The 57,671-nt window shown below is 71.2% G+C and carries 51 protein-coding genes (2 of these 51 running past the window's edge); 19 read left to right on the forward strand and 32 right to left on the reverse strand.

Features of this window, described 5'->3' with window-relative positions:
• On the forward strand, positions 1–139 hold the end of the coding sequence (locus ACYVLT_RS07555) for a S1 family peptidase (protein ID WP_461119395.1). It extends 995 nt beyond the left edge of the window; the window shows 139 of its 1,134 coding nt (coding positions 996–1,134); its start codon lies beyond the left edge, outside the window; the stop codon is at positions 137–139.
• Positions 140–189: 50 nt separating this feature from the next.
• Here ACYVLT_RS07555 and ACYVLT_RS07560 read toward each other — a convergent pair whose 3' ends face one another.
• Positions 190–1,521 carry a glycoside hydrolase family 43 protein gene (locus tag ACYVLT_RS07560; RefSeq protein ID WP_461119396.1) on the reverse strand — a complete coding sequence of 444 codons (1,332 nt, stop codon included), beginning with the start codon at positions 1,519–1,521 and terminating at the stop codon, positions 190–192.
• 283 nt (positions 1,522–1,804) lie between these two features.
• Here ACYVLT_RS07560 and ACYVLT_RS07565 point away from each other — a divergent pair, with 283 nt between their 5' ends.
• The 5 genes from ACYVLT_RS07565 to yicI are packed head-to-tail and all read left to right on the forward strand — an operon-like array spanning position 1,805 to position 10,036.
• Positions 1,805–4,684: a glycoside hydrolase family 3 protein gene (locus ACYVLT_RS07565; protein WP_461119397.1), complete on the forward strand. Its 2,880-nt coding sequence runs from the start codon at positions 1,805–1,807 to the stop codon at positions 4,682–4,684.
• Entirely contained in the window at positions 4,684–5,961 is a 1,278-nt protein-coding gene (locus tag ACYVLT_RS07570) for an ABC transporter substrate-binding protein (RefSeq protein ID WP_461119398.1), read from the forward strand. Before ACYVLT_RS07565 ends, ACYVLT_RS07570 begins: the two co-directional genes overlap by 1 nt.
• Entirely contained in the window at positions 5,958–6,860 is a 903-nt protein-coding gene (locus tag ACYVLT_RS07575; protein WP_461119399.1) for a carbohydrate ABC transporter permease, read from the forward strand. Before ACYVLT_RS07570 ends, ACYVLT_RS07575 begins: the two co-directional genes overlap by 4 nt.
• Positions 6,860–7,672 carry a carbohydrate ABC transporter permease gene (locus ACYVLT_RS07580; protein ID WP_461119400.1) on the forward strand — a complete coding sequence of 271 codons (813 nt, stop codon included), beginning with the start codon at positions 6,860–6,862 and terminating at the stop codon, positions 7,670–7,672. The genes ACYVLT_RS07575 and ACYVLT_RS07580 overlap by 1 nt, the downstream gene beginning before the upstream one ends.
• A 57-nt stretch (positions 7,673–7,729) precedes the next feature.
• Positions 7,730–10,036, forward strand: a complete 2,307-nt coding sequence (gene yicI, locus ACYVLT_RS07585; protein WP_461119401.1) for an alpha-xylosidase — start codon at positions 7,730–7,732, stop codon at positions 10,034–10,036.
• Between the two features lie 92 nt (positions 10,037–10,128).
• Here yicI and ACYVLT_RS07590 read toward each other — a convergent pair whose 3' ends face one another.
• The 3 genes from ACYVLT_RS07590 to ACYVLT_RS07600 form a co-directional block, all read right to left on the reverse strand.
• Positions 10,129–11,136 carry a LacI family DNA-binding transcriptional regulator gene (locus tag ACYVLT_RS07590; protein ID WP_461119402.1) on the reverse strand — a complete coding sequence of 336 codons (1,008 nt, stop codon included), beginning with the start codon at positions 11,134–11,136 and terminating at the stop codon, positions 10,129–10,131.
• A gap of 143 nt (positions 11,137–11,279) precedes the next feature.
• Positions 11,280–12,206, reverse strand: coding sequence for an aldo/keto reductase (locus ACYVLT_RS07595; RefSeq protein ID WP_461119403.1), 927 nt, complete (start codon positions 12,204–12,206; stop codon positions 11,280–11,282).
• Between the two features lie 19 nt (positions 12,207–12,225).
• Positions 12,226–13,167 (reverse strand): aldo/keto reductase, encoded by a 942-nt coding sequence (locus tag ACYVLT_RS07600; protein ID WP_461119404.1) that lies wholly within the window; start codon positions 13,165–13,167, stop codon positions 12,226–12,228.
• Positions 13,168–13,213: 46 nt separating this feature from the next.
• Here ACYVLT_RS07600 and pdxR point away from each other — a divergent pair, with 46 nt between their 5' ends.
• The 5 genes from pdxR (at position 13,214) to ACYVLT_RS07625 (ending at position 18,042) form a co-directional block, all read left to right on the forward strand.
• Positions 13,214–14,629 (forward strand): MocR-like pyridoxine biosynthesis transcription factor PdxR, encoded by a 1,416-nt coding sequence (pdxR, locus tag ACYVLT_RS07605; protein WP_461119405.1) that lies wholly within the window; start codon positions 13,214–13,216, stop codon positions 14,627–14,629.
• Between the two features lie 143 nt (positions 14,630–14,772).
• Positions 14,773–15,228 (forward strand): hypothetical protein, encoded by a 456-nt coding sequence (locus ACYVLT_RS07610; RefSeq protein WP_461119406.1) that lies wholly within the window; start codon positions 14,773–14,775, stop codon positions 15,226–15,228.
• Positions 15,229–15,341: 113 nt separating this feature from the next.
• Positions 15,342–16,076: a hypothetical protein gene (locus ACYVLT_RS07615; protein WP_461119407.1), complete on the forward strand. Its 735-nt coding sequence runs from the start codon at positions 15,342–15,344 to the stop codon at positions 16,074–16,076.
• A gap of 75 nt (positions 16,077–16,151) precedes the next feature.
• Positions 16,152–17,000: an alpha/beta fold hydrolase gene (locus ACYVLT_RS07620; protein WP_461119408.1), complete on the forward strand. Its 849-nt coding sequence runs from the start codon at positions 16,152–16,154 to the stop codon at positions 16,998–17,000.
• A 55-nt stretch (positions 17,001–17,055) separates the two neighbouring features.
• Complete coding sequence (locus tag ACYVLT_RS07625; RefSeq protein ID WP_461119409.1) at positions 17,056–18,042, forward strand: ATP-binding cassette domain-containing protein; 987 nt, start codon at positions 17,056–17,058, stop codon at positions 18,040–18,042.
• On the opposite strand, the gene ACYVLT_RS07630 is transcribed toward ACYVLT_RS07625, so the two are convergent.
• From ACYVLT_RS07630 to ACYVLT_RS07645, 4 genes are all read right to left on the reverse strand, one after another.
• Positions 18,016–19,284: an ABC1 kinase family protein gene (locus tag ACYVLT_RS07630; protein ID WP_461119410.1), complete on the reverse strand. Its 1,269-nt coding sequence runs from the start codon at positions 19,282–19,284 to the stop codon at positions 18,016–18,018. The genes ACYVLT_RS07625 and ACYVLT_RS07630 overlap by 27 nt on opposite strands.
• Positions 19,285–19,305: 21 nt before the next feature.
• Positions 19,306–20,613, reverse strand: a complete 1,308-nt coding sequence (locus ACYVLT_RS07635) for a cytochrome P450 (RefSeq protein ID WP_461119411.1) — start codon at positions 20,611–20,613, stop codon at positions 19,306–19,308.
• 93 nt (positions 20,614–20,706) lie between these two features.
• The gene (locus tag ACYVLT_RS07640) at positions 20,707–21,288 is read right to left on the reverse strand and encodes a DUF5655 domain-containing protein (protein WP_461119412.1); all 582 of its coding nucleotides are present in this window, start codon (positions 21,286–21,288) and stop codon (positions 20,707–20,709) included.
• Positions 21,289–21,375: 87 nt separating this feature from the next.
• Positions 21,376–22,167 carry a helix-turn-helix transcriptional regulator gene (locus tag ACYVLT_RS07645; RefSeq protein ID WP_461119413.1) on the reverse strand — a complete coding sequence of 264 codons (792 nt, stop codon included), beginning with the start codon at positions 22,165–22,167 and terminating at the stop codon, positions 21,376–21,378.
• A gap of 106 nt (positions 22,168–22,273) precedes the next feature.
• Here ACYVLT_RS07645 and ACYVLT_RS07650 point away from each other — a divergent pair, with 106 nt between their 5' ends.
• The gene (locus ACYVLT_RS07650; protein WP_461119414.1) at positions 22,274–22,798 is read left to right on the forward strand and encodes a VOC family protein; all 525 of its coding nucleotides are present in this window, start codon (positions 22,274–22,276) and stop codon (positions 22,796–22,798) included.
• A gap of 99 nt (positions 22,799–22,897) precedes the next feature.
• Here the strand turns inward: ACYVLT_RS07650 and ACYVLT_RS07655 are convergent, their stop codons facing one another.
• The 6 genes from ACYVLT_RS07655 to ACYVLT_RS07680 form a co-directional block, all read right to left on the reverse strand.
• A complete protein-coding gene (locus ACYVLT_RS07655) occupies positions 22,898–24,163 on the reverse strand; it encodes a cytochrome P450 (protein WP_461119415.1) in 1,266 nt (421 codons plus the stop codon).
• Between the two features lie 8 nt (positions 24,164–24,171).
• Complete coding sequence (locus tag ACYVLT_RS07660) at positions 24,172–24,852, reverse strand: flavoprotein (protein WP_461119416.1); 681 nt, start codon at positions 24,850–24,852, stop codon at positions 24,172–24,174.
• An 80-nt stretch (positions 24,853–24,932) separates the two neighbouring features.
• The gene (locus tag ACYVLT_RS07665) at positions 24,933–25,403 is read right to left on the reverse strand and encodes an ester cyclase (RefSeq protein ID WP_360455940.1); all 471 of its coding nucleotides are present in this window, start codon (positions 25,401–25,403) and stop codon (positions 24,933–24,935) included.
• A gap of 46 nt (positions 25,404–25,449) precedes the next feature.
• The gene (locus tag ACYVLT_RS07670; protein WP_461119417.1) at positions 25,450–25,887 is read right to left on the reverse strand and encodes an ester cyclase; all 438 of its coding nucleotides are present in this window, start codon (positions 25,885–25,887) and stop codon (positions 25,450–25,452) included.
• Between the two features lie 102 nt (positions 25,888–25,989).
• Positions 25,990–27,327: a methyltransferase domain-containing protein gene (locus ACYVLT_RS07675; protein WP_461119418.1), complete on the reverse strand. Its 1,338-nt coding sequence runs from the start codon at positions 27,325–27,327 to the stop codon at positions 25,990–25,992.
• A gap of 91 nt (positions 27,328–27,418) precedes the next feature.
• Entirely contained in the window at positions 27,419–27,796 is a 378-nt protein-coding gene (locus tag ACYVLT_RS07680; protein ID WP_461119419.1) for a VOC family protein, read from the reverse strand.
• Positions 27,797–28,044: 248 nt separating this feature from the next.
• Between ACYVLT_RS07680 and ACYVLT_RS07685 the strand changes: the two genes are divergently transcribed.
• Positions 28,045–28,899, forward strand: coding sequence for an NAD(P)H-binding protein (locus ACYVLT_RS07685; RefSeq protein WP_461119420.1), 855 nt, complete (start codon positions 28,045–28,047; stop codon positions 28,897–28,899).
• 28 nt (positions 28,900–28,927) lie between these two features.
• On the opposite strand, the gene ACYVLT_RS07690 is transcribed toward ACYVLT_RS07685, so the two are convergent.
• From ACYVLT_RS07690 to ACYVLT_RS07710, 5 genes are all read right to left on the reverse strand, one after another.
• Positions 28,928–29,962, reverse strand: coding sequence for a helix-turn-helix transcriptional regulator (locus ACYVLT_RS07690; RefSeq protein WP_461119421.1), 1,035 nt, complete (start codon positions 29,960–29,962; stop codon positions 28,928–28,930).
• Positions 29,955–30,776, reverse strand: a complete 822-nt coding sequence (locus ACYVLT_RS07695; protein ID WP_461119422.1) for an SRPBCC family protein — start codon at positions 30,774–30,776, stop codon at positions 29,955–29,957. The genes ACYVLT_RS07690 and ACYVLT_RS07695 overlap by 8 nt, the downstream gene beginning before the upstream one ends.
• A 216-nt stretch (positions 30,777–30,992) precedes the next feature.
• Positions 30,993–33,119 (reverse strand): methyltransferase, encoded by a 2,127-nt coding sequence (locus ACYVLT_RS07700; protein ID WP_461119423.1) that lies wholly within the window; start codon positions 33,117–33,119, stop codon positions 30,993–30,995.
• Positions 33,120–33,184: 65 nt separating this feature from the next.
• Positions 33,185–34,282, reverse strand: coding sequence for an FAD-dependent monooxygenase (locus ACYVLT_RS07705; protein ID WP_461119424.1), 1,098 nt, complete (start codon positions 34,280–34,282; stop codon positions 33,185–33,187).
• 1 nt (position 34,283) lies between these two features.
• Positions 34,284–34,730 (reverse strand): ester cyclase, encoded by a 447-nt coding sequence (locus tag ACYVLT_RS07710; RefSeq protein WP_461119425.1) that lies wholly within the window; start codon positions 34,728–34,730, stop codon positions 34,284–34,286.
• A 137-nt stretch (positions 34,731–34,867) separates the two neighbouring features.
• Between ACYVLT_RS07710 and ACYVLT_RS07715 the strand changes: the two genes are divergently transcribed.
• Positions 34,868–35,662 (forward strand): helix-turn-helix domain-containing protein, encoded by a 795-nt coding sequence (locus tag ACYVLT_RS07715; RefSeq protein WP_461119426.1) that lies wholly within the window; start codon positions 34,868–34,870, stop codon positions 35,660–35,662.
• 156 nt (positions 35,663–35,818) lie between these two features.
• On the opposite strand, the gene ACYVLT_RS07720 is transcribed toward ACYVLT_RS07715, so the two are convergent.
• Both ACYVLT_RS07720 and ACYVLT_RS07725 read right to left on the reverse strand, forming a co-directional pair.
• Positions 35,819–36,466, reverse strand: a complete 648-nt coding sequence (locus ACYVLT_RS07720; RefSeq protein WP_461119427.1) for a DUF6073 family protein — start codon at positions 36,464–36,466, stop codon at positions 35,819–35,821.
• 26 nt (positions 36,467–36,492) lie between these two features.
• Positions 36,493–37,812, reverse strand: a complete 1,320-nt coding sequence (locus ACYVLT_RS07725) for a HEAT repeat domain-containing protein (protein WP_461119428.1) — start codon at positions 37,810–37,812, stop codon at positions 36,493–36,495.
• A 191-nt stretch (positions 37,813–38,003) separates the two neighbouring features.
• On the opposite strand from ACYVLT_RS07725, the gene ACYVLT_RS07730 reads away from it, so the two are divergent.
• Complete coding sequence (locus ACYVLT_RS07730) at positions 38,004–39,302, forward strand: ABC1 kinase family protein (protein WP_461119429.1); 1,299 nt, start codon at positions 38,004–38,006, stop codon at positions 39,300–39,302.
• Positions 39,303–39,308: 6 nt separating this feature from the next.
• On the forward strand, positions 39,309–40,439 hold the full coding sequence (locus ACYVLT_RS07735; RefSeq protein ID WP_461119430.1) for a KR domain-containing protein: 1,131 nt from the start codon (positions 39,309–39,311) through the stop codon (positions 40,437–40,439).
• Positions 40,440–40,484: 45 nt separating this feature from the next.
• Here the strand turns inward: ACYVLT_RS07735 and ACYVLT_RS07740 are convergent, their stop codons facing one another.
• Entirely contained in the window at positions 40,485–41,306 is an 822-nt protein-coding gene (locus ACYVLT_RS07740; RefSeq protein WP_461119431.1) for a lysostaphin resistance A-like protein, read from the reverse strand.
• Between the two features lie 99 nt (positions 41,307–41,405).
• Between ACYVLT_RS07740 and ACYVLT_RS07745 the strand changes: the two genes are divergently transcribed.
• Positions 41,406–42,038: a TetR/AcrR family transcriptional regulator gene (locus tag ACYVLT_RS07745; protein ID WP_461119432.1), complete on the forward strand. Its 633-nt coding sequence runs from the start codon at positions 41,406–41,408 to the stop codon at positions 42,036–42,038.
• Here the strand turns inward: ACYVLT_RS07745 and ACYVLT_RS07750 are convergent.
• The 7 genes from ACYVLT_RS07750 to ACYVLT_RS07780 form a co-directional block, all read right to left on the reverse strand.
• The gene (locus ACYVLT_RS07750; protein WP_461119433.1) at positions 42,035–42,730 is read right to left on the reverse strand and encodes a winged helix-turn-helix transcriptional regulator; all 696 of its coding nucleotides are present in this window, start codon (positions 42,728–42,730) and stop codon (positions 42,035–42,037) included. The two genes, ACYVLT_RS07745 and ACYVLT_RS07750, sit on opposite strands and share 4 nt — an antisense overlap.
• A 179-nt stretch (positions 42,731–42,909) precedes the next feature.
• On the reverse strand, positions 42,910–43,353 hold the full coding sequence (locus ACYVLT_RS07755) for a PRC-barrel domain containing protein (protein WP_461119434.1): 444 nt from the start codon (positions 43,351–43,353) through the stop codon (positions 42,910–42,912).
• Between the two features lie 132 nt (positions 43,354–43,485).
• Positions 43,486–44,121: an NUDIX hydrolase gene (locus ACYVLT_RS07760; RefSeq protein ID WP_461119435.1), complete on the reverse strand. Its 636-nt coding sequence runs from the start codon at positions 44,119–44,121 to the stop codon at positions 43,486–43,488.
• Positions 44,122–44,139: 18 nt separating this feature from the next.
• Positions 44,140–45,375 carry an adenylosuccinate synthetase gene (locus ACYVLT_RS07765; protein ID WP_461119436.1) on the reverse strand — a complete coding sequence of 412 codons (1,236 nt, stop codon included), beginning with the start codon at positions 45,373–45,375 and terminating at the stop codon, positions 44,140–44,142.
• Positions 45,375–46,355 carry a hypothetical protein gene (locus ACYVLT_RS07770; protein ID WP_461119437.1) on the reverse strand — a complete coding sequence of 327 codons (981 nt, stop codon included), beginning with the start codon at positions 46,353–46,355 and terminating at the stop codon, positions 45,375–45,377. Before ACYVLT_RS07770 ends, ACYVLT_RS07765 begins: the two co-directional genes overlap by 1 nt.
• Before the next feature lies 1 nt (position 46,356).
• Complete coding sequence (locus ACYVLT_RS07775; protein WP_461119438.1) at positions 46,357–47,358, reverse strand: protein kinase family protein; 1,002 nt, start codon at positions 47,356–47,358, stop codon at positions 46,357–46,359.
• Between the two features lie 117 nt (positions 47,359–47,475).
• Positions 47,476–48,690 carry an MFS transporter gene (locus tag ACYVLT_RS07780; protein ID WP_461119439.1) on the reverse strand — a complete coding sequence of 405 codons (1,215 nt, stop codon included), beginning with the start codon at positions 48,688–48,690 and terminating at the stop codon, positions 47,476–47,478.
• Positions 48,691–48,871: 181 nt separating this feature from the next.
• On the opposite strand from ACYVLT_RS07780, the gene ACYVLT_RS07785 reads away from it, so the two are divergent.
• A complete protein-coding gene (locus tag ACYVLT_RS07785; RefSeq protein ID WP_461119440.1) occupies positions 48,872–49,564 on the forward strand; it encodes a GNAT family N-acetyltransferase in 693 nt (230 codons plus the stop codon).
• Between the two features lie 9 nt (positions 49,565–49,573).
• On the opposite strand, the gene ACYVLT_RS07790 is transcribed toward ACYVLT_RS07785, so the two are convergent.
• Positions 49,574–51,892 (reverse strand): ATP-binding protein, encoded by a 2,319-nt coding sequence (locus tag ACYVLT_RS07790; RefSeq protein ID WP_461119441.1) that lies wholly within the window; start codon positions 51,890–51,892, stop codon positions 49,574–49,576.
• Positions 51,893–52,473: 581 nt separating this feature from the next.
• Between ACYVLT_RS07790 and ACYVLT_RS07795 the strand changes: the two genes are divergently transcribed.
• Positions 52,474–54,213, forward strand: a complete 1,740-nt coding sequence (locus ACYVLT_RS07795; RefSeq protein WP_461119442.1) for a glycoside hydrolase family 13 protein — start codon at positions 52,474–52,476, stop codon at positions 54,211–54,213.
• A 277-nt stretch (positions 54,214–54,490) separates the two neighbouring features.
• Here the strand turns inward: ACYVLT_RS07795 and ACYVLT_RS07800 are convergent, their stop codons facing one another.
• Together ACYVLT_RS07800 and argS are read right to left on the reverse strand one after the other, a co-directional pair.
• Positions 54,491–55,708: a PP2C family protein-serine/threonine phosphatase gene (locus tag ACYVLT_RS07800; RefSeq protein ID WP_461119443.1), complete on the reverse strand. Its 1,218-nt coding sequence runs from the start codon at positions 55,706–55,708 to the stop codon at positions 54,491–54,493.
• 206 nt (positions 55,709–55,914) lie between these two features.
• Positions 55,915–57,671 carry the 3' portion of an arginine--tRNA ligase gene (argS, locus tag ACYVLT_RS07805; protein WP_461119444.1) on the reverse strand. The gene runs 16 nt beyond the window's last position, so 1,757 of the gene's 1,773 nt are visible here — the last part of the coding sequence; its start codon lies beyond the right edge, outside the window; its stop codon occupies positions 55,915–55,917.

The raw sequence follows: 57,671 nt of genomic DNA on the forward strand, positions 1-57,671 counted from the left end.
CGGCTCGTTCATCACCGGCGACCAGGCCCAGGGCGTCACCTCCGGCGGCTACGGCAACTGCTCGTCCGGCGGCCGGACCTGGTTCCAGCCGGTCAACGAGATCCTGTCCACCTACGGCCTGGCCCTGCTCACCGCCTGATCGCGACCGCGGACCCACCCGTCGTGTGCCACGGGTGGGTCCGCGGGCCGTCAGCCCAGGGGAGAAGAGACGGTGAAGGAGGCGTCGCCGACGAACGCGGCGTCGGACGTGCGCGGGTCCAGCCGCATCTCGTAGTTGTAGTGGCGCAGGTAGCGGCCGGGGAAGTTGAACGACTCGAACGACGTGGTGCCTGCGCCCGCGAGCCCGGCCCGTCCGCAGAACGTCGCGTCCGCGCGGAACACCGCCGAGCCGTCGTTGGTGTTCAGCGCCAGGCGCATGTTGTTGTGCCGCAGGTAGTAGCTCGGGAAGTTGACCGACTGGAACGAGTAGCAGTTCGCGTTGGCCAGCCCGGCGACCACGGTGAACGTGGCGTCGGCGCGGTCGGTCGCGGTGCTGATCGGGTCGATGCGGGCGAGGTTGTCGCGGTGCCGCACGTACCGGTCGGTGAAGTTCGCCGAACGCAGGGAGCGCCTGCCGGTGGGCACGGCGGTGCTGTCGCCGACGTTCTCCCGCAGGACGGTGAAGTGCCGGGCGGTGCCGGACAGGCCCGCCAGTTCCACCTTCGCGCCGAACGTGCTCAGGTCGGAGCTGTCGGCGTAGTAGTAGCGCCGGTTGCCGTACTGGTCGAAGTAGATGCGCCACCGGCCGTCCGGCAGCTGCACGAGCGCCGGCCCTTCGAGGCCCGAGCCCCAGCCGGCCCAGTTGCCGGTGCCGACGAACTGCCACGGTCCGTTCAGGGACGTCGCGGTGGCGTGCTCGATGTACTTGGTGGTCTCGTTCTTGAGGAAGTTGTGGTAGGTGCCGCCGACCTTGATGATGAAGCTGTCGATGTAGTTGGCCGGGATGCCCAGCGGCGTCGGCGAGGTCCACGCGGACAGGGAGCCGTTGGTCGCGGTGATCCGGTAGGGCCTGAACTGGCCCGCCGTGCCGGTGGTGGAGGCGGAGAAGACGACGTGCACGCTGCCGTCGGTGTCCTTGAACCACTCCGGTGCCCAGGTGCTGCCAGTCGCGCCGTTCAGCCCCACGGTCACGTTCCGCAGGAACGTCCAGTTCGTGTAGTCGGCACTGCGGGCGAAGCCGATGGTGTCGCCGGTCCAGTTGGTGGTGTAGACGATGTAGTAGTAGCCGTCGGTGTGCCGGATGACGCTGGGGTCGCGGATCAGACCGGACGGCGGTGTGTAGGCGTTGGACCGGACCAGGTCGAAGTTCGTGGCGTTGGCGGAGTCGTAGACGTACATGTTCGACTCGCTGCTGTTGGTGAACGCCGTCATCAGGTAGTGCGGCACGGGACCGGCGGCGAGGGCGGCCGGTGCGGGCCCGGCCAGGCCGAACGCGACGACGACCGCGCCGGTCATGACGGCGAGCAGGGAACGGATGCGCATGGGCCGTCCTCGGGTCGGTGGAGATCGGACTGTTAGCGTTAACATTCGGTGTTCGGCGAAACAAGGAGTTCACGTGCGGGTGGGGGGCACAGTGGTATCCCGCGTGACATCGGTGTGTCAAGACATGCCCGCCAAGTGAATCGGGCGTAGCCGAACTCCTGGGAACAGCCTGTTGCGCCGGTCGCGGTCGGCCCTCTACGGTGCCAATCGAAGCGCTTCGATTGCTCTGCGCCGAAGGGGACCGTTCGTGTTGAGATCTCGTCGCTCACTCCTGGGATCGCTGGTGGTGTTGCTGCTCTCGGCGCCGCTGCCGGCGCATGCCCAGGAGTTGCCGTTCCGCGACCCCGACCTGCCGCGCGCCGCGCGGATCGACGACCTGATGGGCAGGTTGACGGCGGACGAGAAGGTGTCGCTGCTGCACCAGTACCAACCGCCGATCCCGAGGCTCGGGATCGGCGCGTTCAAGACCGGCACGGAGGCCTTGCACGGCGTCGCCTGGCTCGGCGAGTCGACGATCTTCCCACAGGCGCTCGGCCTGGCGAACACCTGGAACCCCGACCTGGTCGAGCGGATCGGTGCGGTGACCGGCCGGGAGGCCCGCGGCTTCCACGCGCGCAACCCCGCGCGCAACGGCCTCAACCTGTGGGCGCCGGTGGTGAACCTGTTGCGCGACCCGAGGTGGGGGCGCAACGAGGAGGGCTACTCCGAGGACCCCTACCTGACCGGCGCGATCTCGACCGCGTTCGGCCAGGGCATCCAGGGCGATCACCCGGACTACCTCCAGGCCGCGCCGACGCTGAAGCACTACCTGGCGTACAACGTCGAGGACAACCGCGTCACGGTCGACTCGATCGTCCCGCCGCGGATCATGAAGGACTACGACGAGGCCGCGTTCAAGCCGGCCATCACGGCGAACGCCGCGACCGGTGTGATGGCCTCCTACAACCTGGTCAACGGCCGTCCGACGCACGTCATGCGCGACCTGGACGAGGTGGTGCGGTCGTGGACCGACGAGGACCTGATGATCGTGGGTGACGCGGCGGGCGCGTCGAACGTCAGCGGCGCGCAGCGGTACTACGCCACCAAGGCGGAGGGCAACGCGGCGGCGGTCCGGGCGGGATTGGACAACTTCACCGAGGACAACGAGAACTCGCAGCCCACCACGACGGCGATCAAGACCGCGCTGAGCCAGGGCCTGCTGACCATGGCGGAGGTTGAGGACGCGGCGCGGCACGTGCTGTCGATCCGCTTCCGGCTGGGCGAGTTCGACCCGGCGGGCCGCAACCCGTACGCGAGCATCACCCCGGACGTCATCGACGCGCCGGAGCACCGCGAACTGGCGCGCAGAGCCGCTGCGGAGCAGATGGTGCTGCTGCGCAACGACGACAAGACCCTGCCGCTGTCCACGAAGGACACCAAGAAGGTCGCGGTCGTCGGCCAGCTCGCCGACACGCTGTACGAGGACTGGTACTCCGGCACCATGCCCTACCGGATGACGCCGGTGCAGGGCCTGGCGGAACGCGCGGCGGTCACGGGCAGCGAAGGCGTCGACCGGATCAGGTTGCGCAACCTGGCCACCGGGAAGTACGTGACCGCGTCCGCCGAGCAGGCCGGTGCGGCGCTGACCGCCACCGAGGCGACGCCGACCGACGCGAGCGGGCTCGACGTGTTCGACTGGGGCGAGGGCACGGTGACGCTGCGGGCCGCCGCGAACGGCCGGACGGTGTCGCTGGGCGACGGGCGCAGCCTGGTCAACAACGCGGTGCAGCCCAACGGCTGGTTCGTCCAGCAGCAGTTCAAGCTCGTGGCGCAGGCCGACGGCTCGTTCGTGCTGGAGTACGCGGGCAACGACGTCACCCAGTCGTGGTTCGGCCCGAACAGGTACGTGGTCGTCGGCGCGGACGGCAGGCTCACCCTGGGCGCCGCCGCGGTCGACAACGCCACGAAGTTCGGGCGCGAGGTCGTGCGCAGCGGTGTGGAGAGCGCCGTGGCGGCGGCCAAGGACGCCGATGCCGCCGTCGTCGTGGTAGGCAGCATGCCGTTCATCAACGGCCGTGAGGACGACGACCGCAAGACCACCGTGCTGCCCGCCGGTCAGCGTGCGGTGATCGACGCGGTGCGCAAGGCGAACCCGCGCACGATCGTGGTGCTGGAGAGCAGCTACCCGTACTCGGGCGACTGGGACACCGCGGACCTGCCCGCGATCCTCTGGACCACGCACGCGGGCCAGGAGACCGGTCGTGCGCTGGCCGACGTGCTGTTCGGCGACACCAACCCGAGCGGCAGGCTGACCCAGACGTGGTACCGGTCCGACGCGGACCTGCCGGACATCCTCCAGTACGACATCTCCAAGTCCGGCCACACCTACCAGTACTTCCAGGGCAAGCCGCTCTACCCGTTCGGGTACGGGCTGAGCTACACGTCGTTCAAGTACTCCAAGCTGAAGGTGGACCGGTCCGTGGTCCACGCCTCCGGCGAGGTGAAGGTCCGGGTGGACGTGACGAACACGGGTGACCGGGTGGGCGCCGAGGTGGTCCAGTTGTACTCGCACCAGAAGAAGTCGCGGGTCCAGCAGCCGGTCAAGCAGTTGCGCGCGTTCGACCGGGTGGAGCTGCGGCCGGGTGAGACGAAGGCGGTCGAGCTCAAGGTGCCCGTGTCCGACCTGTCCTTCTGGGACGTCACCCGGGACAAGAGGGTCGTCGAGACCGCGCAGCACGAGTTCACGGTCGGCTCGTCGAGCCGCACGGTCAGCGTGTTCGGCGAGCCGATCCCGCCGCGCGACCTGCGCCGGCCCACCCCGGCGCAGAACTTCGACGACTACTCCGGCGTGACCCTGGTGGACACCACCAAGGAACGCGGCACCGCCGTCGCGTCGACCGCACCCGGGCAGTGGATCTCGTTCGACGACGTGGACCTCGGCCGGCGCTCCCGGTCGTTGACGGCCCGGGTGGCGAACCCGGACGCGCCGACCACCGCCGAGGTGCGCCTGGGTGGTCCCACCGGCAGGCTGGTGGGCACCCTCGCCGTGCCGACCACGGCCGACAAGTACTCCTGGACCGAGGTCTCGACGCCCTTGCGCGACGCGACCGGTCGACAGGACGTGTACCTGGTCTTCACGGGGAAGGCCCGGATCGACAACCTCACCGTGAAGGGATCATCCTGATGGCCAAGCGATTCCTGGTGGCCGCGTTCGCGGCCCTGATGGCCGTGGCGGGCTGCGGTGGCTCGGACGAGGCTTCCGACCCCAACACCCTCAAGCTGTGGCACTTCGAAGGGCCGGACAGCGCGATGGGGGTGGCGTGGGCCGAGGCGATCAAGCAGTTCGAGGCCTCCCACCCCGGTGTCAAGGTCGAGTTCGAGGAGAAGGGCTTCGAGCAGATCCAGAAGACCGCGCCGATGGTGCTCAACTCCAAGGACGCGCCGGACATCCTGCTGTACAACAAGGGCAACGCGACCACCGGCCTGCTGTCCAAGCAGGGTCTGCTGACCGACATCAGCGACGAGGTGACCAAGCGCGGCTGGGACAAGAAGCTCGGCCCCGGCATCGACACCACGGCCAAGTACGACGACCGCGGCGTGATGGGTTCCGGCAAGTGGTACGGCATCCCCAACTACGCCGAGTACGTGATGGTCTACTACAACAAGACCATGTTCGACCAGCAGGGCCTGGCCGCGCCGAAGACGCTGGACGAGCTGACCGCCGCGATGGCGAAGTTCGCCGCCGCCGGCACCACGCCGCTCGCGGTCGGCGGCGCGGAGTACCCGGCCCACCAGATCTGGTACCAGTTGGCGCTGACCAAGGCCGACCGCGACTGGGTGGACCGGTTCCAGCGCTACACCGGTGACGTGGACTTCCACGACAACACGTGGGTCTTCGGCGCGGAGACCTTCGCCAAGTGGCTGCGCGAGGGCTACATCTCCAAGGACTCCGCCGGCGTGAAGGCCGAGGACATGGGGCTGGCCTTCATGCAGGGCAAGAACCCGATCATGATCAGCGGTAGCTGGTGGTTCGGCCGGGTGCAGGCCCAGGTCAAGGACTTCGAGTGGGCGACGGTGCCGTGGCCCGGCATGACCTCCGGGTCGAGCGGCAACCTGTGGGTGGTGCCGAAGGGGTCGAAGAACAAGCAGCACGCCTACGACTTCATCGAGATCACCATGTCGCCGGAGATCCAGGACAAGCTGCGCGACGCCGGTGGCATCCCGGTCGCGCCGAGCGCCACGCCGCCGACCGACCCGAAGGTCAAGCAGCTCAACGACGACTTCAAGGCGCTCGTCGACGCCGACCGGTTGGCGTTCTACCCCGACTGGCCCGCGCCCGGCTTCTACGACGCGCAGGTGTCGTCGGTGCAGAAGGTGATCACCGGGCAGATCGGCGCGCACGAGGCGCTCACCGAGATGGCGGACTACTACAAGGAGAACACGGCGAGCGTCGGCAAATGAGCCTGGTTCCCGCCTCGATCCGCGACCGCGGTTCGTACCTGCTCTTCCTCATCCCCGGCGGCCTGCTGCTGCTCGCGGTGATCCTGGTGCCGTTCGGGATGAACATCGGCATCAGCTTCACGGAGTGGTCCGGCGCGGGCGAGCCGGAGTGGATCGGCCTGGACAACTACACCCGGCTGATGTCCGACGGGACGTTCTGGGCGTCGTTCCGGCACAACGTCGGCCTGGTGGTGGCGATGGCGATCCTGCCGACCCTGGCGGGGCTCGTCATCGCCGCGTCCCTGTTCGACTTCATCGGCAAGCACTTCGGCTCGCGCCACGCCGCCGTGCTGCGGGCGTGCGTCTACCTGCCGCAGGTGCTGCCCATCGCGGTGGCCGGGATCGTGTGGAGCTGGATCCTGGCCCCGCAGGACGGCGCGCTGAACGAGGTGCTGCGCGCCGTCGGGCTGGACTCGGTCGCGCAGAACTGGCTCGGCGACCCGGACCTGGCGCTGTGGACCGTGATGGGCGTGATGCTGTGGATCCAGGTCGGCTACCCGGTGGTGATCTTCATGGCCGGGATGCAGCGGGTCGACCCGTCGTTGCACGAGGCCGCGGAGCTCGACGGCGCGTCGTGGTGGGGTCGGTTCTTCCACGTCACCGTGCCGCAGATCCGGCCGGAGATCTTCGTGGTGCTGCTGACCTGCACGATCGCCGCGTTGAAGGTGTTCGCGCCGATCTACGTGCTGACCAGGGGCGGACCGGGCGGCTCGACCAACGTGCCGTCGTACTACTCGTTCCAGAACTTCTTCGAGAAGACCCAGGTCGGCTACGGCGCGGCGATCGCGACCGTGCTCACGGTGCTGATCCTGGTCCTCACGACGGTGTTCCTGCGCGTGCAGAACCGGGGTGAGCGCTGATGCGGCGGCACGCGGTGCTGTGGTCGATGATCGTGCTGGCGCTGGTGATGCTGGCGCCGTTCCTCATCGTGGCGCTCAACGCGGTGAAGACCCCGGAGGAGTACTCGACCGGCGGGCCACTCACCCTGCCGAGCGGGGTGTCGCTGGAGGGCATCATCGCCTTCTGGGAACGCGTCGACTTCGGCGAGAAGCTCCTCAACAGCGTGGTGATCAGCGGATCGGTGGCCGTGCTCGCGGTCGTGGTGTCGGTGTTCAACGCCTACGCGCTGGGCATCGGCCGGGTCCGCGGCAGGCTGTGGATCCTGGTGGTGTTCCTCATCGCGAACACCCTGCCGCAGGAGGCGCTGGTCTACCCGCTGTACTTCCTGGCCAACGAGGTCGGGCTGTACGACACCAAGCTCGCGGTGATCATCATCTTCACGGTGGTCCAGGCCGCGTTCGGCACCTACCTGCTCACCTCGACGTTGGGCGGCTTCCCGCGTGAACTGCTGGAGGCCGCCCGCATCGACGGCGCGAACAAGTGGCAGACGTTGGTGCGGATCGTGGTGCCGATCAGCAGGCCCACCCTGGGCGTGCTGTTCGTCTTCTTCTTCATCTGGACCTGGAACGAGTTCTTCCTCCCGCTGGTGCTGCTGATCTCGAACGAGAACCAGACGGTGCCGGTGGCGCTCGGGGTGCTCCAGGGTCAACGGATGATGGACGCCACGATGACCAGCGCCTCGGCGCTGCTGGGTGTCATCCCGGCCATCGTCTTCTTCCTCATCTTCCAGCGCGCGTTGACCCGCGGCATCACGGCAGGGGCAGTCAAGTGACGTACCCGGGCTCGGAGGATCCCCCGCAGGCACCAGCCGCTACCGATTGGAGTTCGGGTGAAGTTCAGCAACGGGTACTGGCTGCTGCGTCCTGGGGTCGAGGCCGCCTATCCGGTCGAGGTGCACGACGTGACCGCGGGGACCGGGGAGGTGGTCGTGCACGCGTCGACCCGTCCGATCCGGCGCCGCGGCGACATGCTCAAGGGGCCGGTGGTCACCCTGGGCCTCACCTCGCCGATGGCGGACGTGATCGGCGTGCGGATCACCCACTTCTCCGGGGAGGTCGCGAAGGAGCCCGCGTTCGAGCTCGCCACCGACAGCGCGCACGAGGCGAAGGTGGTCGAGGACGACGCCGGGGTGGTGATGACCTCGGGCGCGTTGTCGGTCCGGGTGCACCGGGGTGAGCAGTGGCAGGTGGACTTCACCGCCGACGGCCGTGCGTTGACCGGCAGCGGGGTCAAGGGCATGGGCCTCATGACGGTGGACGGCACGCACCACGTCCGCGAGCAGTTGACGCTGGGCGTCGGCGACACCGTCTACGGGCTGGGCGAGCGGTTCGGGCCGCTGGTCAAGAACGGCCAGACCGTGGACATCTGGAACGCCGACGGCGGCACGAGCAGCGAGCAGGCGTACAAGAACGTCCCGTTCTACCTGACCAACGCCGGGTACGGGATCTTCGTCGACCACCCGGGGCACGTGTCGTTCGAGGTCGGCTCCGAGGCGGTGTCGAAGGTCCAGTTCAGCGTCGAGGGCGAGTCACTGGAGTACTTCCTGATCTACGGGCCCACGCCTCGGGAGATCCTGCGCAAGTACACCGCGCTCACGGGTCGACCCGCGTTGCCGCCCGCGTGGTCGTTCGGCCTGTGGCTGTCCACGTCGTTCACCACGGCCTACGACGAGCAGACCGTGTCCGGGTTCATCGACGGGATGCTGGAGCGCGACCTGCCGTTGAGCGTGTTCCACTTCGACTGCTTCTGGATGCGCGAGTTCCACTGGTGCGACTTCGAGTGGGACCCGCGCACGTTCCCGGACCCGGTCGGGATGCTGGAGCGGCTGCGCGCCCGAGGGCTGCGCATCTCGGTGTGGATCAACCCGTACATCGCGCAGCGGTCGCCGCTGTTCGCCGAGGGCAAGGCGAACGGCTACCTGCTGCGCAGGCCCAACGGCGACGTGTGGCAGTGGGACCTGTGGCAGCCGGGCATGGCGCTGGTGGACTTCACCAACCCGGCCGCCCGCGCCTGGTACGCGGCCAAGCTGGACGCGCTGCTGGCCCAGGGCGTGGACTGCTTCAAGACCGACTTCGGCGAGCGCGTCCCGACCGACGTGGTCTACCACGACGGCTCGGACCCGGAGCGGATGCACAACTACTACACCCACCTGTACAACAAGACGGTGTTCGACGTGCTGCGCAAGCGGCGCGGCGACCGCGAGGCGGTGGTGTTCGCCCGGTCCGCCACGGCCGGCTCCCAGCAGTACCCGGTGCACTGGGGCGGCGACTGCGAGGCCACCTACGAGTCGATGGCGGAGAGCCTGCGCGGCGGGCTGTCGCTCGGCCTGTCGGGCTTCGGCTACTGGAGCCACGACATCGGCGGCTTCGAGGGCACGCCGTCGGCGGCGTTGTTCAAGCGGTGGATCGCGTTCGGCCTGCTGTCCTCGCACAGCAGGTTGCACGGCAGCTCGTCCTACCGCGTGCCGTGGCTGTTCGACGAGGAGTCCGTCGACGTGCTGCGGCACTTCACGAAGCTGAAGCTGCGGCTGATGCCGTACCTGGACCGCGCGGCGCGGCAGGCCGCCGCCGAGGGCGTGCCGATGATGCGGGCGATGGTGGTGGAGTTCCCGGACGACCCCGGCTGCGCCCACCTCGAACGCCAGTACATGCTCGGTGACGACCTGCTGGTGGCGCCGGTGTTCTCCGACGAGGGCGACGTGTCGTACTACGTCCCCGAGGGTTCCTGGACCCACCTGCTGACCGGTGAGACCGTGCAGGGCCCTCGGTGGGTCCGCGACCGCTGCGACTTCCTCACCGCGCCGGTGCTCGTGCGCCCGGACACCGTCCTGCCGGTCGGCGCGGTGGACGACCGTCCCGACTACGACTACGCCGAGGGCGTCACGCTCCAGGCGTACCAGTTGTCCGACGGCGACCACGTGACGGTGGTGGGCGACACGACCTTCCGCACGCGTCGCCAGGGCGACGAGATCCGGGTCGAGGCCGAGGGCGCGCCGTCGCGGTGGCGGCTGCTGCTCGTCGGCGCGGGTGCGGTCGACGCCGTGGACGGCGGCTCGGTCGGCTCGCACCCCGACGGGGTGCTCGTCAGCGCCGAGAGCGGCGCCCTGACCCTGCGCGGGATCCGGTGGGGCCGTTAGCGGTCGCGTTGGGCACGCTCGCCGCGACCACCCCGGTGGTCGCGGCTACCGCGTGCTGATCCTCGTCAAGGGCTGGAACACGGGCCGGCACCTCAACGGCGTCGGCCCGCCACCACCGGACCGGTGCTGTCGCGGGCGGTCAGCCGGGGCGCCAGCAGCCGGACCTCGGGCTCGGCCTGGCCGTCGAGCTGACCCATCGCCAGTTCGACGGCCAGCCGCCCGAGCTCGACCGCGGGGATGTCGACCGAGGACAGCGACACGGCCTGCGCCTGCGCCACGTCGGGCGGGCAGACCGCCAGCACGGAGACGTCCTGCGGCACCCGCTTGCGCCGTCGGGCCAGTTCGGACAGCAGCGGGCCGAGGATGGCCTCGTTGTGCACCACCAGGCCGGTGACCGGGGGCAGTCCGTCCAGGCACTCGCGCAGGCCGTCGTAGGTGGGCACGCAGGCCAGCGCGGCCGCCTCGACACCGCGCCGCGCGGCGGTCTCCCGGAACCCGTCCAGGAAGCGGCCCGCGTAGCTGGTGCCGCGGTCGTAGACGGCGGGGGAGGGGCCGATGAGCGCGATGTCGCGGTGGCCCAGGTCGGCCAGGTGCGTGACGCACGCCGACCCGGCGGCGGCGAAGTCGAGGTCGACGCAGGTCAACTCCCGCGCGTCGGCGGGCACCCCGATCAGCACCGCGGGCGTGGCCAACTCGCGCAGCACGGGCACCCTCGGCTCGGCCGCTTCGACGTCCATCACGATGATCGCGTCCGCGAGCGAGGACGCCACGACCCGGTGCAGGCCTTCCGCGCCTTCGTCCGCGGTCAGCAGCAGCACGTCGTGGTCGTGGGCGCGGGCCTCGGTGACCGTGGCCGCGACGAACTGCATGACCACCGGAACGTTCAAGTCCGTGCGCAGGGGCACGACGAGGGCCAGCACGTTGGTGCGGTTGCTCGCCAGCGCCCGCGCGCCCGCGTTGGGGCGGTAGCCGAGCGCCCGGATGCTGTGGTTCACCCGACGCCGGGTCGTCTCCGAGATCGAGCGCTTGCCCGACAGCACGTACGAGACCGTGCTGGGCGAGACTCCCGCTGCCCGGGCGACGTCGGCGATGGTGACCATCGGACGATCATAATACGCCCGGTCCGGCGGCCCGGCCCGGCAAGTCCACAGTGGACCTCGGACGTCACGGCCAGGTGACCGCCGGGTGAACGACGCCTCTGCTCAGCACGTTCCGGTGATCCCGGGCCGCCGAGGACCAGGGGTCACACGGCGGCGTCGAGGCGTTCCCGTTGATCGCTGGTCAGCGCGAGCGACACCCCGGCGATCGCGTCGTCCAGCTGCTCGACGGTGCTGACGCCGACGATCGGGGTGGCGGCCGGGTTGCCGCCGGTCAGCCAGGCCAGCACCACCTGGTTGCGGTTCGTGCCGGTCTCGGCGGCGACCTCGTCCAGCACGGCCAGGCGTCGCGCGGTCCCGGCGTGGTCGTACGCCTCGGGCAGCGGCTTGTCGGCGCGGGTGTAGCGGCCGCTCAACAGCGGTGTGTACGTCCACAGCGCCATGTCCGGGTGGTGCTCCAGGTAGTGGATCACCTCGTCGGTGACCGCGCCGAACCTCACCACGGTGGGCAGGACTCCTGGCCGGGGCCGCAGGTACGTGTGGTGCTGCTGCACGGCGGTGAAGCCGGCACCGCCGTTCGCCCGTGCGATCCACCGGGCCCGTTCCACCTGCCAGACCGGGAAGTTGGAACACCCGAGCCGGCCGGCCAGGCCCGCGGACACCAGCCGGTCCAGGGCGGTGACCGTCTCCTCCAACGGCGTGTCCTGGTCGGGGACGTGCGCCCAGTACAGCTCGACGTGGTCGGTGCCCAGCCGCCGGAGGCTGCCCTCGATCGCACTCCCGACCACCCCGGCGGACAGACCTTCGGACCGTCCGCCCTCGCCCGGCGCGGCGCCGACCTTGGTGCTGATCCGGACGCGGTCGCGGACCCCGGGTCGGGCGGCGAGCCAGCGCCCGATCACCGTCTCGCTCTGCCCGCCGACACCGGAGGGGTCGACCCAGAACGCGTAGGAGTCGGCGGTGTCGATCCACCCGCCCCCGGCGTCCACGAAGCGGTCCAGCAGCTCGAACGACCGGCGCTCGTCGGTGGTCGTGCCGAACCACATCGCGCCCAGGGCCAGGTTGTCGATCACGCGTTCGTCTCCTGCTCCGTCACGCCGCGCCGTCGAGGCGTCGGCGCTGCTCGTCGGTCAGCGCGAGCGACACCCCGGCGATCGCGTCGTCCAGCTGCTCGACCGTGCTGACGCCGACGATCGGCGTGGCGGCCGGGTTGCCGCCGGTCAGCCAGGCCAGCACCACCTGGTTGCGGTTCGTGCCGGTCTCGGCGGCGACCTCGTCCAGCACGGCCAGGCGTCGCGCGGTCCCAGCGTGGTCGTACGCCTCGGGCAGCGGCTTGTCGGCACGGGTGTACCGGCCGCTCAACAGCGGTGTGTACGCCCACAGCGCCATGTCCGGGTGGTGCTCCAGGTAGTGGATCACCTCGTCACCGACCGCGCCGAACCGGTGCACCACGGTGGGCTGCGTGCCGGGCAACGGGCGCAGGTACGTGTGGTGCTGCTGCACGGCGGTGAAGCCGACGCCGCCGCTGTCCCGGGCGATCCGCCGGGCCCGTTCGACCTGCCAGACGGGGTAGTTGGAGCAGCCCAGCCGACCGACCACGCCCGCGGCCACCAGCTCGTCGAACGCGCCGACCGTCTCCTCCAGCGGCGTCACCGGGTCCGGCTTGTGCGCCCAGTACAGCTCGACGTGGTCGGTGCCCAACCGCCGGAGGCTGCCCTCGATCCCGTTCTTCACCACCCCGGCGGACAGGCCCTCGGCGGTCTCCGGGAACCGGCCCGCCTCGGTCGGCTCGCAGCCCACCTTGGTGCTGATCCGCACCCGGTCGCGGACCCCCGGCCGGGCGGCCAGCCAGCGGCCGAGCAACGCCTCGCTCTGCCCGCCGAAACCGGACGGGTCCTCCCAGAACGAGTAGCAGTTCGCGGTGTCGATCCATTCGCCACCCGCGTCCACGAAGCGGTCCAGCAGCTCGAACGACCGGCGCTCGTCGGTGACCGTGCCGAACAGCATCGCGCCCAGGGCCAGGTTGTCAATCATGGCGTTCACGCTAGGCGGAGGCGGATCGGCATTACGCTCCAATCCCGTGGCGGTTTCCCGGACCAATTTCGCGTGGGCGACGTTGTTGGACCTCGGCGCGCCGGAGCGCGGCCGCCGGCACGACCGCGTGGCGCACGCGCTGCGCACCGCGATCCGGGACGGTCGCCTCGCGGAGGGCGCCGCCGTGCCGCCGAGCCGGGCGTTGGCCGAGGACCTCGGCTGCTCGCGCTGGGTCGTGACGGAGGCGTACGGGCAGCTCATCGCCGAGGGCTACCTCTCCGCCCGGGTGGGTTCGGCGACGCGGGTCTCCTGGTCGCCGGAGCCCACGCCGACGAGACCGCGCGAGCGCCGCGCACCGGCACGGCCGCCGATCCGGTACGACCTCGCGCCCGGCCTGCCCGACCTGCGGGCGTTCCCGCGCCGCCGGTGGGCCGACGCGGTGCGCGCGGTCATCGGCTCGGCGGTGCACTACGACCTCGACATCCCCGACCCCGCCGGGCACGCGGTGCTGCGCACGACCATCGCGCAGTACCTGCGGCGCTCACGCGGCGCGGACGTGCAAGCGGCGTCCGTGTCCGTGTGCGCCGGTGTCACCGACGGCCTGGTGCGCACGTGCCGCGCACTGCCGGTGGAAGGGATCACCGACGTGGCCGTGGAGCACCCGGGGTGGGGGCGGCTGCGGGACGCGGTGACGAGCGCCGGCCTGCGCGTGCACCCGATCCCGGTGGACCAGGACGGCCTGCGCGTGGACGAGCTGGCGCGCACGCCCGCACGGGCCGTCGTGGTGGGCGCGGCACACCAGTTCCCCACCGGCGCGGTGCTCTCGCCGGAGCGCCGGGCCGGGCTGCTGCGCTGGGCCCGCGAGGTGGACGGCTTCGTGATCGAGGACGACTACGACGCCGAGTTCCGCTACGACCACCACCCGGTGGCCGTGATGCAGGGGCTCGACCCGGGCCGCGTCTTCCTCCTCGGCTCGGTCAGCAAGACGCTGTCGCCCGCCCTGGGGCTGGGCTGGCTGGTCGCGCCCGCCGCGATCACCCCGGCACTGCGCGCGGCGAACCTCGTCGCCGCCGCGCCGCCGGTGCTCGACCAGCTCGCCCTGGCCACGTTCATCGACCGCGGCTGGTACGACGCCCACCTGCGCGCGTCCCGCCGCCGCTTCCGCACCCGCCGCGACCTGCTGGTCCGCACGCTGGCCGAGCTCGTGCCGGAGGGCCGGGTCGCCGGCACCGCCGCCGGCCTGCACGTCCTGCTGCACCTGCCCGACGGCACCGACACCCGCCACGCGGTCCGCGCCGCGGCCGCCGCCGGCCTGCGCCTGGTGGACCTCGACGACTACCGCACGAGGCGGTCGCCGGGACGTGCGCTCGTCCTCGGTTACGGCAACATCGGCGACACCGAGATCCTGCCGGCCGTCGCGTTGCTGCGCGACGCACTGGCCGCGCCGCACCGGCGAAAGTGAGCGTTGGATCCCGATGCCCCTTGACCCGGGCAAGATCACCCGTTCGGTCGTGCCTCCCTCGGTAACGGAACGATAACATCCGTCCGTTGGTCTGATTCGGGGGACCACTCCAAGGGGGAAATGTGAGATCACAATCGCGCACCGTGGTGGTGCTGCTAATGGCGCTTGTCAGCACTCTGCTGGGGAGCCTGCTCAGCGCCGGGCAGGCGTCGGCGCAGACCCGGGCGGCGGCGGTCGGGCCTGCGGACATCGATCGCGTGACCGCGGTGCCCGCCAATGGCAGGGTCACCTGTTACGGCTACACCGGTACGTTCAAGGTCGGCACCAATGTCATCGTCGTGAACTGGGCGAGCACCAGTGACGAGTGCTTCGGCATCGCCACCGACCGCACGATCTGGCACGCCTGGCCCAACTCGGACGGTTGGCATCGGATGCCCGGCGGCGGTTATGCCGACTCCATCGCCTACCTCCGGTTCCTGGAGAACCCGGACCCGGACATCAAGTTCCGGAGAGTCGTGGTCTACACGGTATCCAGCGACAAGTTCTGGTGTCAGGAATACGTCATTCCGCGTTGGGACGGCTACTGGTTCGAGTGCTGACGATCGAACAACACCCTGGGACCGCGTGGGCTGGAGGTGAGGGCTGGGCGGCGGATCGTCACCGGGTGTGGTGGGAATGGTGACGTTACGCTGATCTCCGGAGGTGGTGCGGGGTGCGGCTGCCGTTCGGCGTGCACAGTTCGGTGCGCGCCGAGTTCGAGCGACGCTGGTCGAGGGTGCGGCCGTCGGTGTGGCTCGGGTTCCTCGGGCCACCGCTCGTCAGCCTGGCGGTCGCACTCCTCGCCCCGTGGTCCGGCACCGTCCTGCCGGGGTGGTTCCTGCTGCTGGTCGGTACGGCTGCACCGATGTCGTTCCTGGTCCGGCGGGTCTACCTGCACCGGCCCGGTTGGTGGGCAGGGCTCGTCGCGTACGCCGGCGTGGCGCAGGCGCTCGGCGTCGGCCTGCTCACCTGGAACCTGGTGCTCGCCCTGCCGACCGTGATCGCCACCGCGGTCGCGGCCGTGCTGGTGACCAAGGCCAAGGGCGTGCTGCTGGACGTGGCCGGCGGCGCGATCGCCGGGACGACGCTCGGCGTGCGCAGCGAGTCGCGCCAGGTGCGCAACGCCACCGGCCACCCCGTGCCCGCCCACGCCACCCTCGACGGCGAGCTGGTGCGCTGGCACGTGGCCACCGGACCGTCCACCCCGGACCTCTCCGGCGGCGAGCTGCCGCTGCGCCGGGTCACCGACGTGTGGGTGGCCGAGACGCGCGCCGTGCCGGGAGGCGAGGTGGTCGTGGTGCGCGCCGACGGCCGGGACGTCGAACTGGTCGTCGGCCACCCGCACGACTTCGCCGCGCTCCTCGACCGGCGGCTGCGGCTGCTCCGCCTGCCCGACTGGTCGCGGTGATCGGCGCGGCGCGTGACGTCCGCCCTTGTTACTCGTTGGTCAAGTAGACGTCCGACGACGGAAGGGGCAGCGGCCATGGCGACCGAACGGTTGCGGCTGGAGGACGGCACGGAGCTGAACGTGGCACGCAGCGGCCCGCCCGACGCCGAGGTGACCGTGGTGCTCGCCCACGGCTACGCGCTGGACCAACGCAGCTGGCACCGGGTGGTGGCGGTGCTGCCCGCGACCGTGCAGGTGATCGCCTATGACCACCGCGGTCACGGCGCGTCGTCGCCCGCCGACAAGGAGACCGCGTCGATCGAGCAGTTGGGCGACGACCTCGGCGAGCTGGTCGAACGGCTGGTGCCCGCCGGGCGGGTGGTGATCGCGGGTCACTCGATGGGCGGCATGGCCGCGATGGCGATGGCCGAACGCCGTCCCCGCCTGTACCGGCAGCGGGTGGCGGGCGTGGTGTTCGTCTCGACCGCCGCCACCGGGCTGGCGGAGACGTCGTTGGCCTGGCCCAAGGCGTTGGGCAAGCTGGTCCGCGAGCTGGAACGCGCGTTCGGGCCGATCGTGCGCGCGGTGCGGGAGAAGATCGAACCCGCCAAGACGGCCGGGTTGCGCTGGTGGCTGTTCGGCGACGAGCCGCGCAAGGAGGACGTGGACCTCACCGCCGACATGGTGTGGTCGCACTGGCCGGAGACCATCGCGTTGTTCCGGCCGGCGGTCGACCGGTACGACCGCGAGGCCGCGCTCACCGTCGCGGGCGAACGCCCGGTGATCGCCGTGGTGGGCGACGAGGACCGGCTCGTGCCCGAGTCCAACGCCAAGGCGCTGGCCGCCGCGGTGGGCGGGGAGTCGGTGGTGGTCGAGGACGCGGGTCACATGCTGCCGCTGGAAGCACCCGCCGAGGTGGCGGCCCGGATCATGGAACTGGCCTGACGCGTCAGCCCGGCGGGGGATCACAGCCGCCGGGATCGGCACCATACTGGGTTTCGTGGCCGACGCGATCGTCGTGGAAGGGCTCGTCAAGCGCTACGGGAAGGTCGTCGCCCTCGACGGCTTCGACCTGACCGTGGCCGAGGGCACCGTGATGGGCCTGCTCGGGCCCAACGGCGCGGGCAAGACGACCGCCGTGCGGGTGCTGAGCACGCTCCTCGAACCGGACCGCGGCCGGGCGACGGTCACCGGGTTGGACGTGGTGGCCGATGCCAAGGAGCTGCGTCGTCGGATCGGGTTGTCCGGTCAGTACGCGGCGGTGGACGAGAACCTGACGGGGTTCGAGAACCTGGACATGGTGGGTCGGTTGTACCACCTGGGCAGGAAGCGGAGTCGGGAGCGGGCGCACGAGTTGTTGGAGCGGTTCGACCTGGTGGAGGCGGCGGACCGGTCGGTGAAGGGTTACTCGGGGGGTATGCGTCGTCGGTTGGACCTGGCGGGGGCGTTGGTGGCGAAGCCGCGGGTGTTGTTCCTGGACGAGCCGACCACGGGGTTGGACCCGCGCAGCCGGTTGGGGATGTGGGACGTGATCGGTGAGCTGGTCGCGGGTGGCACGACGTTGCTGCTGACCACGCAGTACCTGGAGGAGGCCGACCGGCTGGCGGACCGGATCGCGGTGATCGACCACGGCCGGGTCATCGCCCTGGGCACCGCGAACGAGTTGAAGGACCAGGTCGGCGGCGAACGACTGGAGCTCACCGTCGGCTCGTCGGCCGACACGGCCACCGCCCGCTCCGCCCTCGTGCCGGTCGCGCTCGGCGAGCCGGTGGTGGACGAGCGGGCGCGGCGGTTGACGGTCCCGGTCAGCGGTGGGGCGGAGGTGCTGGTCGAGGCGGTCCGGCTGCTCGACGCGGAGTCGGTGCACGTGCTCGACATCGGCCTTCGCCGCCCCACGCTCGACGACGTGTTCCTGACGTTGACCGGACACGCGGCCGAGGAAGAGGACGAGGACGGCGGGTCAGGCGGCGCGCGGCGGCGTCGATGACCGGCCGACCTCCTGGAGGTCCACCTCCTCCGAGAACCGCCGCACCGTGCCGTCCAGCACGTTGAGCGACATGAGCGGGAACGCGAAGTCCGACGCGGCGTAGATGCCGTGCCGCTGCTGCACCGCGAACACCGCGTTGCCGAACTCCGCCATGTCCAGCCGGTTGCCCGGTCCGGCGAACTCGGCGACCACGTCGGCCATGTCCTGGATGAACGCCTCCCGGTCGACCGACGAGGTGTCCACCGCGCTCTCCAGCACGATCTCGCCGCACCGGCGGCCGTCGCCGAACACCAGCCGCATGAAGAACTCGCCGATCAGGTCGCGCACCCGGTCGGGCAGCCGCACGCAGTACCCGGCGTCGAGCACGACGACCCGTTCGTCCCGGGTCAGGTAGATGTTGCCGGGGTGCAGGTCGCAGTGCACGAAGCCGTGCGTGAAGAACATCTGGCGCACCGCCGTGAGCGTCCGGCCGGCCAGCCGCACCCGCGTGTCGTGCGGCAGTTGCGCGGGGGTGTTCGCGTCGAGGTCGGGCACGTACTCGAACACCAGGCAGTCCGTCGTGGACAGTTCGTGGTGGACGGACGGCACCACGATCTCCGGCACGCCTGCCAGGCACTCGCGCAGAGTCCGCGCGTTGGCCGCCTCCTGCCGGAAGTCGAGTTGGCCGAGGATCGCCCGGCTCATGTAGCCGACCAGGTCCGCGAGCGGCATGCCGCGCAGCTTCGGCGCTTTCTGCGCGAGGCGGACCACGCCTCGCAGCAGCGCCAGGTCGGCGCGCATCACCGCGTCGATGCCCGGCCGCTTCACCTTCACCGCGACCGGCGTGCCGTCGTGCAGCGAGCCCCGGTACACCGACGCGATGCTGCCACTGGCCAGTGGCGTGGTGTCCACCTCGGCCAACGCCGCGACGCCCGCGTCCCGGAGCACCCGGCGGGACCGGCGCGGCGACAGCGGGCGGACCCGGTCGTGCAGCCGTCCCATCTCCTCGCACAGCTCGGCGGGCATCGTGTCGCGGCGGGTGCTGGAGATCTGGCCGAACTTCACGAACGTGGGTCCGAGCGCTTGCAGCGTGCGCACCAGCAGGCGGTAGCCGTTGCGGCGCATGCCCGCCCGGCCGCCGGTGACGAGTCCGGACAGGACGATCGGCACCGCGAGCAGCGCGGCGCACAGGACCGTCGCGAAGATCCGCGCGGAGCGGGCGACCAGGCGCGGCGCGGACACGCGCGGGTTGTCATCGGTCACGGGAAACCCTCCTGGACGAGGTCATCGCCGGCGGCGGTAGCGGATCACGCAGGGCGACGCGGGTTTGGTCACGCCGAGGTCGAAGTCGGGGCGCGGCGTGCGGGGCAGCGGGTCGAGGTCGTACTCCCGCAGCAGCGCGCCGAGGAGCACCTTGACCTCGTTGGTGCCGAACGCCTGCCCGGGGCAGCGGTAGAAGCCGCCGCTGAACCCGATCATCGCGTGCGGGTGGCGCTTGTCCTCGGCGCGGTCGGGCGCGAACCGGTCCGGGTCGTAGCGCTCGGGGTCGGTGAACACCTCGGGCAGCCGGTGCGAGACGCCGGGGCACAGGATCGTCTGCCAGCCGCGCGGCGCCCGGTAGCCGCCGACCTCGTAGTCCACGGTGTTGGTCCGGGCGTAGTGGCTCATGACCGGGTGCAGCCGCACGGACTCCTTGAACGCCCGGTCCAGCGGCCCGGGTCCGCGCCCGCCGCCGGCCTTCAGCTCGGACACGACCGAGTCCCGGTGGACGGGGTGGCGCAGCAGGTCGACCAACGTCCAGGCGGCCTGGGCGGCGGTGGTGATGTACCCGGTGAAGATGGTGCACAACGCCATGCCGACCTGCGCCTCGCCGCCCTCCGCGCGCAGGTCCGGGTCGTCCACCAGGGTCTGGAGGAAGTCGTCGTACCGCCCGGGGTGGCGCCGCCGCTCCGCCAGCACCGGCCTGAGCATCTCGGTGAGCAGTCGCTTCGCCCGGTCGCGGCGGTGGAACTTCGGCAGCGGCAGGTTGGGCGGCAGGATGAACTCCATGCCGCGGGCGAGGTCGACCAGCAGCGGCCGGAACTCGTCCACCCGCGCGTGGATCTCCGGCCCCATGAGCGCGGCGGCGGCGATCCGCATCACCAGCGGCTCGAACGTGTCCCACAGCTCGAACTCGCCCCGGTCGCCGAGCCCGTCCAGCCACGCGTCGACCTCGGCGGACATGACGTCGGTGTAGTGCCGCAACCGCCCGCCCTGGAACGCCGACTGCAACAGCGACACGTGCCGCCTGCGCCGGTCACCGTCGGTCGACGCCATCATCACGTCGCCGAACATGGGCACCACGAACCGGTACAGCTCCGGCACCGACAGCGTCCGGTCGACCTGCTTGAAGTAGAAGTCGTGGTGCTCCGGCCCGATCAGGACCACACCGCGGTGCGGGCCGAGCCGGATGCCGAACACCGGGCCGAATTCACGGTACCCGCGCAGGAAAACACCGAGGTGGTCGCGCTTCCACTCAAGCAGGCTGCCGAGCAGCGGCAAGCCTTTGATCATCGGTGGGGTCGGCAGTTCCGCGAGTGTCGTCTCGGTCATGGAAACCTCCGTCGCCGGACAGCCGAACGCTATCGGCGGTGCCGGCCGGGCTTCTTCTCCGAGATTGCGGTGACCGCGCGTGCCCCGGGTGGATCAGCTGTTCTCGCGGTAGCACTCCTTGAGCAGCCGCTTGAATTCGGCGTCCACCTCGTCCGGTGACTCCAGCGCGATGCGCACGTTGCCCTTGTCGAGGCTCTTCGCCGACAGCAGTCGGCCGCCCGGCGTGCGCCCCGGAAGGTGCAGCCCGACGTCCACCCGGCTCTTCGTGGTCGCTTTCACGATGGCGAAAGTGCGTTTCGGCGAGACGAGCGAGACGTAGGTCTTGCGGGCCTGCACGACGGTGTCGCCGACCGAGTACGCCGCGTCGAGCACGGCGTCGCAAATGGGGCGCAGCTGTTCCCGATCGGCGTACTGGGCGTCGATCAGCTCGGCCGGGTCGGTGAGCATGAACTCGGGGTAGCCGTGCCGTTCGTACACCAGCAGGTCCTGTGAATAACCGCCGACGCCCTGTTCGGTCAACCACTTGCGCAGCGCGGGTTCACCCGAGGGGTCCTCCTCGCGCACCTTCTTGTTCCATTCAGCCAAGGACGCGCCGGTTTTCGCCTTCAAGCGCTCGGCGGCCTCGTCCATCATGGCTTTCCAGCCGCGGATCTCGCGCTTGCCGCGTTTCGCCATGGGGTGCTCTCCTTTCGGTGATCACCACGCTAGTGACGCCGGTGACGGACGGCAACGCGGACCGCCCGGCTCTCACCCGGCTGCCGCTCACCCGGCCGGTTGACGGGCCGCCGGGACCGCCGGGGCGCTCGCGGCCCGGCGTCGCGCGGCGGGTCGGCGCGCGGGCACGGGCAGGGCCAGCACGACCGGCGGATCGGTGGGCCGGGGCTCGCGCAGCACGATCCGGAACGGCGCCGCCCGGCCGCACCGCACCCGCACGGTGCCCGGCGTCGAGCCGACCAGGCGGCACGATCGCCGGGGGTCGAGGGACTCGGCGAGCGTCACGCCGGAGGTGAACTGCACGCACAGCACGTGGTGGTCGCCGTCGGGCGCGGGCGGCAGCCGCACCGGGCCGGGTCCGGCGGTGACGGTGCACGTCAGCGGCGTGCCCTGGGGTATGCCGTTGGTGAACGCACCGACGAACAGGATGCCGTCGGCGGCGCTCTCGACCACTCCGTCGAGACCGCCCGGGGCGGCCTCCGCGTGGTCACCGGCCGGGCCGTGCGGGTCGGGCAGGCCGGGGACGCAGTCGACCAGCGAGCGGTCGCCGTGCCGCTGGACGACGAGCCGGAACTCGCGCGGCGACACACCCACGAGCCGGGTGAACTGCGTGGTGAACGTGCCGGAGCTCAGGTAGCCCACGCTGGCGCAGATGTCGCTGACCCGGAGCCCGGAGTGGATCAGCAGGCGCTGCGCCTCGGACATGCGCAACGCGGTCAGGAAGCGCGCCGGCGTGGCCAGGGTGACCTCGCGGAACACGCGGTGGAAGTGAAAGGGGCTGAGCAGCCCGGCGTGCGCGTGATCGGTGAGCACCTGGGGGTCGCTGAGGTTTTCCCGCATCCGCTGCACCGCGCGTTCGACCGCCTCGACTCGACCGTCGGCCGCATTTCGGCCCACACCGCCAGTCCGCGTTCCCACTCGCGACCTCCTCGCCAGGGCGTTCTCGGTGGCGCGTCCGCCCGCAGCGTACCGCTCGGCGATCGACCCGGCCGAGCCCGTACCGCAATCTCGGAGAAACTCCGTCCGGGAATGGCTTGTAGCTTTTTCCCGAGAGCAGTCCACGAATTCTTCTGCCGAGGAGGTCGTCGTGCTCGACGGTTTGGGCAGCGTGACCATTTTCGTGACCGACCAGGACCGGGCGGTCGATTTCTACACCAAGAAGCTGGGGCTGGAGCTGCGCCGGGACGATTCGTTCGGCTTCATCCGGTGGGTCGAGGTGGCCCCGGCCGGAGCGCCCACCTCCATCGTGTTGTTCCCGAAGGACAACCCGGTGTACCAGGAAGACCTGATGCGCGAGTTCACCGGCCTGCAGTTCGTCACCGCCGACATCGAGGCGGCGCACGCCGAGTTGAGTTCGCGCGGTGTGACGTTCACCCAGCCGCCGATGGCGATGCCGTTCGGTCGGACGGCGGTGTTCATCGACGACGACAAGAACCAGTTCGCGCTCCTCGAAGCACCCGGTGCGAGCTGACCGCCCCGATACCGCCGGTGCGCGACCACCGGCACGGAAAAGGTGGCGTGCCCTTCCGGTGAGGGGCACGCCACCTTTTTCACGGGCGGCCGGCCCCGGTCACACGTCCCACGTCGTGCGCAATTCGGTGACGCACCGGATCATCGGCGCGGGCAGGTGGTACTCGGCGGTGAAACCGGGCGCCAGCCGCAGCGACGGGATGCGCTCCAGCAGCACCTCCAGACCGATGCGCAGCGCGGACCGGGACCACCCGGCGCCCACGCAGTAGTGGATGCCGCGGCCGTGCGCCACGTGCTTCGCGCCGCTGGTCGTGGCACCGCGCCGGTCGATGTCGAACCGGTCCGGCTCGGGGAAGTGCGCGGGGTCCCGGTTGGCGGACACGTAGGACACCATCACCGTGGAGCCCTTGGGGATCGCCACGCCCGCCAGCTCGGTGTCCCGGGCCGCCTCGCGCGACAGCCACTGCACCGGGCCGTCCATGCGCAGGCCCTCCTCCACCGCGTGCTCGGCCAGGTCCGGCCGGCCGACCAGCCGCTCCCACAGCTCCCGCTGCTCCAGCAGCAGGTTGACCAGGTTGGCCATGGCCTCGGTGGTGTTGCCGTAGCCCGCGCCGTACAGCTCCATCAGGCCCCAGACGAGCTCGCCCATGGTGAGGCTCTCGCCGTCCTCGGTCCTGGCGTGCACGAGCGAGGACAGCAGGTCGTCGCGCGGGTTCGCCCGGCGGTCCTCGAACAGGGCCTCCAGGTAGCGCTGGTACTCGACGATCTCGCGTGCGGCGGCGGCCTGGTCCTCCAGCGGGTGGCCGGGGATGAACACCTTCACCCACAACCCGTCCCAGTACTTGATCTTGTCGTGGTCCTCCTGCGGCACACCGATGAAGTCGAGGATGGCCCGGTTGACGTAGCGGTCGGAGAAGTCGGCGAACAGGTCGGCCCGCCCGTCAGCGAGGAAGCCGTCGACCACCTCGTTCGCCACGGCCCGCATGTTCGGCTCGGAGTCCTTGATGCGGCCGGGCGACCACGCCTGCTGGATCAGCGAGCGCAGCCGGGTGTGGCCGGGCGGGTCGGACTCGTACAGGGTCTTGGCCTTGGGGATGCCCGCCTCCAGCTCCCGCGTGACCTCGATCGGGTCCTCCGGGCCGGTCTTGTTGCCGGACGGGTAGAGGTCGGGGTGTTCGAGCACGTCGACCAGGTCGCCATAGGTGGTCACGACGAAGACCTTCGCGGCCTCGTCGCTCACCAGCCACTCGTCGGAGGAGGAGTCGCTGACGAAGACCGGGCACTGACCGCGCATCCTGCGGTAGTACGAGTGCGGGTCCTTCGTCATCTCCTCGCCGAAGGGGTCGAACTGTGCGGGTTCTGACACGTCAGCGGTCATCGTGCGCCTCGTCTCGTCTCGTCGGTGGCACGCCGGCCGGCCGTCGCGAGTGGACCGGCCGGCTCACGCCCCGCTCGTGCGCCCTTCGTGACCGCGACCAGCTGGTCGAGGATGTGTTCGAGCGGGGGCATGACACCCACGGCCGGGTTCAGGTCCGACAGCTGGGTGCCGATGGTCGGGTCGACGACGGTGTAGCCGAGTGACGTCGCCGACTCGACGTTGCGGCGCACCGCGGCGCTGCGCCACATGGTCTCGTTCATGGCGGGCACCAGGACCACCGGCGCGGGGCTCGCGACGATCGCGGTGGAGACCAGGTCGTCGCAGATGCCGTGCGCCGCCTTGGCGAGCGCGTTCGCGGTCGCCGGCATCACCAGCAGCAGGTCGATGTCCGCGGTCAGGTCGAGGTGCGGGATGAGCGCGTCGTCGCTCGCCCGGTGCGTCTCGGTGTGCACCCAGCTGCCCGCGAACAGCCGCATGGTGTAGGGCGGCAGGAAGCGGCAGGCGGAGCGCGACATCATCACCCGCACCTCGCGCGCCAGCGACTGGCGCATCAGCAGGACCGTCTGGGGCATGGTCAGGGCGGCGGGTGATCCCGTGACGGCGACCAGCACCCGTTCGCACAGCAGGTAGGAGTCGTCCTCGCTCGGCTCTGCGTCCCTCGGCTCGGTCGCGCGCATCGGTGTCGGTGCCTTCCTCGTCGCCGGTCGGGCGGTGACGCCGGGCGCGGGGCGGGCCGGTCAGCCCGCCCCGCCCGCGATCAGCACATGATCGCGGGGATGAAACCGATCTCCTGCCACACGCGGACGTCGCTGTAGATGTCCCAGTAGCGATCGAGGATCGCCACCGAGCCGTCGTCGCGCACGCCCACGCGGGCGATGTCGACCGACTCCCACGCGATCGGCCGGCCCGACGGCCGCTTGCCCAGGTACGAACCGGTGTGCGTGCCGGTGCCGACGACGCGGGTCACCGCCCGGTCGCCCTCGACGCGCATGTCGACCACGTCCAGGCGCAGGTCGGGCAGCACGCCGATGAGGAGGTTCAGCAGCACCTTGACGCCTTCGGGGCGGTAGTTCGAGATCCGGCCCCGGTGCACCGCGTCGGCGGCCAGCAGGTCGACGGCGGCGTCCAGGTCGCGGTCGTTGACCGCTCGGATGAAGTCTTCGACCACGCCGCGCACGTCCTCGGCGGTGATCGTGTTCCGTTGCTCGACGGCCAGGACTGGGGTCATCGTGGATAACACCTTCTTCACGGATTGCGAGTGCCCGCGGCACTCGTCACGACATCTGGGCGAGGTAGGGCGCGGGCAGCGCGCCGATCTGGGTCAGCAGGTGCAGTTCGTCGAGTACGCCGCGGTGTTCGATGAACTGGTCACCCACCACGCGGGCGATGTTGATCGAGAAGAAGTCGACCTTCTTCCCGGTGTTCGACACACCCAGGTAGTCACCCGAGTGGGTGCCCTCGTACCGGATCAGCGTGGCCACCCGATCGCCCTCGGCGATCATCTCGACTATCGTCCAGCGCAAATCGGGAAACGCCTGCAACGTCAACTCGTACACGAACGCGATTCCCTCTTTGGGGTAATCGGAGAGGCGCGCGTGGTGCACGATGTCGGGGTGGAAGAACCCCATGATCCGATCGAGGTCATGGGTGTTGCACGCCTCGAAGAACCTGGTCGCCACGTCCCGGGTGTGCGCCGTGCGCGCTGACTCCACGCTGGTCACCTCTTCCTGCACCGCAGACTTCTTCTCACGTGCTCAATGGTGTGCCCAACCGGTCGTCCGATACTTCTCTCTGATTGCTACGCCGGTTTTCGATCACGACCGGCCCGGATCGCCCGCTTCGCCCGCGTCGTGGTCCTCCGCGCGCACGGCGGTGACGACCAGGTAGTTCGGCTCGCCGGTGGCGACGCAGTTGCGGCACACGGATTCCAGGAATGCGATGCCCTCTTCGCCGTACTCGCCGCCGAGATCGGCCGCGTTGTCCCGCAACGCCCGCGCGAGCTCCGCGTAGTACCGGTTCACGTGATCGGTCACGTCCACGATCTCCACCGGGTCCAAACCCGCGGCGCGGAACATCTCCACGTGCTCCGCCAGCGTGGGGAACGGGCTGTTGAGCATCGCCCGGCGGAACATCTCGTTCATCATCACGCGTTCACCGCGCAGCGGCTCCCGCTGGTAGAAATCGGTGAGCACGACCCGGCCGCCGGGCCGCAGCGCCCGGGCGACCCGGTGCAGCGCGGCCTGCCGGTCGGCCAGGTGCACGAACGTCTCGATGATCAGCGCGGCGTCGCACGAACCCGGCTCGACCGGGATCTCCCGCTGCACGTCGCCGTGCACGAAACCGACCCGGTCGGCGAGCCCGGAGGCCTCGACCCACTGCCGCGCCTGCGCCAGCAGCGCCTCGCTGTGCTCGACGCCGACCACGTGGGCGCCGGTGGCGCGGGCGAGCCGGGCGGCCGGCCCGCCGAGCCCGGAACCGACGTCGAGCACCCGGTCGCCCGCCTTGACGCCCAGCTTGCCGATGACCAGGTCGGTCAACGCGTCCGTGGCCTCGGCGATCGAGCTCGCGTCGTCGGCCGAGGTCCAGTAACCGCTGTGCGAGTTGCGGCCGGCGAGGGTGGTGATGAGCGGTCCGGACCGGTCGTAGAACGCGGTCACGTCCGCCTGCGCCGGCACGAACCGCTCCGGTTCCGGCGCGGCGAAGTCGTCCCACGGCGACCCCGTCACGGGCAGGCCCAGCTGACGGGGGATCACGTCCATCTCGTACAGGCCCCAGTGGTCGGTGATCCGCCCGTCGCGGACCTTGAACGCGGCCAGACCGGGCACCGCGAGGTGCTTGCCCGTCGGCGGTATGCCCATGTACTCGCCGGTGTGGTCGAAATGCAGTTCGATCAATTGGAACACCGTGTCGCCGTCGGCGATCATCATCTTGACCTCGATGCCGGTGCTGGTGAACCACTCGGTGCACTCGGCGAACCAGGAGAACGCGTTCTCCGCGCCCTGGTCGATCAGCCCGGACGGCAGGTGGATCTTCAAGTCCGGCGACACGTAGTCGCCCATGAGGTCGATGCGCTGGGCGTGCATGCACTTGACCTGGAATTCGCGCACCAGGTCCATGTTGCGCTCTTCGATGTCGGTGGTCGTCCGCGTCATGCTCGGTCCTTCCCGCGCGGGTGGTGACCACCGAGCCTATGAACGCGGACCGACCACCTTCTTCTTTCACATTGCTCTATGACATCTCGGGCTAGGCGCGCTGGAACACGAAGAACTCGTTGTCGTCTTGATCGAGGAATGCGGCGAACCACTTGCCGTACGGTTGCAGCTCGGGCTCCTTGGTGAACCGCACGCCGCGTTCGCGGTAGGTCTTGTGCAACTCCTGGATGTCGTCGGTCTCAAAGGCGATGTCGGTGTAGCGCCCCACCTTCGACGCGTCACCGACCGGGAAGTCGGCGGTGGCCAGCGACAGCGTGGTGGTGGCACCCGGCGGAGCCACCTCGATCCACTTGAAGTCGCCGCCTTCCTGCAGGTCACGGACCTCGAAGCCGAGCTGCTCCGTGTAGAACCGCAGTGCCGCGTCCTGGTCGCTGACGTACACGCCGATCTGCGCAACGTTCATCCGCATGCTGCTTCGCGCTCCATTCACACCGATGCGAGGACCCGTGACCTGTCCGAATGGTCGCCGAACAATCGTGGCGCGATTCGGCCGCCACTCGCGTACAGGATGCCACAAGGGTCACAACGGCACAGTGTGAAACGCCGTCGGGAACCCAAATAGCAATCTGGAAGAACTCTCAGTCCATAAGCGTCACTACGCTCGGCGCTCCGTAGGGCGTGCGAACTCGCCGTGTTTGTTTGCGATAGGAGGACGACATGATCTTGGTGACGGGCGCCACCGGACCGGTGGGCAGCCACGTGGTGGCCCAACTCGTCGCGGCGGGCGAGCAGGTGAGGGCGCTCACGCGCGACCCGAAGAAGGCGCGGCTGCCGGAGGAGGTCGAGTTGGTGGAGGGCGACCTGGCCGACCCGGAGACCCTGAAGCCCGCCGTGGACGGTGCCGAGCGCCTGTGCGTGATCCTGCCGACCTTCGGCGCCCCGGAAACCCGGACCTACGACCGGAACCTGTTGCAGGCGGCGCGGGGCGGCAGCGTGAAGCACCTCGTGCGGCTGTCGGTGATCGCGACGCAGGACGACGGTGCCGTGGACGCGCACACCAGCTTCCACCGCGACGGCGAGCAGGCCGTGCGCGACTCGGGCATCCCGTGGACGTTCCTGCGGCCCGGCCAGTTCATGACGAACGCGTTGTCGTGGGCCGAGACGGTCAAGACCGAGGGTTTCGTGCGGGAGCCGTTCGCGCACGTGAAGCAGGCGCCGATCGACCCCGAGGACATCGCGGCGACGGCGGTGACCGTGCTGCGGTCCTCCGGGCACGAGGGCAAGGCCTACCCGCTGTCCGGTCCGGAGGCGCTCAGCATCGAGGACCAGGTGGCCGTGCTGGCCGGCGTCCTCGGGCGCGAGCTCAAGACCATCAACGTCCCGCCGGACGTGGCGAAGGCCGAGTGGCTGAACGAGGGTTACCCGGAGGGCATGGTCACCGGGATCATGCGGCACATGGCGGACGAGAGCGGTGTCCACGGCGTGGTGCACCGGTCGGTGGAGGAGATCACCGGCAACCCCGCCACGTCGTTCGAGCAGTGGGCGCGCAAGAACGTCGACTCGTTCCGCTGACCCGTCCCGCGGCACCCATTTCTCCAGGTCAACCGCGGTCGGTCGCCCGGAGCTCGGCGGCGATCAGCAGCGGCAGGGCGAGCACCAGCGGTGGATCGGTCGCGCGGCGGGCGCCCAGCGCCAGGTGGAACGGCTCGGTGTCGGCGTTCTCGCCGTCGCGCACGACCACCGGGGTTCGACTGGCGCCGACGTAGCAGCGGTCGGGCCGGTCGGCCAGCAACGCCTCGGCGACCGTGGCCAGCGGGTGGAAGCTCATCGCCAGCGGGTGGTAGTCGCCGTCGTCGAGGCCGCCGAACTCGGCCACCCCGGGCGCCGCCATGATCGCGCACGCGGCGGGCCGCTCCTGCGGCACGCCGGAGCGGAACAGGCCGGTCACGACCGGCGCGGCCGGTGATCCGCCGGTCACCACGCCGGTCACCTGGACGTGGGCGGGCACCGCCACCACCGGTCGGATCTCCTCGACCAGGGCGGCGAACGACTGGTCCGCGAACTTCGCGAAGACCTTGCGGAACCGGCGCGGTGACACGCCGACGAGCCGGGTGAACTGCGTGGTGAACGTGCCGAGGCTGGTGTAGCCGACCCTCATGCAGATCTCGGTGACGCTGAGGGAGGTGTTCGCGAGCAGCCGCTTGGCCTCCAGCATCCGCGCCGCCGCCAGGAACTGCGCCGGCGTCGCCGAGGTGAGCTCCCGGAACACCCGGTGGAAGTGGAACGGGCTGAACCGCGCCTCCCGGGCGAGCGCCCGCAGCGAGTGCCCGGCGCCGACGTTGTCGGCGATGGACCGGATCGAGCGCAGCACGGCGGCGGTCTGGTCGATGGCGGTGCGGTCGGCGCCGGCCGTGTCGGGACGGGTGGGATGGCCCTCCCGCGCGGAGTGGCTGTCGCGCGCGTGGCCGTCCCGAGTGGAATGGTCGCGGGTGGAGTAGCTGCCGTGGGTGGCGTGGCTGTCCCGGGTGGAATGGTTGCCGTGAGCGGAGTGGTGGCCGTGGGCCGAAGGGTTGTCTTGGGTGGACCGGTCGCCAGGAGCGGAGGATCCGCGCACCTCGGCTGTGCGGTCAGCCATGCCCGTTCCGGGCGATGTCGCCCGCCTTCCGGAGCGCGGCGGTCCAGGACGCGGCGAAGCGGCGGCGCAGCTCGTGCGCGCGCCGGTCGGGCAGGCCGGTGGCGCCCCAGCCGGAGTGGCTGAACGCGAGCCGGTCCGCGTGCTCCAGGTGCTCGACGGTGACCGTGCACGACGTGGGCCGCCGCGCGCCTGGCACCTCGACCGCGAAGTTCACCCGATCAGGTTCGGCCCGCCACTCGGTGAGCCGGAACCGGCGGGGTCCCTCGTCGTCCACCACGAAGAACCAGCTCGGCTCGAACCCGTCGGTCGCGACGGGCAGCCACCGGTACAGCTCGTCGCCCGCCAGCACGGGGAACGCGGCCCGCGGCAGGTCGATCGAGCCGTCGATGTCCTCCCGCCACCCGTACCGCGTGGTCTCACCGGTCCTGAGGTAGCGCTCCAGCCGCTCGAAGAAGTCCGTCCAGCCCGCCACCATCTGGTCGAACTCGGCCGGCGTGCGGTCCGGTTCCCGGTCGACCACCTCGACCTCGGTGCCGTCGGGCAGCACGGTGACCGACCACCGGATCCGCGCGACCGGCCCCAGGCCGAGGAAGCTCCACTCGAAGTCGAGCCGGCGCCGGTCCACGATCTCGACCGCCGTGGCGGTGAAGAAGTCGCCGTCACCGAAGTCGACGCGGTTCTCCCGGCCGACCTGCCACGGCCGGTCGAGCTCGCCGAACCACCTGGTGACCTCCAGCGGATCGACGAGGGCGCGCCAGGTCGCTTCGACCGACCGCTCGACCCTCGTCCGCACCCGGACCGCGGACTCGCTCACAACGCCCTCCCCGCAATGTCGCAACATATTTATGAAGTAATCTACGCCCGAAGTGCGGACTCTGTCAGGTCGGGGAGCCCGAACCACACAATCGGCACATCGCACTCGGCCGGATCACCACCGAACGCGACCGGCCCGACCGACGGCGGTCGTCGGCCGGGCGGGCTCGGTCGCCAGAGGACGCTGCTCCGGGCGCGGGCTCAGAGACTCGGAGACTCAGGGGCGCAACGCGAACAGCGAGTTCTGCGGGCTCCGCACCGGCACCTCGACCACCGAGTGGAATCCCGCCTCGGCCGCGAGTTCGGCGAGTCTGGGGTAGGGCAGGCCGAGCGTGCCCAGCGCCGGGCCGCCGTCGGCCAAGGCGGTCGGCACGCAGTACAGCGTGCTGGTCGCGGCCAGGATCGTCCCGAGTGGACCGGCGTTGTCGCGGGGGTCGGCGGCGGCACGGCTCTCCAGCACCAGCAGCACACCGCCCGAGGGCGCCAACGCCTCGTGCGCGGCGCGCAGCAGCGCCGCCGGGTCCGGCGCGTCGTGCAGCACGTCGAACATCGTCACCAGGTCGAGCGGGCCGGACAGCCCGGTCACCGCGTCGACGTTCTCGAACCGCACGCGCTCGCCGACACCGGCCTGCTCGGCGGCCTGCGCCGCCCGCTTCACGTTGGGCGCGTGCAGGTCGAAGCCGACGAACCGCGCGTGCTCGAACCTCCGCGCCAACGCGATCAACGCCCGACCGCCGCCACTGCCGACGTCGGCCGCCGCGCCACCCCGGTCGAGCCGGGCCACCACGCCGTCCACCGCGGGCAGCCAGGCGTCGACCAGCTGACCGTCCAACCAGGTCGCGCTCATCCGTTCCATGGCGGCGGACAACGAGTCCGGGTACCGCTCGTGCGCGATGCCCTCACCCGTGCGGAACGCCTCCGCGACGTCCTCGACCATCCGGGCCATCGGCGTGAGCAGCTCGTAGCCCGCGCCGAGGTGGAAGGGCGAGCTCTCGAACGCCAGCACCGCGGCGTGCGCGGCGGGCAGCCGGAACCGGCCGTCCGCGTCGTCGACCTCCAGGTAGCCCGCGTTCGCCATGCCCCAGGACCACTCGCGCACGTACCGCTCGGACAGCTCCGTGCGCGCCGCGAGCTCCTCGGCCGTCGCCGGGCCGCCGGCCAGGGCGCCGAACAACCCCAGCCGCACGCCCAGCGCGCCGAGCAGCCCGGTCATCGCGCCGCCGAGGTCGTCCATCACCCGACCGGCGAACCCCGCCGCCGCGGCGAAGTCGAAGGCCGGCTCGGCGTGCTGCTCGGCCTGCCCGCCGCCGACGGACCAGCCGTGCGGCCCGACCGGCCCCTGCCTCGGCCCGCACAGCATCTGCGCCCGGCCGGCCGCGTTGATCCAGAAGTTGGTGAGCAGCCTGCGCTCGGTCACCGGGTCGGCCAGGTCCAGCCGTTCCCAGTCGAAGTGGAAGACCTGGAGCAGGCTCTGGCCGAGACCGGCGGGCTCGATCCAGATCCGGCCGCCCAGCGCCCGCTCCCACGACGGTCGGCGCAGCTCGAACTCCAGGTGCGGCAGGTAGGAGGGGAACTCCTGACCGCTGTCGACCACCCTGGTGACGCGCATCCGCACCGTGCCGCTCGCGTCGCCCATCACCAGCGTCAGCTCGTCTTCCGGCGCGAACGAGCCGGCGGAACGCTGGAGCCAGTGCTTCACCGCGCCCGGGCTGGTCAGCAGCTCCCAGGCCTCGAACGGCATCATCGGCAGCGGTATCTGCAGGTACGGACCCATCCGCCGCCACGGCCACCGGGTGTTCGAGCCGGTGCGCAGGTAGGTGGCGAGCTGGTCGAGGATGCCCGGCCAGCCCATGCCGTTCCACGACCGCCAGTCCGACGGCGGGTTGGTCGCCTGCTCGGTGACCGTGACCGCGGTGCCGTCCGCGCCGGGGGCGACGGTCCACGTGACGGCGGTTGCTGGACCGATCCCGTTCCAGCGCCACAGGTGGTCCAGCACGCCCGGTTGCAGGCCGATCGGCGGCGTGCTGCGGCTGGTGGAGCAGTAGAAGAACTCGCCGTCCTCGAAGTCCAAGGTGGACTCACCGCCGCGTGCGGCCCAGGAGCCGCGCGCGACCGCCAACCACTCCCGGAGGTGGTCTGGATCGGTCAACGCGGCCCACACCCGGTCGGCGGGCTCGGGGATCGTCACGGTGCTCACGAGGCGTTCCCACCGGTCCTGCACCATCGGGAAGGCGGAGCCGCCGAGCGGGGTGAACGCCGCCGCACGTGCGGTGAGGTCGAAGGACGGGGGAGCTGGGATACCGGCGAACGCTCCGCCGGCGGGTACTTGGCCGGTCGTCGTCATGGTCCGAGACTGGCACGGGTGGCCGGCGGTAACTTCTCGAAGCTTGCGATGTCGACGGGGGCCGGTCAGCGTGGCGGCGCGAACAGCGCGCGCAGTTGCCGCAACTGCACCGCCGTCGGCATCGCCGAGATCATGAACTCGCGCACCCGGCACGCGATCGGGTTGCGCCACGCGCCGATTCGCGCGAGCGCGCGTGCCTGCGCCGTCGCGGCGTCCGCGCGGCCCCGTCTACCGTCCTGATAGGACTTGAGCGCGGCGGCCGGTTCGACGCCCGACATCACCCGGTCGGCCAGCACCGCCGCGTCCTCGAACGCCTGCGACGTGCCCTGGCCCATGTTGGGCAGGCTCGGGTGCGCGGCGTCGCCGACGAGCACCACCCGGCCGCGGCTCCACGCGGGCAACGGCTTCGCGTCGCGCACGTCGGTGACCACGATCCGGTCGGTGGGCGTGGCGGCGAGCAGCCGCGGTATCGGGTCGTGCCAGCTCGTGAGGTGCTCCGGTGGTCGGGGGCCGCCGTGCGGCGCCGAGGCGAACCAGTACACGCGGTCGCCGGGCAGCCGCCAGACGCCGACGGCCGAGTCGCCGCCCATCGTGAGCAGGCCGGCGCACGGCGGCAGCCGGTGGTCCACGACCGCTCGCCACACCCTGAACCCGCTGCGGCGCGCCGCGTCCAAACCGGACGCCGCACGCACCACCGATCCGACGCCGTCCGCCGCCACCACCAGGTCGGCGGTCACGGTTCTGCCGTCGCGGAACGTGGCCGTCGCCCGTTCTCCGTCGGTGCGCGCCTCGACGCAGTCCCACCCGAAGTCGACCGTGTCCGGCGGCAGCAGGCCGTGCAGCGCGTGGACGAGTTCGGCCCGGTGCACGGCGGTGCCGTTGCCGCCGACGGACTCCATCGCGTCGGACGTGACGACCTGCAACGCCCGCCCGTCCGCGGCGTGGATCGCGATGCCGTCGGCGGGCAGGCCGCACGAGCGCACCACGTCACCGGCACCGAATCGGTCCAGAGCGGCCAACCCGTTGGGCCACAACGTCAATCCCGTGCCCTCGGCGGTGATCCCGGGGGAGCGCTCGTAGCAGCGCACCGACGCGCCCGCGCGGAGCAGGGCCAGGGCGGTCGCGAGCCCGGCCGGTCCCGCGCCGATCACCGCGACGCGCACGTCAGGCCAGGATCGCGGTGAGCAGCCCGTCGTCCACCAGGCCGAGCTGGTTGAGGAAGTGCAGCTCGTCCATGACGTTGCGGTGCTCCACGATCCGGCCGTCCACGATGCGCAGCTCGCCCATCACCTGGACGCGCACCTGCTTGCCGGTGGCCGGGATGCCCTGGAAGTCCTCCTTGTGCGTGCAGGTCGCCGTCATCCGGGCGAACAGCAGGTCGCCGTCGGCGGCGAGGTCCTCGATGTGGAACCGGAGGTCGGGGAACGCCTTGCGGAAGCCGCCCATCAACCGGGCCACGTCGTCGCGGCCGTAGTCGCCGAACCGCCCGTGGTGCACCATGTCCGGCGACCACACCGAGAGCACGGCCTGGAAGTCACCGCCGTTCATGGATGCCACGAACCGCCGGAACAACTCCTTGTTCGTCGCCTCCACGCTGCCCGCCTCAGCCATGGCACACCCCGTCTCGTCCGTGACCTTCGTCCCCTTCGGATGCTAGGGCCGTTCCGCCACACCACTCTTCTCGCGTCTTGCTACTTTCACGTTGCCCACTTTATAGATACAACTTCATATAGCTACGCTTCGTGGTCATGACAGCTCCCTCGCCGGTGGCGCAACTCCACGTCGATGCGGTGACGAGGGTGGTCCGCCACATCCGCGAGGAACCCGGCGCGCCGCACCCGCTGGCCGAGCTGGCCGCGGTCGCGATGCTCAGCCCGTCGCACTTCCGCCGCACCTTCTGGGAGGTCACGGCCACCACGCCGGCGCAGTTCCTGACCGCCGTCCGGATGGCCGTGGCCAAGCGGCTGCTCACCGAGACCGACCTGTCGGTGACGGCGATCCGCGACCGCGTCGGGTACACCAGCCTCGGCACGTTCACCACCCGGTTCAGCCGGCTGGTCGGGGTGTCGCCGAGCGCCTACCGCCGTGCGGTGGCGCGGGTGGGCGGCCGGCGGATCGGCAGCCTGCTGGACGTGTCGCGGGTCGCGCCGTTCCCGCGCGCGGCCGTGCGCGGTGTCGTGCTCGGCGGACCGTCGCACCCCGCCGTGCTGGTCACCGGCCTGTTCCCGGCGGGTATCCCGGCCGGCAGGCCGGTCGGGTGCACGGTGCTGCCGCTCACCGAGCAGGACGGGCGCCGGGTCGGCATCGCCGTCCAGGAGGACGGCGACTACCAGGCGTTCGCGGTGTGCCTGGCCGAGCGGACCACGATCGTGCGCGCGCTGTGCGCCGATCCGCAGGAGCACGTCGGCTCGGCGGAGGCGCCGGTGGTGGTGCGCGGCGGACGGGCGGAGGAGCCGTTCGAGGTCCGGCTGCACCGCGCCCGCCCGTACGACCCGCCGGTGGTCCCCGCCGTCCCGCTGCTGCTGGCCCTCGGTCGCACCTAGGGAGTCCGCCGTCCCGCTGTTGCCAGCCCTCGGCCGTACCCGGGGAGTCCGCCGTCCTGCTGCCGGCCCTCGGCCGTACCCGGGGCGCGCGGACGCGGTGCGAGGCCGGTGTCCCGCCGACCCCTCACCGCGTCCGCCTGCCGACCGGTTCGTCGACTACATGGCTTCCTTGGCCAGGTAGCCGCCCATCCGGAACCGGAGGCTGGTCACGTACGCGACCGGCGAGCCGTGCAGGTCGCGCTCGTCGTGCAGCGGCAGCATGCGGTAGATCTGGCCCTTGCCGGGCGAACCCGCCGGCGGGATCTGCCGCACGTCGTCGATCGTCAGGATGATCGGCTCCTTGTTCACCAGGCGCATCCCGAGCTTGGGCATGTCGAAGATCGCGCCGACGGCCATCCGGCACGCCTTGGCCGACGGACCTTCGCCCGCGTACGGGTCGAACGGCGTGCGGATCTGACCGGTGGACAGGGCGTCCGGGTTGAGCGTGACGGTGATCTCGCCGAGCTCCTCGCTCCGCCCGACCATCTTCATCTCGATGAGGTTGGTGTAGACCTCGGCGTTGGCCCACTCCTTCGACGTCGGCTCCGACCGCACCACGCGGACGTAACCGTCGAACTCGACGGTGTACTCGCCGACGCCCGGCACGGCGAACGTGTCGACCGAGGTGATGCCGAGGTTGTCGATGCCCCGCTCGGGCGGGGTCCACGGCACGACGTTCGTGCCCTCGTACAGGTTGGGCACGCCGTCTGTGGTGACCGGGCGGCCGTAGACCACGGTCGGCTGCTGCGCGGACGTTGTCATCATCTTCCCCTTTCCGTGCTCGTCACTCGTCACACGAGTTGCGTCGTGTGGTCGCAGCAGGTCAGACCGGGCTGGTCGGCGACACCGTCCTGGTCGGAGTCGATCTCGCCGTCCACGGTGGAGTAGACGTCGCGGGAGTTCATGTCGATGACGCCGTCGCCGTCCCAGTCGTTCAGCTTGCCCTTGAACGTGCCGAGGATGAACGCGTTGGTCATCGGGCCGACCTCCGGGTCGTGCAGCGTGGACAGCACGCCGTTGCCGGGGGTCAGCACCTCCTCCAGCGACCTGCCCGCGATGCGCTTCAGGTCGACGTAACCCCAACCCTGGAACCGGCCGCGCACGTAGCGGATCGCCGCCTCCTCGCGGATCTGGAACTTCGGGTCGAGGTGCCACGTGCCGTAGCGGGCGAACCCGATGTTGGCCTGGCGGATGCCCGCGCTCGGGTCGTCGGCGCGGCCGGACTTGAAGAACGTCCGGGGCACCAGCGACTCGAAGAAGAAGTTGCCGCGGTCGCGACGGGTGCGGTCGGTGAAGCCGCGGAACAGGTAGTTGTCGCAGTGCGGCGAACCGTCCTTGTGCAACCCGGAGATCGTCTTGGCGATCACCAGCTGCTTCTCGCGGGTGGACACGTTGGGGCAGGCGTGCGCCTGGCCGTAGATCCGCGCCAGGCCCTGCGGCGCCAGCGAGATCTTGCCCCAGTGGGTGTTGGTGTCGTCCAGCCGCACGTACAGGTCGCAGTGGATGAGCAGGTGGATCGTCTCGTCGAAGGTCCGGCCGGGCGTGAACCTGCCCGAGCGCCCGTCGAACGAGGGGTCGCCGCTCTGCAGCTCGCTGCCGAACAGCTTCGCCCACTCGGCGATCTCCGGGTCGGCGTCGGTCCGGAACTTGCGCAGCGACGCGACGGCCGTGGGCCCGCCGAGCTTCTCGATCGCCCACAGGGCGTCCCACCGGACCTCGCGGTCGTCGTCGTTCAGCGCCGCCTGCTCCAGCAGTTCGATCGCGTCACCGTGGTCGCGGTCGGCGTACTCGTACAGGGCCTGCTCGCGCATGGCCGGGTCCGGGTGGTTGAGCGCCTGCTCGCGCAGCTCGTCGTTGGTGCGGTTGTCCAGTCGGATCGCGACCCGGTCGAGCGCGTAGCCGAAGTCGCTGGCCCAGGCGGCCGGGTCACCCGCGACGAACCGCGGGTCGACGTTGCTCAACGTGGTGCGGTAGGCGAAGTTCAGCGCGTCGCGCTGTTCGGTGCCCAGGTCGTCGAGCAGCACCGGCTCCTCGGGCACCGCCTTGCTCCAGGCGCCGGGATCGCGCTCCGCCAAGGAGGCAGGGGACTTGTTGCACAGGTCGATAGCCATTGCGGCATCCCTCCGGGTCAGGTGGGTTGTACCGACAACACGCTATAGAACCTAAAAGTGAGATAGTTCTTCGATGTGCTCATTCTGCGCTTCACTCGATCGGCGGTGGCCGGATTGTCGACGTCGGCAGCAGGATCGAGGTCTACATGCGACTTGCCATTCACTTAGCGTTCTGCGCCAAGGGGGACAGCGTGACGATCAGTCAGGCCACACCCGACGTCCGGTGGCACCACCTCGCCCTGCGGTCCGCCCAGTGGGTGGGCGCGATGTCCTGGCACGCGGCGGCGGGATTGGTGGAGTGGATGGGCGAGCGGTTGCCGGGCCGACGGCGTGGCGGCGGGCGTGACGGCGCGGTGGTGGCACGTCGCGTGGGTCGCCTGTTGACCGGGCTCGGGCCGACCTTCGTCAAGGGCGGCCAGTTGCTCAGCACCCGCAAGGACGTGTTGCCGCCGTCCTGGTGCGACCGCCTGGGGCGGCTGCACGACCGCGTCCGCCCGATGACCGGGGCGCAGGCCGCCGACGCGCTCGCGCGTGCGTACCCCGACCGGTGGCCGTTCACGCGGTTCGACCGCACGCCGTGCGCCAGCGGCAGCATCGCGTGCGTGTACCGGGCCGAGCTGGCGGACGGGCGCGAGGTCGCGGTCAAACTGCGCCGGCCGGGTATCGACCGGCGGATGCACGCCGACTTCGCGTTGCTCAGCCTGGGCGCGGGAGTGCTTGAGCGGTTGCCGTGGCTGCGCGAGGTGCCGGCGCGGCGGATGGTCGACCAGGTCGGGTTCGCCGTGCGCCGCCAGCTGGACCTGGTGCAGGAGGCCGACGCGCTGGCCGCCCTGCGCCGCAACCTCGACGGGAACCGGTACTTCGTCATACCCCGGCCGATCCCGGAGGCGAGCGGGGACGGCGCGCTGGTCATGGAGTTCATCGAGGGGCTGACCCGGTTCGGGCCGCACGACTTCACCAGGGAGGAGCGTCGCGAGATCGTGCGGCGGGTGCTCCACGGCGTCTACCGGATGTTGTTCGTGGACGGTCAGGTGCACTGCGACATGCACCCCGGCAACCTCTACTTGACCCGCGCGGGTGACGTGGTGCTGTTGGACGCCGGGTTCGTGGTGCGGCTGGAGCCGGCGGTGCGGCAGTTGTTCGCGGAGTTCTTCCTGGCCATGGCGTTGGGGCGGGCGGAGGAGTGCGCGGAGGTGGTGCTGCGCAGTGCCGAGCACGTGCCGCCGGGCAGCGACGTCGAGGGCTTCCGGCGCGCGGTGGTCGACCTGGTCACCACCGCGCACGGGCAGACCGCGGGCCGGTTCCGCCTCGCGCCGTTCGCCACCCGCCTGTTCGACGCGCAGCGGCGGTCGGGGATCTCGGCGGCGCCGGAGTTCGTGTTCCCGTTGGTGTCGCTGTTGGTGCTGGAAGGGATGATCAACGAGTTCGACGTGGACGTGGACTTCCAGGCGGAGGCGATCCCGACGCTGTTGACCGTGCTGCGGGGGTAGGCGGTCGTGGTCAGGGCGTCGATGGTCGTCGGTGAGGCGGTGCGGCCGGCCCCGGCGGTGCCGCACCGGTGGCACGTGATCGGGTCGACCGCGCACCCGCTGGCGACGCGCTTGCGCCGCGACGACGGCGAGGCGGGCACGGCCGTGCTGCTCGGGTCGGAGTTCCGGCCGGCCGACAACGCGCTGCTGCTGGAGGGGGTCGCGTCCGCCCTGCGGCACGGCGGTCCGCTGGTCCTGGCGCACCTGGGTGCGGGCGGCGGCAGCCTGCTGCGGGTCGCCGCGCTGGAAGACCCCCGCTTGGCCGTGCGGGTCGTGGAGTTGCCCGCGGTGCCGTCACGAGAGGTCGCCGACCTCGCCGTGACGGCCGTGGACTCCGCGGACCCGGACCTCCTCGTGGACGAGCGGGGGCGGATCGCGCGTCCTGCCGGGCGGGCGGTGGCGTTGCCGCCTCGGCGGCCGTTGGCCGGGACCGGTGTGCTGGTCACCGGTGGGGCGCGCGGTCTCGGGTTGCGCGCGGCGCTGGTGCTGGCCCACGTGCACGGGTGGTGCCCGGTGGTCGTGGACGCCGCGTGGCCGGACGCCCGGGCGGGGGAGCGGTTGGCGTCGGTCGGTGGGGTGGTGGTGCGGGCCGACGTCACCGACCGTGGTGAGCTGTCACGCGCGCTGGCGGACGTCGGCGTGCCGATCGGTGCGGTGGTGCACTGCGCGGGGACGTTGGCGGCCGGTGCGGTGCGGCGGTGCACGCCGGCCGACCTCGCCCGTGCGCAGGCCGCCAAGGTGACCGGCCTGCGCACGGTGCTCGACGTGCTGCCGGTCGACCGCCTGCGACACCTGGTGGTGTTCGGCTCGATCACGGCCCACGACGCGCACCGGCAGATGGGCGCGTACGGGTTGGCCAACGAACTGCTGCGGCGGGCCGCGCTGCGGGCAGCGGCCCGCTTGCCGGACTGCTCGACCGTGGTCGCCGAGTGGTCGCTGTGGAGCGGGGCCGGGATGGCGCACGAGGTCGGCGCGGTCGCGCAGGCCAAGCGGATGGGGATGACGCCGATCTCGTTGCGCGCGGGCATGGACGCCTTGCTGCGCCTGTTGCACTGGCCCGCCGGCCGCGACCACGCCGCGGCGATCCGGCTCGACTAGCGCGCGTCGCCGCCGGAGGTCGTGGACGGTTCGGCCGGTGGTCGGTCACAGCAGGGGTATCAGGACGGGTACGGCGTTGACGGCACCGTGGACGGTCACGATGGGCCACATGGTGCGGTACTCGCTCCAGAGGTAGCCGAGGAACAGTCCGAGAACGCCCTGGTTGACGAAGGTCGACGCGAGGTCCACCGGCAGGTCGCCGCTGCCCTGGATGCCGACGTGCCAGGCGGCCCAGAGCAGGGACGCGAGCACGATCGCCGGCCACCGGCCGAGGACCGCCTCCCACCTGGACTGCAGCCAGCGGCGGTAGAAGACCTCCTCCAGCAGGCTGTTGACGAGGAACACGACGACGACCGTCGCCACCAGCGTGACCAGGTCGACGGTCGTGGCGTAGTCGCTGGGCGGCGTGGCCAAGGGGCTCGCATGGCTGAGGACGAGCCACGCGGCGACGGGGATCGCAGGTACCCACCACCGCCGCGCGATCGGTTCCACACCTACCGGCTCCCAGGCCGTCCCCTTACGCCGCAGGCACCGGAACATTGCTAGGGGAACACCGAGCAGCAGTACCAGCTTCAGCAGGGTGTGCGCGGGCTCGCCACCACCGGCCAGTCGCAGCGTCACCGCGAAGAGTGCGGCCGCTGCCAGGAGAACTCCTGCTTCGAGGCGGGGTTGGCGCTGCGTCGACGGTGCCGCGGCGATGGCGACCGGCAACAAGCGCACCAGCACGAGGCCGACGACCGCCGGGATCCAGCGGAACCACATCGGGACGGTGTCGTCGTGGTCCGCGGAGTACCGGACGTCGGTGTGGCCGGTCAGCACGAACCACAGCGCCGATCCGGCGATCAGCAGCAGTCCCACGACGAGCACGACCAAGCCGGTAGGACGCGTGGCCGCCGTTGTCGACCCAGTCTTATTTAGCACAGTTGTACTGTATAAGAGACCGCACAGGTGTGCTATAACCGGGGCGTGCCGAAGCTCGTCGACCATGACCAACGGCGTGCGGAACTGGTCCGCGTGGTCTGGGACGTCATCAGCCGCGACGGCATCGAGGGCGTGACGGTGCGGAAGATCGCCGAACAGGCCGGTGTCTCGGTCGGTGGGCTGCGGCACTACTTCGACAGCCAGCGCGGCCTGCTCCTCTTCGCGGCGAAGGCGATGGCCGAGAAGGTCACCGTCCGCATCGCCGGGCACCTCCGCGGCGACCTGCCCGGTCGCGAGCGGGCCCGGCTGATGCTGGAGGAGCTGCTGCCGCTGGACGCGGACCGGCGGGTGGACGTGGACGTGTGGCTGGCCTGCACGATGCGCTCGCGCTTCGACGAGTCGCTCGCCGAACTGCACGCGTTGGGGCTACCCGGCGAACGGCACATCTGCCGGCTCGCGGTGGCGTACTTCTGCGGGCACCCGCCTCCGGAGCGCAACGGGGACCCGCTCGGCGACGCCCACCTCGACCGGCAGGCCCTGCGCCTGCACACGTTCGTCGACGGGCTGACGCTGCAGGCGGCGATGTACCCGCGGGAGTTCCCGGCCGAGGAGGTCCGGCGGCTCCTGGACGAGGAACTGGCCGCCCTGCTGACCGATGAACGCCCGAGCCGGCACTAGCGCGCGTTCGCCGTCGATCCGCGTCCGGTGGGCGGTGGCGGGTCGGCCAGGCCGAGCATGCGCACGCAACGCTGGATCACGTCGGTCGGGCCCTCGATCTTCACCCCGCCCGTCGCGAGGGCCTCGAACGGCGTGGTGAGCCGGGCGCCGATGCGGATGAACGTGTCGGGGGCGCAGGTGACGAGCAGGTTCGGGCGGTCCGCCCTGCCCCGGCTGAAGCCGAGCTTGCGGTCCGCCACCTCGACCGCGAACGCCTGGTCGCCGACGCGGAACTCGTAGACCTCGTCCACGTCCGGCACGCGGTCCTCGATGATCATGGCCTGGACCGCGAGGAAACCCCACTCCGCGCGCATCGCGTCGGCGTCGTCGTGGTCGTCCAGGAACGCCATGCCCCACCGCGCCAACGCCAGCAGCGGGCCGCGCAGCTCCCGGCCGGCATCGGTCAGCTGGTAGAGCTTGCCGCGGCCGTCACCCGGCACGGGCAGCTGCTCGATAACTCCATGATCTGATAGCGATCTCAGTCGTTCGGAGAGCAGGTTCGGCCCGATCCCGGGCAGGTTGTCGATCATCTCATTGAACCGGACGGGACCGATGAGCAGCTCGCGAACGATGAGCAGGGTCCAACGTTCGCCGATGATGTTCAGGCCGGCGGCCATGCCGCAGAACTGCCCGTAGTCGCGTCTGCCGCTCACCGCCGCCTCCTAGCGAGCTGTGATAACTCCCCGCAAGGATAGCAACCTCATCGCGCGGATGGTCGTCCGACTCGCCATCCCTTCCCTTGCCGCGACGGGGACGAGGGGTCGACGTGAGAGGGCCCGACACCTCACCGCGCGCACGTGGCGACCGGTGCGATGTCGGGCCCCTGGCAGAGCTAGGCGGACGGTGTGGTGCGGTAGCTCTCGGTGTAGTAGTCGCCGAGGCGTTGCCGGTAGTCGTCGGCGTCGAAGGTGTCCGGGTCGTACTCCGGCGCCTGCCGCACCTGGTCCTTGGTGCGGTCGACGTGGACCCTCTTCGCCCCGTGGTCCACCTTCGCGACGGCGCCGACCGGCAGCACGACCTTCAGCTGCGACAACCGGGTACCGGCGTCGACCAGCAGGCAGTCGGCGGGCACGCGGGCGTTCGACCGGTCGACCTCGCCGATCACGCCGTCGAGCGCCTCGACCTCGTACCCGAGCAGGCCGATGTCCGGGCGGTCGTGGCGCTCGGCGGACCGGGTCGCCTCGTCGGCCTCGGGGGAGTCGGTGTCGCGCCCGTCGAGCAGCTCGTCGACGTTGCGCCACACCCACGGCACGAACGGGATGGGAAGCGGGTGCATCTCGGCCTCCTTGGTCGGGTGGACGACCGGGGAGTACCCGTTCGCACCGCCGCCGAGACGCCCTTGATCTACTCGATGACTTCAGTGCTGACCAAAAAGAATCTTCTGGGCACGGCGCGGAACCGCAAGGCGCTACGAGGTCCAGCGCCAGACGGACGGCGGTCGTCCGCCCTTGGGGAGGGCGGCGGCGTGGTCGGCGGTGCGTTCCAGACCGGGCACGCGTTCCATGGTGCGGCCGAGGTTGGCGGGGTAGGGCCGGTCGCCGGTGAGGGATTCGGTGACGTCGAGGGCTTGCGCGGTGGTGAACTCACGGCCCAGCAGGCCGGCGGTGAACGCGGTGTCCCGCCACAGGAGGCCGGCCAGGATCGGGCGGCAGTCGTGCACGATGCGGTCGTGGTCGAACGCCAGCGGCGGCACCCGGTCGAGGGCGGTCCAGGTCGGGCCGTCACCGGTGAGCCGGGCGGGGTCGATGGTGGTCCACAGGGCGATCGACAGCGTCGGCCCGCGCGGGTCGCGGGACGGTTCGTCGAACGTGGTCAGCTGGCCGGAGGCGGAGATGGCCTGCTCGGGGACGCCGAGCTTGCCGGTCACCGCCCGCCGGGCCGCGTCGCGCAGGCGTTCGCCCTTGCCCAGCAGCACACCGGGCAGGGCGAGCACGCCCGCGAACGGTTCGAGCGCGCGGGGTGCGATGCCGAGGAGCACGGTGCGCTCGGTCGGGTCGAAGCGCAGGGCCAGCACGTCCACCGACACCGGGGTCGACTCGATCATGGCTCGATTCTCCCGCATTCACCGCAGGGCCGGTGCGCGCAGGGCGTAGTCGGCCCGGTCGGGTCCGGCGCCGGTGACGAGGACCGGCACGTCGAGGTGTTCCTCCAGCCAGGCGACGGGGTCGGGCATGGCGGTGAGGGTCGGTGTGCGGTGGGTGAGGAAGTCGGTGAGGTCGGTTGTCGGGAGCGGTGCGTCGTAGCTGGTGGCGACCTGGAGGTCGGTTGCGTCGAGGTGCGTCACGGCCAGGGCGTCCACCCCGCCGCACGCGGTGATCGCGTGGCGGAGCAGCACGGCGTCGAGGTGTCCCGCGCGCCAGGCGCCCTGGTAGTGGCCGGTGCCGTTGTGGCGTTCGGGGAACCGGGCGAGCACCTGGTGGTCCTCGGTGGGGAAGGGGCCCGCGCCGTGGCGGGTGTGGTAGGTCCGGGTCACGCCGATGACCGTGGCGCGGCGGTGTCCGAGCAGGTCGCGGGCGTTGTCGGGGGTGACGGTGGACCAGGTGGTGTGCGGGTGGAAGCCGTGCCGTTGGTCGAGCAGCACGCCTTGGGCGCCTTCGAACACGAGGCGTCCGCGGTCGGCCAGTCGGCCTACCTCGTCGCCGGTCGTGATCCGGACGGCGTCGGCGAAGTCGCGGTAGAGGGAGACGAGGTCGTGCACGGATGTGCCGTCGCCGATGAGTGGTTCGTAGAAGCGGGCCAGGGTGTCGAGCTTGGCGCGCAGGGTGGTCGGGTGGGCGCAGTCGCCGACGGTCGGTGGTGGGCCGGGGGTGCCGATGACGTGCTGGTCCTCCACCACGTCGCCGGGTGCGGCGGCGCGGTCGGTGAGGAGTCCGTACCAGGCGGTCTCGCCGATTCCCTTGCCGCAGGAGCCGTGTCGGGCGGCTCCGCGGGCGTCTTCCCGGGCGCGGTTGGCGGCGACGTGGACGGGGGTGGTGAGCAGGGCGTCGGCGTCGATGGACAGCAGTCGGAGCGGGTCGGTGATGCCGAGCCGGGCCAGGTCGCGTGATTCGCGGGCGAGGGCGATCGGTTCGACCAGGACGTGTCGGGAGAGGTGGGTCGGCACGCCGGTGAGCGTGCCGGACCCGAATTGGCTGAAGGTGTGGTGGTGGTCGCCGGTGACGACGTTGTGGGCGGCTTGTGCGCCGCCGTTGAACCGGACGACGGAGGTGACGGGTCGGTCGTGGCACAGTGCGTCGACCACGGCGCCTTTGCCCTCGTCGCCGAATCCGAGTCCGACGACGATGATGTGCTCGGTCATCAGGTGAGGGTGACGTCGTCGGGGCCGTCGAGCAGCGGGGGAGTGGCGGTGGTGGCGACCGTCTTGCCCCCGACGTGGACGAGTGCCTTGCCGACGGCCGCGCTCTCGGTGACCGAGCCGATCTCGGCGAGGTCGACCATGGCCTGGTCGAGGTCGACGACGCGTTCTTCCATGCCGATGGTGGCGGCGATGAGTTCGCAGACGGCGCCGGGGTCGTCGAGCTTGAGGAAGTGCTGGCCGAGCAGGTCGCGCCAGTGGTCGGCGATCTGCGGGTCGTTGTAGTAGGAGGACTGGTTGGGCAGGACGAAGTAGACGTGCCACTTGCGGCTGAGTTCGCGGTAGATCGAGGCGGGGTCGATGTCCTGGTGGATGTCGTCGCCGATGATGCGGCGGATGTGGCGTGCTTCGAGTCGGGGCTTGTTGAGTTCGTCGCCGATGAGGAAGAGGTAGCCCTTGCGGCCGCGCTTCTGCCAGGCGTCGGTGACGACGTGGCGTGCCACGAAGTAGGCGGCGAGTTCGTAGGACTCGCTCTTCTGGCCGCCGCCGTTGCCTTCGAGGAAGATGGTGCGCAGTTGTTCGTCCATCCGGTTGTCGGATTCGAACTGTCCGATCTGGAGTGGGACGCGGTCGCTGTCGGCGTCGCCGATGCCGCCGAACATCAGTTGGGGGTCGGTGAGGTAGCCCTTGCGTTGCAGCAGGCCGTGGAGCTTGCCGAGCTTGCGCTGCATGATCTGGGGTACGCGGCCCATGGAGCCGGTGACGTCGAACAGGACCGCGATGGGGGTCGAGTCGGCGTGGTCGGGTGAGTCGCGGCACTCGCGTGCGGTGACGTGCTTGGGGTCCAGTGAGGGGTCGGCCTTCCACTCGCCGGAGGGGCGGGCGCGCATCGTGGCGGTGTAGCCGAAGTCGTCGATGCCCTTGGCGGCGCGGAAGGTCTTGGCTGCCGCGTAGGCGTTGTCGTCCCACTTGCCGTGTCCCATGTCAGGCTCCTGTTCTCGGTGTTGCGAAGGGGCGGAAGGTTCGTTCGCCGTGCAGTTCGTGGAGCAGGTCGTCGTACTCGGTGAGCAGGTCGACGGCGTCGGGTCGTCGGTCGGGGTCGTCCTGCGTGCACCCGAGGGCGAACCTGCGTTGTGCGGTTTCGTTGTCCGCCAGCAGTTCCAGCATCAGCGTGTGTGCCATGTGGATGTCGGTGGCGGGGGTGACCGGTTGTCCGCGGTGGACTTCCGGTGGGTAGTGGGTGGTCTTGTCGGTGGCGAGGAGTCGTTCGCCGGTGGTGACGGCGAACGTCCAGCCGGTCAGCACGATCCCGTGTTCCCGGGGGTGGACCAGGACGTTGTCGGCGGTGATTGCGCCGTGCACGAGGCCGGTCCGGTGTGCGCCGGCGATCGCTCGGAGCAGTCTGCGGTGCATCCACGCGTAGTCGCGGCCGTCGAGGCCTCGTGGGTGGGCGCGGCGGATGTCGGCGAACGTGACGAAGCCGTCGACGAGTGGTGCGAGCACGGTGAAGGCGCGGGAGCCGCGGGTGACGTCGCCGGAGGTGTCGACCAGGTGGGGGTAGTAGGGGCGGAGCCAGTGGTGGTGGTCGGTGAAGCGGGCGAGTCGGCGCAGGGCGTCCCACTCGGCGTGCAGGAGGGGGTTGAGGGCGGGGTTGCGGACGATCTTGACGATGTGCGGGCCGTCGGTGCGGTAGAGGGTGGTGACGCTGCCGACGGCGTGCCGCCGGGTGAGTCGGTAGGTGGCGCGGTCGGTGTGGAGGTCGACGGGGGTGCCGTGCCGCCATTCGTGGTGGAGGCGGTTCAGTTCGGCGGAGGCGGCGTGTGCCCTGGTGTCGTGCGCGTCGACGCGGTCGGGGTGCAGGGCGGTGGCGAGGTGTCGGTAGAGCCGTTGTGCTTCTTTGTGCCGGGCCGGGTCGACTGGGCCGAACAGGTCGGTTGCCGAGCCTGCCCGTTCGACCTTGTCGAGCGCTTCGTCCCTGGTGAACATAGTTTGAGTCTATACGACTCAAACCCACGAGTGGAGTGGAATGGGACTGTGTCGCCGGTCACATGGCGTGGTCGGGTCGACGCGTAGGCGGCCGGTGCCGACGACGCGGTGGCGTGATCAGCTCGTGGCGGCCGAGCGGTGCAGCCCGGTCGCCGCCGCGAACGGCCGCCACGCGACCACGGCCACGCCCGCGACCACCACGACCGCGAACCAGAACGGCGTGGTGATGCCGAACTGGCGGGCCAGCGCGCCGCCGACCAGCGCGCCCAACGCGGACCCGCCGGTGCTGAGCAGGAAGAAGGCGCTGCCGACCCGGCCGCGCAGCTCGTCGGGCACCTCGCGCTGCCGCACCGATTGCGTGATCACGCTCCACACCACCGCGTGCACGCCGAACACCGCGAGGACGGCGCCGGCCACCCAGGCGGAGCGGGCCAACGCCAACCCCAGGTGGGTGCCCGCCTCGATCACCAGGCCGGTCCGCAGCAGCGCGGTCGGACCGAACCGGTCGATCAACCGGCTCGCGACCGCCGTGCCGAGCACGCCGCCGACCGCGATCGTGCTGAAGAGCAGGCCGAACCACGTGGGAGCCAGGCCGAGCCGTTCGCCGGAGTAGAGCACCAGGATCGACACCACGCCCATGAGCGTGAGGTTCATCAGGCACAGGCACAGGGCGAGCGTCCGCAACACCTCGTGCCGCCACAGCCACCTCAGCCCTTCGCCGATCTCCGCGCGCACCGTGCGGCGCACGACCGGCGCCCGCTGCGGGACACCGCGCAGCGTGGCGAGGAGCGCGGCGGCGATCAGGAAGCCGGCGGCGTCCAGGCCGAACGGCACCGCGGCGGCGATCACGAACAACGCCGCGCCGACCGGTGGCGCGAGGAGTTGGTTGCCGAGGATGTGCGTGGCCATCAGGCGTGAGTTGGCGCGCGGCAGGTGCTCCTTGGCGACGACCGAGGGCAGCAGCGCCGACGAGGCGTTGTCGGCGATCGTCTCGCCCACGCCGAGCAGGAACAGGCAGGCGTAGACGACCGGCAGCGTGGCGTGCCCGGTCCAGATGGCGACGGCGAGCCCGGCGACGACCGCGCCGCGGGCCACGTTCGCCGCGACGGACAACCCGCGCCGGTCGAACCGGTCCACGACCACCCCGCTGAGCAGCGAGAACAGCAGCCACGGCAGTTGCTGGGCGAACACCGCGCCCGCTACCAGGGCGGGGTCGTCGGTGAGCGAGGCCAGCAGCAGCGGACCGGCGGCCAAGGTCATGCCGTCGCCGATGTTGGACACCGCGGAGGCGAACCACAGCTTGGTGAAGTCGGGGCCCAGTCGACGTGCCATGGTGGCGCACAGTAGCGAGCACACCCTCCCGGGGTACCGTGATCGTCACCGGTTCAGCCCAGGACGGGATCCGCTCGGAGTGGACGGGGTGTAGTGGTGGGGCGGTGGACAGACCGGCCCGGCGGCACGCATGATTCGGTCGGTCACGAACTACCGTGAGAACGACCTGGGGGAACCGCGCATGGCCTCGCCGTTGGACAACCCGGCCTGGACGTCGTTGACCGGGCCGCACGCCCGCTTCGCGCAACGGCACGGGCAGGCGCTGCGCTACGACCCGGACGTGGCGACGTTCGCGGCGCTGCCCGACCGGCCGGACGCCGACGTGTGGTCCGACGTCGCCGCGCTGGCCGGGCCGGGCGCGATCGTGCCGATCACCACGCCGCACACGCCGCCCGCCGACTGGGACGTGGTCGAGCGGTTCGACGCGGTGCAGCTGGTGGACGACGGCGTGCGGGTCGCCGAGGACGCCGAGGCGGTCCGGCTCGGCGTCGCCGACGTGCCGGAGATGCTGGAGCTGGTCGAGCGCACCCAGCCGGGCCCGTTCCGGCCGCGAACCGTGGAGCTGGGCACCTACCTCGGCATCCGGCGGGACGGCGCGCTGGTCGCGATGGCGGGCGAACGCCTCCACCCGCCGGGGTGGACCGAGATCAGCGCCGTGTGCACCGATCCGGCCCACCGGGGCGGCGGGCTGGCGACCCGGCTGGTGCTCGCGGTGACGGCGGGCATCCGGGCGCGTGGCGAACAGGCCCTGATGCACGCCTCCGCCACCAACACCTCCGCGATCCGGCTGTACGAGTCGCTGGGCTTCCGGCTGCGCACGCGGTTCGTCATCTCGCTGCTGCGCGTGCCGGCCGCGGTGAACGTGAGCGCCTGACCCCGGGCCTCAACCCTCCGGCAGGCCGGCCACGAACCGGGCGACGAGCTCGGCCGCGACGTCGCGGGCCTTGACGTTGCGGCGCTGCGACATCCCGGTGATCCGCCGGAACGCGGCGTCGGCGTCGCAGCGGTGCAGCGCCATCAGCAGGCCCACCGCCTGGCTGGTCGTGCTGCGGCTGGCCAACGCCTCGCGCAACGTGCTCGCCTCGCGCTCGCCCTCGGCCAGCAGGGCCTCGCGGAAGCTCGACAGTTCCAGGTGGACCCTGGCGCGGGCGATCAGCTCGGCCGGGTGGAACGGCTTGACCACGTAGTCGTCCGCGCCGTGGCGCAGCCCTTCGACCGCGGACTCGGTGCCCGCCCTGGCGGTCAGCAGCACCACCGGCACCCGGCACAGCACGGGGTCGGACCGCAGGTCGCCCAGCAGCGCCAGACCGTCGCGGCCGGGCAGCATCACGTCGCTGAGCACCAGGTCCGGCCGCGCCGCGCGGGCGTGCGCCAACGCCGTCTCGGCGTCGCCGACCGCGTCCGCCAGCCAATGCTGCGCCGACAGCAGCCGGGTCAGGTAGTCGCGCAGGTCGGCGTTGTCCTCGACCAGCAGGATGCGCCGCCGCGCGTCACCGGCCACCGGCTCGGGCGCCGTCGCCGGCGCCCACTGCCGGGCCTCGCCCAGGAAGCTCGCGCCCAGGTCGTGCGGCGTCATCCGGCGGGCCGCCTCGGCGGCACCCACCCGCGGCACGGTGACGGTGAACGTGCTGCCCCGGCCCGGTGTGCTGCGCACCGTCACGGCCCCGCCCAACGCCGCCGCCAGGTCCGCGACCAGCGACAGGCCGATGCCCACGCCCTCACGGCTGCGGCCGGTGACGCCGTCGACCCGGTGGAACCGCTCGAACACGCGGCCCTGCTCGGCCTCCGGGATGCCCACGCCCGTGTCGGCGACCGTCAGCACGCAGCCCTCGCCCGTCGTGCGCAACGTGACCGCCACGGTCCCCTCGGTGGTGAACTTGACCGCGTTGGACAGCAGGTTGAGCACGATCCGCGCCCACATCTCCTGGTCCAGCCACACCACGTCACCCGACACGTCGACCACCAGGTCCAGGCCCAGCTCCTCGGCCGCGGCGCGGAACATCGCGGCGCAGTCCGCGGTCAACGCGGCCACGTCGGTCGGCTCCAACCGCAGGTGCAGGTGGTCGGCCCGGGCCACGTCGAGCAGCGTGTCGACCAGGCGGCGCAGCCGCAGCGCCGCCCGGTGCGCGGCCGACACCGCCTCCCGCTGACCGGCGGGCAGCGCGTCGGCGTGCTCCTCCGACAACGTGCTCAACGGCGCGAGCAGCAGCGTCAACGGCGTGCGGAACTCGTGACTGATGTTCTGGAACAACCGCGTCTTCGCCGCGTCCGACTCCGCCAACGCCGCCGCCCGGGCGCGCTGCGCCTCGAAGGCGACCGTGTTGTCCACCGCCGTGGCCACGCCCGCGGTCACCAGGTCCACGAACGACGCGTACGGCTGGTCGAAACTCCGGAACGGGCTCAACCCCACCACCAGCGCGCCGTGCGTGCCACCCGCGCCCGCCGTCAACGGCAGCACCAGCGTCCCGTCCGACCCGATCATCTCCGCCCGCCCGGCCGCGGCCACCCGACCCACCGCCTCCGACGGGGCGTCCGCGCCGTCACCCGTGGACGCGACCAGCGCCGGCTCACCGTCGCCGGCCCGCAGGTACGCGGCCACCCGCGGCAGGTCCGCCGAACTGCCCGCCAACACCTTCACCGCCGCGCGGCAGGCGTCCGCGGCCGTGTCGGCCTCGGCGATCGACAGGGTGCCGAGCTGCCGCAACGTCTCCAGCCTGCGCTCGCCCAGCACCCGCGCGGTCACGTCCGTGGTCGCCACGAAGATCCCCGCCACCGAGCCGTCCTCGGCGTGCACCGGGCTGTAGGAGAACGTCCAGTACGTCTCCTCCAGGTAGCCGTGCCGGTGCAGGAACAGCAGCTGGTTCTCCGAGTACGTCGACACGCCGGCCGACGCCTGCCGCGCCAGCGGCACCAGCTCGTCCCACACCTCGGCCCAGCACTCGGCTCCCGGCTGGCCGATCGCGCGCGGGTACTTCCCGCCCAGCACGGGGGTGTAGGCGTGGTTGAAGATCTGCACCAACCGCGGCCCCCACCACAGCAGCATCGGCACCCGCGACGGCATCACGGTGCGGATCGCCGCGCGCAGCTCGACCGGCCAGCGCTCCACCGGCCCCAGCGGGGTGGACGCCCAGTCGTGCGCCCGGTGCGCGGCGCTGGTCGCGTCGTCACCGGGGAACAACCGTCGTGCCGACCACTCGACCACGTCCGCACGCCTCCCCGGCGTCACAGGCGAGACGACGTCCACGGCACCGGACAGGTCTCGCAGTTGCCAATGACCTGAGCGGCTGGTGTATCAACCGGCCGGCAAGATGCTAGCCGACCGTGTCGACGCGGGCACGCTCTGACCACCCGGCGCGGACCGGTGTCGCCGCAGGTCCCCGACCGGCACCGGGACGGGGGCGGGTCGTACACCACGCCACCGGGCCACCCGGTTCACCCGGCCGTGGGAACCACGTAGTACCTGCGGCCACCTACCGCGACCACGGGTGGACGCCGCTCAACCAGGTCGTCGGCGCCGGCACCGACCCAGCCGGCTCCAACCCAGCCGACACGATCACGCCCCCGACACGATCACGCCGCCGGCCCGCGTTGCCGGTGTCGTTCGGCGTGCCGCGGGACACCCTGGTCGTGCGGTCCCGCCGGCGACCGCACCGACAGTCCACATAGGACGCTACTCCCGGGTCCCGGCCGCCGGGGCCGAACCCGGCGGCCGGCGCTCGGGTGCGGCCCCGCGCGCGCAGTGGTGGACTGGGAGGACGTCCGACGACCGGGTGAGGATGGAACATGGCTCTCGACCAGACCCGCACGACCCCGACCACCACCCCGACCACGACCGCGCCGTGGTGGACCTCGGCGGTGGTGTACCAGGTGTACCCGCGCAGCTTCGCCGACTCCGACGGCGACGGTGTGGGCGACCTCAACGGTGTCGCGGCGCGGTTGGACCACCTGGAGCGGTTGGGTGTGGACGTGGTCTGGTTGTCGCCGGTGTACGCGTCGCCGCAGGCGGACAACGGTTACGACATCTCCGACTACCAGGCGATCGACCCGGTGTTCGGCACGTTGGCCGACTTCGACGCGTTGCTGGCGGCCGTGCACGCGCGGGGCATGAAGTTGGTGATGGACCTGGTGGTCAACCACACCTCCGACGAGCACCCGTGGTTCGTGGAGTCCCGCTCGTCGCGGGACAACCCCAAGCGGGACTGGTACTGGTGGCGTCCACCGCGCGAGGGGTTCGAGGCCGGGCAGCCGGGTGCGGAGCCGACGAACTGGGGTTCGTTCTTCTCGGGATCCGCCTGGACGCTGGACGAGGCGACGGGGGAGTACTACCTGCACCTGTTCGACCGCAAGCAGCCGGACCTGAACTGGGAGAACCCGGAGGTCCGGCAGGCGGTGCACGCGATGATGCGATGGTGGTTGGACCGGGGTGTGGACGGGTTCCGGATGGACGTGATCAACCTGATCTCCAAGGACCCGGACCTGCCCGACGGCGCGACCACCGGCGTCGGCGGCCTCGGCGACGGCTTCCCGCACGTCGCCACCCGCCCCGGTGTGCACGACTTCCTCCAGGAGATGCACCGCGAGGTGTTCGAGGGCAGGCCCGGCGAGCTCCTGACGGTCGGGGAGATGCCGGGCGTGACGTGGGAGCAGGCCAGGCTGTTCACCGACCCGGCACGGCGCGAACTCGACATGGTGTTCCAGTTCGAGCACGTCTGGCTGGACCAGGGGCCGGGCGGCAAGTTCGACCCGAAGCCGCTGGACCTGCGCGACCTGAAGGCGTCGCTGGGCCGGTGGCAGACCGCGCTGGGCGAGGTCGGCTGGAACAGCCTGTACTGGAACAACCACGACCAACCCCGCGTGGTGTCCCGGTTCGGCGACGACGGCGAGTGCTGGCGCGAGTCCGCGACCGCGCTGGCCACCGTGCTGCACCTGCACCGCGGCACCCCGTTCGTCTACCAGGGCGAGGAACTGGGGATGACCAACGCGCCGTTCGCCGGCGTGCACGAGATGCGCGACGTCGAATCGCTCAACCACTACCGCGAGGCCGTCGCCGCCGGCGGCGACCCCGAGTCGGTGATGCGCGGCCTGCGCGCGATGGGCCGCGACAACGCCCGCACCCCCGTGCAGTGGGACGCGACCCCGAACGCCGGGTTCACCACCGGCGAGCCGTGGCTCGCGGTCAACCCCAACCACACCTGGCTCAACGCCCAGGCCCAGTACGACGACCCCCGCTCGGTGTTCAACCACTACCGCCGGCTCATCGACCTGCGCCACCGGCTCCCGGTCGTCGCCCTGGGCGACTTCCGCATGCTGCTGTCCGACCACCCGCACGTCTACGCCTACGAACGCACCCTGGACGACACCCGCCTGCTCGTCGTGGCCAACCTCAGCGGCACACCGCAGACCGCCGAGCTGGACCGCGAGTGGTCCGCCGCCCACGTCGTCCTGGCGAACACCGAGGAAGCACTGGTCTCGCCCGGCCGGGTGGACCTGCGACCGTGGGAGGCGCTGGTCTTCACGCGGTGACCACCCCCGGACTCCCGACCGGAAGCCGCCGAACGCGGGTCACACCGCCCGCGCACCCCCGTTGACCTGCGGATTGCAGGATTCCGCAACCGGCTTGCACGCCCGACCGTGCACAGTGGGTGAGCGGGGGGCGCAAGGGGGGATCGACGGGCGAGGTGGGTCGTCGGAGGTGGACGGCCCACCTCGCCCGGCGGACCGGGGTGGCGGCCCGCGGACCGTTCCGCGGTCGGCACGACCCGGGGGTGCCGGGCAGGTGTCGTCGCCCCGCCTCGACCGGTCAGGCGGGTTCGGGCCGGTGGCGGGTCACCAGCAGTGCGATGTCGTCGGTGGCGGGTTGGTTACCGACCAGGTCCGCCATGATCCGGGCGCACGCCGACTCGGCGGTGGCCGGTACCACCTGCCGGCACAGCTGGTCCAGTCGGTGGTCGAGGTCGTCCCCGCGGCGTTCGACCAGCCCGTCGGTGTAGAACGCCAGCAACCCGCCGGGCGGCAGGTCGAGGGTCGTGCCCTCGCGGCCGGTGACGGCGAGGTCGCGTCCGATGGGCGGCCCGAGCGGGGCGTCGACGAGGTGCGCGGCTTCGCCGGGCACGGCCAGCACCGGCGGCAGCTGACCGGCCAGCGCCAGGTCCACACGGGCGGTGGCGGTGTCGATCACGGCGTAGGCGACCGTCGCCATCGTGCTGCGCTCGAAGTGGCTGGCCTTGCGGTCGAGCTTGCCCAGCACCTCCGCCGGATCGGCGAACTCCAGGGCGTAGGCGCGCAGGGCGCTGCGCAGCCGACCCATGATGACGGCGGCGGGCAGACCGCTGCCGACCACGTCGCCGATGACCACGCCGATGCGCTCGCCGGGCAGCTCGAACACGTCGTACCAGTCGCCGCCCACGCCGCTGCCCGCGCCCGGCACGTACCGGGCCGCGAACTCCCAGTCGGCCGTGGTCGGCAGCAGGCCGGGCAGGAGGCTGTCCTGCAACAGGGCCGCCGCCGCCAGCTCGGACCGCGAGCGGTGCAGGTGCGCCGCCGTCGCCAACCGGTCGGCGGCGAGCTGGAGCAGCTCGACGTCCTCGTCGGTGAACCGGCGCGAGCTCGTGCTGCCGATGTGGAGCACACCGATCAGGTCGTCCTCGGCGACCATCGGCACGCCGAGCAGGACCCGCAGGCCGCGCTCCCACAGCAGCGGGTTGACCACGGTGGAGGCGTCGACGTGGTCGATCTGCACCGGCTCCCGACGGTGCGCGACCGTACCGGCGAAACCCGAGCCCACCGGCACCCGCACGCCCTGGAGCACCTCTTCCTCCAGACCGGCGGTCGCCCTGGCCACCAACTGCCCGCCGCTGTGGTCCGCCAGCAGCACGGTGGCGGTGTCGACCGCGAACAACGTCCTCACCTGCTGCAACAACACCTCGAACAACTTGTCGAGGTCCAGTTCGCGCAGCGCGCTGTCGGTGATCGCCTCCAGCACCTGCAACCGCCGGGCCAACCGCCGGACATCCGTCATCGACCCACTCCGTTCCCGACACGCCGACGCGCACCCAAAGGACAGCACGAGCGCGTGACGAGGGCCATGCGAGCCGGCGCGGAACAGCTGGGCGTTACCGTGACCGTAGTACGGCACACACACCCGCTCCACCGCGGGCCTCGTCGATAGGACGTTCCCGCCGAGGCGTGGCCGGCCTCCCCTCGTGGGTGACGAGTGCGGCCGGACTACATCCGTTCCGGCGCCGCGATGCCCAACAGACCCAGACCGTCGCCGAGCGTCCGTGCCGTCAGACGGCACAGGGCCAGCCGGTTGCCGCGCACGGGTTCGTCGGCCTTCAGCACCGGGCACGCTTCGTAGAACGTGGTGAAGGCACGCGCCAGTTCGTAGAGGTAGCCGCACAGCCGGTGCGGTTCGAGGGTGGCCGCGACCTCCGTGACGACCGCGCCGTAGGCGTCGAGGGCCAAGGCGAGGTCCCGCTCGGCGGGCTGCGGCGCGACGGTGTCGTCGACCGTCGTGTCGTGATCGCCCGCGTTGCGCAGGATCGACCGGATGCGGGCGTGGGCGTACTGCAGGTACACCCCGGTGTTGCCGGTGAAGGAGACCATGCGGTCGACGTCGAAGGAGTAGTCCTTCACCCGCGAGGTCGACAGGTCGGCGTACTTGACCGCGCCGATCCCCGCCGACTCGGCGATCCGGTCGAGCTCGGCCGCGTCGAGGCCGGGATTCTTCTCGGCGACGATCGCACGCGCACGCGACACCGCGTCGTCGAGCAGGTCCATCAGGCGGACCGTGCCACCCGCCCTGGTCTTGAACGGCGTCCCGTCCGGACCGAGGATCGTGCCGTAGGCGGCGTGTTCGGCGGTGACGCCGTCGGTGAGCCAACCGGCACGCCGGGCCGCCTCGAAGACCAGCTGGAAGTGCAGCGCCTGACGCGAGTCCGTGACGTAGATCAGCCGGTTCGCCTTGAGGTCGCGCAGGCGGTAGCGGATCGTGGCCAGGTCGGTGGTGTCGTAGCCGTACCCGCCGTCGCGCTTGCGGACCATCAGCGTGACCGGCCTGCCCTCCGGGCCGGACACCTCGTCGGAGTAGAAGACGAGCGCCCCGTCGCTCTCTACCGCGAGACCGGCCTCGACCAACTCCTCGACCGTGTCGCCCAGCATCGGGTTGTAGAACGACTCCCCGACCGAGTCCTCCGGCGTCAGCAGCACGGCCAACCGCGCGTAGATCGCGCTGAACGACCGTTCGGACTCGGCGACGATGTCCTGCCAGACCGCGACCGTCGCCGGGTCACCGGCCTGCAACGCGACCACCCGCGACCGGGACCGGTCGGCGAAGTCGGGGTCCGCGTCGAACTTCGCGCGCGCCGCCCGGTACAGGGCGTCCAGCGCCGACACCGCCGAGGTGCCCTCGCCCAGCTCGTCCTGGTGCCACGCCGCCTCGGGGTGCTCGTCGAGGTACTGGATCAACATCCCGAACTGCGTGCCGAAGTCGCCCAGGTGGTTCTGGCGCAGCACGTCCGCGCCGAGGAACCCCACCACGCGGGCGAGGCTGTCGCCGATGATCGTCGTGCGCAGGTGCCCGACGTGCATCTCCTTGGCGATGTTGGGCGCGGAGTAGTCCACCACGACCCGGCGCCCCCGCTCGTGCGCACCGACACCCAGGCGCGGGTCCGCCAGGCGGGCGGCCACCTGCGCCCACACCGCGCCACCGGTCACGGTGACGTTGAGGAAACCCGGCCCGGACCGCTCCACCGAGGCGATCACCGCGTGGTCGTCGACGTCGAGCCCGGCCACGATGTCCGCGGCCAGGTCGGCCGGCCTGACACCGACGCGCTTGGCCAGCGCCAACGCGGCGTTGCACTGGAAGTCGGCACGATCGGATCGTCGCACCACCGGGTCCGCGCCCACCAGGTCCTCGCGGACCCTGCCGATCGCCTCCGACATGGTCGCGGCGATCCGTTCCGACAGCGACGGCACAACCT

It is taken from the genome of Saccharothrix stipae, assembly GCF_054781895.1.

Coding starts and splice junctions, on each gene's coding strand:
- ACYVLT_RS07560 (WP_461119396.1), bottom strand. CDS start 1,521: ATGCGCATCCGTTCCCTGCTCGCCGTCATGACCGGCGCGGTCGTCGTC.
- ACYVLT_RS07570 (WP_461119398.1), top strand. CDS start 4,684: ATGGCCAAGCGATTCCTGGTGGCCGCGTTCGCGGCCCTGATGGCCGTG.
- ACYVLT_RS07575 (WP_461119399.1), top strand. CDS start 5,958: ATGAGCCTGGTTCCCGCCTCGATCCGCGACCGCGGTTCGTACCTGCTC.
- ACYVLT_RS07580 (WP_461119400.1), top strand. CDS start 6,860: ATGCGGCGGCACGCGGTGCTGTGGTCGATGATCGTGCTGGCGCTGGTG.
- ACYVLT_RS07590 (WP_461119402.1), bottom strand. CDS start 11,136: ATGGTCACCATCGCCGACGTCGCCCGGGCAGCGGGAGTCTCGCCCAGC.
- ACYVLT_RS07600 (WP_461119404.1), bottom strand. CDS start 13,167: ATGATTGACAACCTGGCCCTGGGCGCGATGCTGTTCGGCACGGTCACC.
- ACYVLT_RS07620 (WP_461119408.1), top strand. CDS start 16,152: ATGGCGACCGAACGGTTGCGGCTGGAGGACGGCACGGAGCTGAACGTG.
- ACYVLT_RS07635 (WP_461119411.1), bottom strand. CDS start 20,613: ATGACCGAGACGACACTCGCGGAACTGCCGACCCCACCGATGATCAAA.
- ACYVLT_RS07640 (WP_461119412.1), bottom strand. CDS start 21,288: ATGGCGAAACGCGGCAAGCGCGAGATCCGCGGCTGGAAAGCCATGATG.
- ACYVLT_RS07645 (WP_461119413.1), bottom strand. CDS start 22,167: ATGCGGGAAAACCTCAGCGACCCCCAGGTGCTCACCGATCACGCGCAC.
- ACYVLT_RS07660 (WP_461119416.1), bottom strand. CDS start 24,852: ATGCGCGCGACCGAGCCGAGGGACGCAGAGCCGAGCGAGGACGACTCC.
- ACYVLT_RS07665 (WP_360455940.1), bottom strand. CDS start 25,403: ATGACCCCAGTCCTGGCCGTCGAGCAACGGAACACGATCACCGCCGAG.
- ACYVLT_RS07675 (WP_461119418.1), bottom strand. CDS start 27,327: ATGACGCGGACGACCACCGACATCGAAGAGCGCAACATGGACCTGGTG.
- ACYVLT_RS07680 (WP_461119419.1), bottom strand. CDS start 27,796: ATGCGGATGAACGTTGCGCAGATCGGCGTGTACGTCAGCGACCAGGAC.
- ACYVLT_RS07685 (WP_461119420.1), top strand. CDS start 28,045: ATGATCTTGGTGACGGGCGCCACCGGACCGGTGGGCAGCCACGTGGTG.
- ACYVLT_RS07690 (WP_461119421.1), bottom strand. CDS start 29,962: ATGGCTGACCGCACAGCCGAGGTGCGCGGATCCTCCGCTCCTGGCGAC.
- ACYVLT_RS07700 (WP_461119423.1), bottom strand. CDS start 33,119: ATGACGACGACCGGCCAAGTACCCGCCGGCGGAGCGTTCGCCGGTATC.
- ACYVLT_RS07710 (WP_461119425.1), bottom strand. CDS start 34,730: ATGGCTGAGGCGGGCAGCGTGGAGGCGACGAACAAGGAGTTGTTCCGG.
- ACYVLT_RS07715 (WP_461119426.1), top strand. CDS start 34,868: ATGACAGCTCCCTCGCCGGTGGCGCAACTCCACGTCGATGCGGTGACG.
- ACYVLT_RS07720 (WP_461119427.1), bottom strand. CDS start 36,466: ATGATGACAACGTCCGCGCAGCAGCCGACCGTGGTCTACGGCCGCCCG.
- ACYVLT_RS07725 (WP_461119428.1), bottom strand. CDS start 37,812: ATGGCTATCGACCTGTGCAACAAGTCCCCTGCCTCCTTGGCGGAGCGC.
- ACYVLT_RS07755 (WP_461119434.1), bottom strand. CDS start 43,353: ATGCACCCGCTTCCCATCCCGTTCGTGCCGTGGGTGTGGCGCAACGTC.
- ACYVLT_RS07760 (WP_461119435.1), bottom strand. CDS start 44,121: ATGATCGAGTCGACCCCGGTGTCGGTGGACGTGCTGGCCCTGCGCTTC.
- ACYVLT_RS07765 (WP_461119436.1), bottom strand. CDS start 45,375: ATGACCGAGCACATCATCGTCGTCGGACTCGGATTCGGCGACGAGGGC.
- ACYVLT_RS07770 (WP_461119437.1), bottom strand. CDS start 46,355: ATGGGACACGGCAAGTGGGACGACAACGCCTACGCGGCAGCCAAGACC.
- ACYVLT_RS07775 (WP_461119438.1), bottom strand. CDS start 47,358: ATGTTCACCAGGGACGAAGCGCTCGACAAGGTCGAACGGGCAGGCTCG.
- ACYVLT_RS07780 (WP_461119439.1), bottom strand. CDS start 48,690: ATGGCACGTCGACTGGGCCCCGACTTCACCAAGCTGTGGTTCGCCTCC.
- ACYVLT_RS07785 (WP_461119440.1), top strand. CDS start 48,872: ATGGCCTCGCCGTTGGACAACCCGGCCTGGACGTCGTTGACCGGGCCG.
- ACYVLT_RS07795 (WP_461119442.1), top strand. CDS start 52,474: ATGGCTCTCGACCAGACCCGCACGACCCCGACCACCACCCCGACCACG.
- ACYVLT_RS07800 (WP_461119443.1), bottom strand. CDS start 55,708: ATGACGGATGTCCGGCGGTTGGCCCGGCGGTTGCAGGTGCTGGAGGCG.